Source organism: Parvibaculum sp. (assembly GCF_049671045.1).
Taxonomy (GTDB): Bacteria; Pseudomonadota; Alphaproteobacteria; order Parvibaculales; family Parvibaculaceae; genus Parvibaculum.
Genome location: NZ_JBATUH010000018.1, coordinates 55,933 through 113,200, shown reverse-complemented (window position 1 = coordinate 113,200; position 57,268 = coordinate 55,933). Strand labels below are relative to the sequence as shown.

The following is a 57,268-nucleotide window of genomic DNA, read 5'->3' as shown; positions in this document are numbered from 1 at the left end:
TGGAGCATCACTTCCTCGTCGAGGAGAAGGACAGCATCGAGGCGATGTTCTCCGTCGTCGGCTTCAACTTCGCTGGTCAGGCGCAGAATGCGGGCATGGCCTTCATCAATCTGCGGCCTTTCGAGGAACGCAAATCATCGAGCCAATCGGCCTTTGCGGTTGCCGAGCGTGCGATGCATGTCTTCGGGGGCTTGCGCGATGCGATGGCTTTCGCCTTCGTGCCGCCGGCCATTCTCGAACTCGGCAATGCGTCCGGCTTCGACTTCCAGCTCGTAGATCGTGCCGGGCTCGGTCATGAAAAACTCATGGAAGCTCGCAACCAGCTTCTCGGCATGGCGTCGCAAGACCCGGTGCTGATGGCGGTGCGTCCGAACGGCCTCGACGATACGCAGCAATTCCGTATCGATGTCGATCATGAGAAGGCGGCCGCTCTCGGCCTCTCGCTCAACGACATCAACGCCACGCTGGGCGCCGCCTGGGGCTCGGCCTATGTGAACGACTTCATCGAGCAGGGGCGCGTCAAGAAGGTCTATCTGCAAGCGGATGCGCCCTTCCGCATGCTGCCCGAAGACATCGGCCGATGGTATGTAAGAAACGCTTCGGGAGACATGGTGCCCTTCTCCTCCTTCGCGACGACGCGATGGACCTACGGCTCGCCGCGCCTTGAACGCTATAACGGCGCCTCGTCGGCGGAGATCATGGGTTCGGCCGCGCCCGGCAGAAGCTCGGGCGAGGCCATGGCCGCGATGGAGCGGCTCGCGGAGAAGCTGCCAGAAGGCTTCGGCTTCGAGTGGACGGGCCTGTCCTATGAGGAGAGGCTCGCGGGCCAGCAGGCGCCCGCGCTCTATGCGCTGTCGATCCTCTTCGTGTTCCTGTGTCTCGCGGCGCTTTATGAAAGCTGGTCGATCCCCGTTGCTGTTCTTCTCGTCGTGCCGCTCGGCATCATCGGCGCTGTCCTTGCGGCGACGCTGCGCGGTTTCTCGAACGACGTCTACTTCCAGGTCGGCCTCCTCACTACCATCGGCCTTGCCTCGAAGAATGCGATCCTCATCGTCGAATTCGCAAAGAGCCTCTACGAGAAGGGAACCGACCTCGTCGAGGCGACGATGGCGGCGGCGAAGCTCCGCCTGCGTCCGATCCTGATGACGTCGCTCGCCTTCATTCTCGGCGTCTCGCCGCTGGCGACGAGCACGGGAGCAGGCTCCGGCAGCCAGAATGCCATCGGCACGGGCGTCATGGGCGGCATGATCTCCGCCACGATTCTCGCCATCTTCTTCGTCCCGCTCTTCTTCGTCGCCGTGCAGCGCGTCGTCGAGCGCAGGCGGAAGAACGCAGGCGCGGCGGCCCCGCAGGCGGATATTGGATGAGCGAGGATTGCACGCGATGAAAAAAATCCTGATCCCCGCGCTTTCTTCCGCGCTCCTTCTCGCCGGATGCTCGCTCGAGCCCGATTACGCGCGCCCGGAAGCGCCGGTGCCGGCGGCCTGGCCTTCGGGACCCGCTTATGATGGCGCGGCGGCGACCCGAAAGCTGGATGGCCGGCTCATGGCCGATCTCGGCTGGCGCGAGTTCTTCCGCTACGAACCCTTGCAGCGCGTCATCGAAACGGCGCTTCGGAACAATCGCGACCTGCGCGTTGCCGCACTCAACATCGAGCAGGCGAGGGCGCAATATCGCATCGAGCGCGCGGCCCTCGTACCGAACCTCACAGCCGATGCGTCAGGCACGCGGGCGCGCACGCCCGCCTCGCTCTCGGCGACGGGGCAGGCGATGACGACATCGCAATATGCAGTGCAGGGCGGCATCGCGGCCTATGAGGTCGATCTTTTCGGCCGCGTGCGAAGCCTGCGGAACACGGCGCTGGAGGAGTATTTCGCCACCGCCGAGGCGCGCGACGCCGTGGAGATTTCGCTCATCGCCGAGGTCGCCAATGCGTGGCTCACCTTGCAGGCGGATCGGCAGCTTCTTGCGCTGACGGAAGAAACGCTGGCGACGCAGGAAGAATCGTTCCGGCTGATCGGCAGAAGCTATGAGAGAGGCGTCGCCTCCAGGCTCGATCTAGCTCAGGCGCAAACCTCGGTCGAGACGGCGCGCGTCAATCGCGCGCTCTATCTGCGGCAGGTGGCTCAGGACCGGAACGCGCTCGCGCTTCTCGTCGGCGCGCCGCTCGACGATGCCGCCCTGCCGGATGGTGCGATGGTGGGCGTGGAAAGTTTCGTCGCTGATCTCCCGGCGGGCCTTCCCTCCGATCTCCTGCAACGCAGGCCCGATATTCGCGAGGCGGAGCACAGGCTGAAGGCGGCCAATGCGAATATCGGCGCCGCGCGCGCGGCCTTCTTTCCGAACATCACCCTGACCGCGAACGGCGGCACGGCAAGCAACGCGCTTTCCGATCTCTTCGCCGCGGGAACGGGCGCCTGGCTCTTTTCGCCCGCGATCAGCCTGCCGATTTTCGACGCGGGGCGGAACCAGGCCAATCTCGATGCGGCGAAAGCGCAAAGGGATATTGGCGTCGCCCAATATGAAAAGACGATCCAGATCGCTTTCCGCGAGGTCGCGGATGCGCTCGCCGGGCGCGGCACATTCGAGGATCAGGCCAAGGCGCAGGCCGCGCTCGTCGCCGCCGCGGATGAAAGCCACAGGCTGGCGAAGCTTCGCTATGACAAGGGTATCGACAGCTATCTCAATGTGCTCGATGCGCAACGCTCCCTGTACGGAGCGCAGCAGGCTCTCATCGGCATCGAGCTTGGACGCCTGAACAATCTCGTCACCCTCTACAAGGTTCTCGGTGGTGGCCTCGACCGGATGGAGGCTGAAAGAGAATGATGATGGTCAGTGGCGCGGAGAAGAAAGCCGAGCGGCCGAAGAAGCCGAGCCGGCGCGAGGTCAGGCAGCGCGCCATTCTCGAAGCGGCCAATGCGCTCTTCCTCGAAAGGGGCTACGGCGCGACCAACCTGACCGATATCGTCAAGGTGTCCGGCGGCTCTCTTGCGACGCTTTATGAACTCTTCGGCGGCAAGGCTGGGCTCTTTCGCGCCATGATCGAGAAGGAATGCGCGGAGTTCTTCGAGTTTCTGGAAAGCGAAATTCCGTCCGGCCTGCCACCGGAGGAGACGCTGCGCGCCTTCGCGACGCGCTTCGTCGAGGAAGCCTTCGCCGAGGAAGGCGGCTCGCTGATGCGCCTCATCGCGGCTGAGGCTGTGCAGTTTCCCGAGATCGGCGTCGACTTCTACAATGCGGGCCCCGCCGCCGCCCAGCGCATGATCGCGGGATTTCTGCGCAAGGATTTCTGGACCGGGGTGCTCAGCATCGACGATCCGGACGAGGCCGCGGCGACTTTGCTCGCCATGCTCTTCCATCACTATCAGATGCGCCAGATCTGCGGCCTGCCGCTGAACCTGACACGCGCCGGGATCGACCAGCATGTCGAGCGGGTGATCGCGAGCTTCATGAAGGTTTACCGGGCGGCGGAGAAATCTCCCTCGGCGTGAAGCCGGGCGCGCGCCCGTCCGATCGCGGGCTCGCGCAGCCGCAGCTTCCGCCGCTGGCGCTCCTCGACAAGACAGCCGATGAGCACGATGACGGCAAGAAGCATCAATGCAATGTCGGCGAGTCTCGGCATGATCGTTCTCCTTTCCGCGCGCCGGATACGGCCCGGCATGCGCGACGGGATCGAGATTGCCAATGCGCGCTTGAACTGGCGCTGAATGAATTGGGGCCATTTGCGGGCGCAATCGGGGCGGCATCGGGACGCTCCCCGGACCCGCACCGTTCATCCGCCATTCAGGCGCGGCCTGCTATCCCTCTCGCAACATGAGGCGCGTGGCGATGGCGAAGGTTCGCCGTCCTGCCGCCCCGCGACGGAGGCGATCATGACGAATTCCCCGAAGACCATTCGCAAGAAGGCGGCCGTGCTTGCGCTCGTCGCTCTCACCTCGGCCGCGCTGCCGATGGCGCCCGCTCTGGCGGATGGCCGGCACGGGCACCGGCCCCAGGGCTGGGGATGGGATGGCGGACGCGGCTACGATCGCGGCTATGATCGCGGCGGCTGGCGCGGCCATGGCGGCTACGACCGGCACCGCGATCGCGACGACGGCGCGGCCATTGCGGTCGCGGCCGGTGTCGGCCTTCTTCTCGGCGCGGCTCTGATGTCGCAGCCACAGCCTTCCTATTACACGCCGCCGCCCAGCACGGTCTATGCGCCGCCGCCGGCTTCCTATTACGGCCAGGCGCCGATCGAGGCCTATCCCGCTTCGGACGTCTACCGGACGGACTCCGGCCAGTATTGCCGCGAGTACCAGTCGACGATCAATGTCGGCGGCCGGTTCCAGCAGGGCTATGGCACGGCCTGCCTCGGCGAGGACGGCGCCTGGAGGGTGGTCAACTAAAGAGGTCACGCGCTGCCCGAAGCTGGCGTAAATTGGGGCATGAATCGCGAGGAGGCAGCCCCAGTGACAATAAAAGTGACCGAATATGTTTTCAGCCCGCCCCCGCCGGTCGCCGTGCCGGTGCGGGGACGGGCCGAGATGTTTCCGCTGCGCCGCATCTTCTGCGTCGGCCGGAACTACGAGGCTCATGCCCGCGAGATGGGCGATGTCGCCGACCGCGAGGCGCCTTTCTATTTCAACAAGTCGGCGCATGATTATGTGGCGTCCGGCGCGACGATCCCATATCCGCCGGGTACGGACAATTTCCATCACGAGATGGAACTTGTCGTCGCCATCGGAAAGCCAGGCTTCCGCATCGCGCCCGAAGCGGCGCTCGATCATGTCTTCGGCTATGCCTGCGGGCTCGATATGACGCGGCGCGATCTGCAATCGGCGCTTCGCGAGAGACAGCGGCCCTGGGATCTCGCTAAGGATTTCGAGAATTCCGCCGTCCTCTCCGAAATCGCACCCGCCGCTTCGGTCGGCCATCCCGCGAAGGGCAGGATCGAACTCGCCGTCAATGGCGAGGTGCGGCAATCATCGGATCTGAGCTTCCTCGTTCATCCGGTGCCTGCATTGATCGCGCATCTTTCGCGCTTCTATCACCTCATGCCCGGCGATCTGATTTTCACCGGCACGCCGGAAGGTGTCGGCCCGGTCCGGCCCGGCGACCGCCTCGAAGGGACCATTGAAGGCGTCGGCACCATCGCCCTCCTGATCGGCGCGGCGGAATAGCGCCTCGCGATTTATCCCCGCCGCGCAATGCTGCGCCAGACTGGCCCCGGATCAACGGGCGCCATGGCGCCGCAATGCGAGGATGGAGATATGGCTACGATCTTGAATGGCGCGACGGCGAATGGCGCCTCGGCGCCGGTCGAATGGACGGGCGGCACTGGCACCTTCTGGGCGTGGGGCACGTTCGGCGGCGCGACCGTCACGCTGGAGGCGAGCCCCGATGGCGCGAACTGGTTCGCCGTCGGCCCCGCCGTGACCTTCGCGCAGAAGGGCGTCGGCGGTTTCGCGCTCGGTCCCTGCAAGCTGCGAGCAAGCGTTTCCTCGGCCTCCGGCACGACGAGCGTGTCGGCGATCCTCTGAGCTGCGGCGGAAGGCCGGCGGGGAGGCGGCCGCCAAAACCGCTCACCCGGGCGCGGCCCGCGCTCTAGGATGGGCGATGCGGGGCCGGCGCCCCCCGGCCTCGCGCTGGCGCTCGTTTCCATATTCATCCCGGCGGTAGATCGGAGCGCGAATGTGGCACGCAGGTCGGAGCAATCCCGGGAACCCATTGCGCTGGGGCGCGGCCCTTCAGTCGGTGGCGGGCAGGCAGGCGCAGTTGCGTTTCGCGGTCCGCATGATGACGGCGGGCTTCCTCTCATTTCTCATCGCGGGCCTGCTCGGGCTGCCGCAGGGCTACTGGGTCCTGTTTTCGGCCGTGATCGTGATGCAGAACAATGTCGGAAGCTCGCTCAAGGCGGCGGCGGACCGGCTTGTCGGCACGATAGCGGGCGCCCTGGTGGGCTTCCTCGCGACGCTTGTGGTGACGCATGACCTTCTTCCCGAAGCTCTCATGCTGGCATGCGTGCTCGGGCCGCTCGGATTTCTCGCCGCAAGCCATCCGAGGTTCAAGGTCGCGCCGGTCAGGGCGATCATCGTTATTCTGAGCCGCACGGGCCAGGAGCCCGCCTTCTGGCTCGCGGTCGAGCGCGTGATGGAAATCATACTCGGCGGTGTCATCAGCGTGGCGGTGGCGCTGCTCGTGCTGCCCGCCCGGGCCCATTCCGATCTTGCCGAGCACGCGAGCCGCCTCATCGCGCTGCTGGGAGATGTCTGGAAACTCGAACTGGAAAGCCTGACCGGCGCGGGCGACGCCTCGACCATGGGGGCGAGGCTTCAGTCGGTCAACGACCGTATCCGCGCGGCGGTCGCCGCCGCCGAGGCATCGGGCGACGATGCGCAGCGCGAGCGAGCCGCGCTGCTGACGGAATCGGACGATCCCGATCCCTTGCTCCGCACGCTCAGGCGCCTCAGACACGATTTCATTCTTGTCGGCCGGGCCAGCGCCACGCCTCTACCCGCGCCCGTGCTCGAACGGCTCGGCGCGCCGCTCGCCCGCATCGGCCGGACGCTCGATGCGGAACTGGTGGCGCTTGCCGCGTCGGCCAAGGGGCGCACAGTGCCGCCATTCTCCGATGAGATGATCGCGGCGCTCGACGACTTCGCGTCGGCGCTTCAGCGTTTGCGCGGCGAGGGACTGCTCGAGCAATTCGGACCCCAGGCGGCGGGAAGCCTTTTCACTCTCGGCTTCGCCTTCGAAGAGTTGCGGCGCGAGGTGCCGGACCTGCGCAACCGGCTTGCCGAATTCGTGTTACCCGCCCGTCCGAAAGGCGGCATCTGAAAATGGGGCGTCCCGGCTGCCGCGCTTCCGCTTGCAGCCGGGACGCAGAGTTTCCGCGGGGTGGCGCGGAAACGTCTCAGGCGGCGCGGACGTCCTGAAGGAAGCGCGCGACTTCGGACTTCAGCGTCTCGGACTGGCGCGCGAGATCGTCGGAGGCCGTGCGGACATTTTCGGCAGCCTGGCCCGTCTGCGTTGCGGCTGTCTGCACCGAGCCGATATTGTCCGTCACCGCATCCGTGCCGACGGCGGCTTCCTGCGCGCTGCGGCTGATTTCGCCGGTCGCCGCGCTCTGCTGCTCGAGGGCTGCCGCCATGCTCGCGGTCGCCGCGTCGATCTCGCCGATCTGGGAGATGACCGCATGGGTCGCCTTGAAGGCGCGATCGGAGGACGCCTTGACGGCCGAAACGGTGTCGATGATCGACTGCGTCATCTGCTTCGTCTGGGTAGCGAGCTGCTTGACCTCGGCCGCGACCACGGCAAAGCCCTTGCCGGCCTCGCCCGCTCGTGCCGCCTCGATGGTTGCATTGAGCGCGAGCAGGTTGGTCTGGTCCGCGACGGCGTTGATCGCGTCGATGATCTCGCCGACCTGGTTGATGGCGCGCATCAGATCGTCGAGCTCGTGCTCGGCATCGGACGCGCCGGTGGACGTCGTGTTGCACTTGGCGCTCGCATCGCTCACCTGCTGCGTCACTTCGCGGATGGCGCTGGAGAGTTCCTCGGCCGCGGCGGCGACGGTCTGGACGTTGCCATTGGCCTGCGTGGCGCTGGCGGCGACGGCCGCGCTCTGGTTCGACGTTTCCTCGACGGCGGACGCAAGCTGAACGGCGGTCGCCTGAAGCTCGGTCGCCGCGCTCGACACCGCGTTGACGACGCCGCTGGCGCGCGAATCGAAATCGGCGGTCAGCCTGACGAGCCTTTCGAGCTTTTCCGCCTCGAGGCGCGCCTTCTCCTGGGCTTCGGCTTCCATCTCGCGATTGCGGATGAGGTTCGACTTGAAAGTCTCCATTGTCGTGGCGATGTCGCCGATCTCGTCGCCGCGGCCGACGCCCGGAATGACCGTCTCGATCCGTCCATCGGCAAGCTGCTGGAGCGCCGTGACCGATTGGGCGATGGGAGCTGCAATGGTGAAGCGCGCGATCAGATAGCCGATGAGCGCGCCACCGACGATGCCCATCGAGGCGACGATCAGCATCAGCCGCTGCGCTGCATGCGCCGTGCTGGAGGCTTCCGCCTCCGTCTTCGTCGCCGCGTCGTCGGTATGGGTGCCGAAAGCGAGAAGAACCTCCTCGAGCGCGTCAACGCGCTGGCGGTCTTCCCGAACGGCCCCGAGAATCTGGTTGCGGTACTCGTCATTGTCGATGTTGCCGCTGAGCCTGTCCGCCAGCGTGAGCGTCGCGTCGATTCCGGCCGAATAGTGGTCATAAGCTGACCGGATTCGGCTGAGCAGGCTCTTCTGCGTCTCGTCGGCCGTATCCTCGAGCTGGCGGGTGCGTTCGGCGAACTGCGTGCGCGCTTCGGAAATCTTGCTCCGCGCGTCTTCGACGTTCGCGGCCGACGGGTTGGCCGCCACATGATAGACGGAACGGCTCATGGCGATGACGTTTTGTCGCGCCCGGGCGCCGAGGAGCATTTCCGTTCCCCCGAGCCTCACATCCGAAATTCCATCCGACACGCGGTCGAGCCCGGTATAGCCGGTGACTGCAACAGTGGCGACCACGGCCGTCATCACACCGATGAGCAGCAGCAGTTTCGTCACGATACGAAAGTTCGACAAATCCAAAGCCATCACACTAATCCCGTCCCCGGCTGAAATGATCAGGCCACTGCTGATCCTGCCGTCCATCATAAAACCGGGGTTTTCTAACAAAGGGTTTACGCCGAAATAAAAGCGATGTCTTTTTTCTTAAATTATGAAAAATAAGCTTGGGCGATACAGTAAAACTGACGTTTTTGTCTGTATACCTAAGAAAAAAGGCTATGTACTTTAAAACCCCAAGAGACAAGTCATCTGTTGCGTAGTGGAGAGGCCGCTTGGACGGGAGCGTGCCGTCGTGGTGCTGGAATGAGAGCGTCGCGCGTGAGAAGCTTGAAGCCATTGTCTGGATGCGAGGGGCCGTCTGCCCGCATTGCGGCGAGGGGAAGCGGCTCTATGCGCTGAAGGGCGCGAGCCATCGGCCGGGCCTCTACAAATGCGGCCGGTGCCGCCGACAGTTCACGGCGACGGTCGGAACCGTCTTCCACGGCTCGCATGTGCCGCTCGACAAATGGTTCCTGGCCATCCACCTGCTTTATGTGAAGAAGCCGCCGGCCTCGATCAGGGAGATCGAGAAGTGGCTCGGCATTTCCTACAAGACGGCCTGGGCTCTCGCCCAGCGGCTGAAGGGGGCGGATCTCGACCGCGCCCGCGACTTCGACGACATGCTTCGCCGCCTGTGCCGGGGGGCGGGCCGCGCTGCACAGGGCGACCGGGGTGCCGATACCTAGATCAACGCGCCCGGAGCTGTCACGGATGCAGGATTTGCAGGTACCCGATCGTGCCTTGCTTGTGCGAGGCAGCAGCCGCGCGCGGGGTTTCAGAAGCGCGGTGTCACTGGTTGATGGACGAGTGGAGGGAATATCCGGAGAGATCGAGCTTCTGTTCGATCATGCTCCTCTTGCCGATAGCGGAGCGGCTCATCTCATCCACCTGAACGACCTCGACGTCGCATGCGTCGAGCATCTTCGCCCTTACAGCGCCGGCGAAACGACTTTTGAATTCGGACGTCAGCGGGACCTGAGCGGTCACGCGGATCGTCACCTTGCCGGGCTCACTTTGCGCATATTGCATTTCTTCCACATCATCGAGACCTTCGAAGTGAGCGGCCCCCAGCGTGCATACCGAGACGAGACGGTGATCTCGCGTCACGACGAATTCCTGGAGACGGCCTTCGATCCGGTCGAGAACCGGAAAACCCGGCAGTGCGGGGTGAGCTGGTCGGGCGCTATAGGCGCCGGAGTCGCCCGTGCGATAGCGGATGAGAGGCATGACCGCATTGTCGAAGCCCGTTCCGACAATCTCCCCGATCCTTCCCGGTTCACTGATGTGCTGCCCCTGATCGTCCACCAGCTCCAGATGTCCATATAGCGGCCAGAAGAACTGCCGGTCGTCGTCCGGCATGGAGCTGGAAAGGAGCACGCGTTCCGAAAGCCCGTAGTGAGACAGGACGGGGCAATCGAATACGCGACGGAACAGTCTCAACTGAAACTCGTAGACGGTCTCCGAGCTCAGGAAAATTGCCTTTACGCGTCCGGTGATTTCCGGCTCCGGGTGCTGTTCAAGCCAGCGGGCTATGGGATAGAGAGAAGAAGGAAAGCTCTTGATGAGGCTCGGCTTGTATCTGCGAAGCTCGTCAATGTAACGAGGCATATATTCGGGCTTGAGGTGATCCGAGCTCATCAGAAGAAACCGCCGCGTCGGATCGTAGGCGCTCCAGGCGCTCTCCTTCGCGATCCCGGGGATGTTCCGCCCACGGAGATAAAGCGCCACTTCCCGGGATGAATGAGGGACGCGCTGCTCATAGGCCTCAAAATAGGCGGCTTCCCTGGGGCGGCCGACATGCTTCTCGATATAGAACTTCATCGGCGTGGCGAGCGAGCCGCCCGTGTGAACCTCTATTCTCCGGCTCGCGGGCGCCCCCGCGGAAATGAAGTCATTGATGTTCCGGCGGATGTCAGCCTTGTCGACGAGCGGAAGTTCCTTCAACACGCCGAAGGGGTCGTCCGGTACGTGCTTTAGAAGATGACGGAAGCCTTGATAGGCAGGGACCGATCCGAGGGCGATCGTCAGCGTATCGATCAATTTCGTTTTCTTCAGGCTCTCTATACGCTGAGGCTCGGTGATTCGCGCTTCTTCCAGATATCGGCCGAATTTTGATCCATATCGAATGTTCATTGGCAGCAGACCATAAAAGCCGCCAGTCAGCGTTTTGACCCATTGAGGAGAGTTCACGTAGGTTTGCAAAAGGGGATAGAGGAAGTCCTCGGCGCTACGCATCGTGAGAGGTGTGTCCGCTATCCGAAATGAGAGCAAGAAACCATAGGCCCGGAGCGATCTCTTTCTGGGGATCGAAGGTCGCTGCTTATATCACGAATGGCTTTCAGCGCACATGATAAGCGCCACTATGATCCGGCTTGCGGCTCGCCCGACAGCGCGAAACAAATACTGGATGTGAAGCGAATGTTTAGTGCATGCTCCTTGCCTCGTGGGTTAGAAACGCCTATCGACGGACTTCGCCGGATGCAATGAAAAGGGGGTGCGCTGATGAGCGCGCTCATTCATTCGGTGAGGAGGCGATAGATGTTTGCGCGCAGGCCTGAAGGGAGCGGCGGGAGAAAGGCTGGCTTGATGCCCAGGCTTGGCGTAACTGGAGAATGGCGGGGGCATGAAAATCATCGCTCAGAAATATCGCGACGGGAGCCTGACGCTGCTCGATGTGCCGGTTCCGGCCACGAAGGCGGGTGGTGTGCTTGTGCGCAGTTCATATTCGGCGATCTCCGCCGGCACTGAGCTGATGAAGGTCGCGGAGAGCAAGCTGTCGCTTCTCGGCAAGGCGAAGGCGCGGCCGGATCAGGTGCGCAAGGTGCTGCAGACGCTTTCGCAGCAGGGGCCGCTCGCCACCTATCAGAAGATCGCCAACAGGCTCGATTCCTATACGCCGCTCGGCTATTCGCTCGCGGGCGTCATCGCGGATGTGGGGGCCGAGGTCGATGGCTTCCGCGCAGGCCAGCGTGTCGCCTGTGGCGGCAATCAGTTCGCGCTCCATGCCGAGTTCAACTGGGTTCCCGTCAATCTTTGCGTCGCCATTCCCGACAATGTGTCTGACGAGCAGGCGGCATTCGCCACTGTTGGCGCCATCGCCATGCAGGGTTTCCGGCAGGCGGAGATCGGCCTCGGCGAAACGGCGGTGGTGATCGGCCTCGGTTTGCTCGGGCAGATACTCGTCCGCATTCTGCGCGCGGCGGGCGTTCATGCCTTCGGTATCGATATTGATGCCGAACGCTGCCGCCTGGCGATGGAAGGCGGCGCTGCCGCCTGCGCGACGAAGGGCGGGGCAGAGTTCGAGGGGTTCGTCGAGGCGCTGCGCCGCGCGACTTCCGGCGCGGGCGCGGATTGCATATTCATCACGGCGGGCGGCGACAGCAACGAGCCGGTGGAACTCGCGGGCGAACTTTCGCGCGACCGGGGCCGCATCGTGGATGTAGGCAAGTGCCGCGCCGATCTGCCGTGGGCGGAATATTCGCAGAAGGAACTCGAATTCCGCTTCTCGCGTTCCTATGGCCCCGGCCGTTACGATCCGATCTATGAGGAGCAGGGCATCGATTATCCGATCGGCTATGTGCGCTGGACCGAAAAGCGGAACATGGCATCGTTTCTCGATCTGATCGCGCAAGGGCGGCTTGATCTTTCGCCTCTGATTTCGAGCATTCATCCTTTCGATGAGGCTGTCGCTGTCTATGAGGACATGAATGCCGGGCGATCGAGGGGCATAGGCGTTCTCTTTCGCTATCCGGACGCAGCGCCGAAGACCCGCATGCTGGAGCTTAGGAAGGCGCCGGCAAGAGCGGGAAAGCCGCGGCTTCGCCTCGGCGTGATCGGCTGCGGCAATTATGCGAGCAGCATGCTCCTGCCGCATCTGAAGGGTCGCGCCGATGTCGAGCTTGCCGAGGTCGTGACGACGACGCCGCTTTCGGGCGCCAATGCGGCGGCGAAATTCGGCTTTGCCAGCATGTCGACCGATCCGGCGCGCGTGTTCGACGATGCGGACATCGATGCCGTGATGGTGCTGACGCCGCACGGCTCTCATGCGGATCTCGTCGCAAGGGCGCTTCGCGCAGGGAAAGCGGTCTTCGTGGAAAAGCCTCTGGCGATCACGGCAGAGGGGTTGCAGAAGGTCGTGCAGGCGGCGGAGGAAAGCAGCAACACGCGCCTCATGGTCGGATTCAACCGGCGCTTCTCGCCCTTGTTGCGCAAGATGAGGGCGGCCTTTGGCGGCTTCGACGACGCGCAGTTCCTGCACTACCGGATCAATGCGGGTGCGCTCGATCCGGCGAGCTGGCACGCCGATCGTGCGCGGCAGGGCGGGCGTTTCGTCGGCGAGGGATGTCATTTCGTCGATACGGCATCCTGGTGGTTCGGCGCGCGACCCGTCTCCGCCTCGGCGGTCAGCGTGGGTGTCGATGCGGACAATGTCGCCGCGACGATCACCTACGATAACGGCGCGTCGGCGGTCATTTCCTATATGACCGGCGGCGATCCGCGCTATCCGAAGGAGCTGATCGAGGTCGCGGGTCATGGCATGACGGCGAAGCTCGACAACTTCCAGACCGGCGAAGTCTGGCGGCGCGGCAAGCGCAAGGTCTTCCGTGCGATGGCGGCGGACAAGGGGCAGAAGGATCAGATGCTCGCTTTCGTGGCCGCCTTGCGCGACGGAACCGACATGCCGGTGCCGTTCACGTCACTCGTCGAAACGACGGCGGTTACTCTCGCCGCCGAGCGAAGCATCGCTCTCGGCCGTCCGTTCTCCGTCGCGGATATAATATGCGGCGAGCGGCACGACGTGTCATGAAGCTGCTTTCGAACTCCGTCCAGAGGCGCCATGGATTTCCGCTGGTATCTTAAGCGGGCGCGCGCCATGTCCGCGCAGGAGATCGTCCTGCGCTTTCGCGACGCGGGACTCGAATACCGATGGCGGCGCCGGTTCTTCAGGCGCCAGGCGGCGCCCGAAGCGCGCATCCTTGCCGACCCGCCATCGTTTCGATCCGGCCTGCCTTACGGGCTGGCAGAGGCGGTGGACGCACCTGTCCGCGCTCGCGTGATCGCAAGCGCCGATCGGCTTCTGGCGGGCCAATGGCCGCAATTCTCCATCGAACGAAAAGATCTCGGCACTTCGGTCGACTGGCATCTCGACGCCAGACATGGGGCGCGCGCCCACGCCGACAGCTATTCCTTCGCGCGGCGCGGCGCTGGCACATTCGACATCAAATATGTGTGGGAGCTTTCGCGCCATCATCACACAACGGTCTGCGCGGCGGCTTACTGGCTCACGGGCGATGAGAAATATGCGGTCTTCGCCGCAGATCAGATCGCATCCTGGTGCCGCGCGAATCCCTTTCTTCATGGCGTGCACTGGCAGAGCGGCATCGAGATCGGGGTGCGGCTCATCTCGTTCGTGTGGGCGCGGCGGCTCCTGTCGGGCTGGAGCGGCGCGGCGGCGGCATTCGAGGGGAATCCGCTCTTCCTGCAGCGTCTTCATGAACATCAATGGCTGCTGTCGCGCCGCTTCAGCCATGGTTCCTCGGCCAACAACCATCTCATCCTTGAAGCGGCGGGGCTTTTCGTCGCGGCCTGCGCGATGCCCTGGTTCGAGGAAACGAAAAGCTGGCGAGAGAAGGCCACACACATACTCGAGCGCGAGGTGCCAAGGCAGACATTTGCGAGCGGGCTGAACCGCGAACTTGCCTCCGAATATCATGGGTTTGTGCTGGAGGCGGCGCTTGCGGCGGCGCTCGAGGGCGATCTTGCCGGCAGGCCCCTGGCGGAGAATGTGTGGTCCGCGATCCGCCGCATGTGCGAGGCATTGGCCGCGCTTGCCGATTGCGCGGGTCAGCCGCCGCGCCAGGGCGATGGCGACGACGCACACGCATTGCTGCTCGATGCGCCGGATTACGACCGCTGGGCCGATCTGCTGGCGACGGGGGCCGCGCTCAGTGGCGAGGCTTGCTGGTGGCCGCGCGGCGGGCCTGCGCCCTTGCGCTCGACGATCCAGCAATCGCTGATCCGCGCCTCGGGCCGCGCGATGGAGGGCGACCGGCAGAGGCCGCGAATGGCGCTCGCGCGCGATGCGGGACTTGTGATCTTGCGCGGCGCGACGCCGGCCGGGCAGGAAATCTACTGCGCGTTCGATGCGGGGCCGCTCGGCTATCTCTCGATCGCCGCGCATGGTCATGCCGATGCGCTTTCATTCGAGCTGCGCGTGGGAAGCCAGCCCGTGCTTGTCGATCCGGGGACGTATAATTATCATGCCGCATCAGAGTGGCGCGGCTATTTCCGTTCGACGGCGGCGCATAACACGCTCGAGCTTGCTGGATGCGACCAGTCGGTTTCCGGCGGCGCCTTCCTTTGGACGGATCACGCCGGGGCGAGGCTTCTCGATGCGTCCGGGCTCGACGAGCCATCGCGCAAGGCGATGGCATTGGGAGAACATGAGGGGTATTTGCGGATACCGGCGCGCGCGCTTCACCGCCGCCGTATCACATTCGACAGAAGTGCATCGTCCTTCGTCATCGAGGATGAAATCGAAGCGCGCCATCCGGTCGCCTGCCGCATGATGTTCCATATGCATCCCGATATCGTCTGTGTACTGAATGGAGCGCGCGCCGAACTGCGCTGGAACACGCAGGCCGGCGCCGGTCGGGCGGTCATCGACCTTCCGCCGGATCTCGACTGGGCGCTGGTGCGAGGGGAGGAGAGTCCGCCTCTCGGCTGGTATTCGCCATCCTATGATCGTCTGATGCCCACTGGCGTTCTCGTCGGCAGCGGCCGGTCCGGAGCGGATGCAAAACTCTCGGCATCCATCCATATTTCTGATTGAACGAGAGACGGAATAGCGCGATCCCTTTGTCGGGACGTTCCGTGCATCCTTCAGGGTGGCGGGCTTGAAATCTGGGGGAGGAATGTTCAAGGCACGCAAGCCTGGGAAAGTTCGGTTGCTCATCGTGTTCGGTACCCGACCCGAGGCCCTCAAATGCTTCCCCGTCGCACGGCAGGCACTCGCCGACGACCGCATAGAGACGAAAATCTGCCTCACGGCGCAGCATCGGGACATGCTCGATCAGGTGATCGAACTCACGGGCCTGCCCGTTCACTACGATCTCGACATCATGATGCCCGGTCAGACGCTTTTCGATACGACATCGCGCGTCCTCACCGGCATGGCCGGAGTGCTCGATGAGGCGCGTCCGGACTTCGTGCTCGTTCAGGGCGACACCACCACGGCCATGACGGCGGCGCTTGCGGCTTTCTACAAGCGCATTCCCGTGGCGCATATCGAGGCCGGCCTTCGCAGCGGCGACATCTATTCGCCGTGGCCGGAGGAGCTCAACCGGAAGATCGTCGGCGATCTCGCGGCGCTGCATTTCGCGCCCACGACGCAGGCGCGCGAAAATCTGCTGCGCGAGGGCAAGCCTGCCGACAGGATCTTCGTCACCGGCAACACCGTCATCGACACGCTCTTGCATTTCAGCGGGCGGCTGGAAGGCGATGCGGCGCTCGACGCCGAGTTCTCGGCGCGGTTTCCGTTTCTTCATGCGGGCAAGAAACTCATTCTGGTCACCGGCCACAGGCGCGAGAATTTCGACGGTGGCATGGAGAGGATTTGCGCGGCGCTTCAGACGCTGGCGGCGCGCGGCGACGTGCAGATCGTCTATCCCGTTCATCCCAATCCCAATGTGCGCGGGCCGGTGACGGCGGCGCTCGGGCAGGCGAGCGATATTCACCTCATCGACCCGCAGGATTATCTGCCCTTCGTCTATCTGCTGAAAAGATCAAGGCTCGTTCTCACCGATTCAGGCGGCGTGCAGGAAGAGGCGCCATCGCTCGGCAAGCCGGTGCTGGTGATGCGCGAGAATACCGAGCGGCCCGAGGGCGTCGAGGCGGGCACGGCGCTCCTTGTCGGAACGGACGTGGATAAGATCCTTTCCAATGCGACACGCCTTCTCGACGATGCGTCCGCCTATGAGCAAATGAGCAGGCGGTACAATCCTTACGGGGATGGCCGGGCCAGCGAAAGGATTGTCGAGGAGCTTGTGCGGCATGCGTGAGTGGAAGACGGTATCTGTCATCGGCATGGGCTATATCGGCCTTCCGACCTGCGCCATTCTGGCGAGCCGCGGCATATCGGTGATCGGCGTCGATGTGAATTCCCATGTCGTCGAGAGCGTCAATCGCGGCGAGGTGCATATCGTCGAACCCGATCTCGACGGACTGATCCAGAAAGTCGTCTCGAACGGCAAGCTGAGGGCGTCGCTCTCGCCCGAGCCCGCGGATGCCTTCATCATCGCCGTGCCGACGCCGATCACAGAGGATCAGAAACCCGACATCAGCCATGTGCTTTCCGCGGGGCGGAGCATCGCGCCATGCATCAAGAAGGGCGATCTCGTCGTTCTGGAATCGACCTCGCCCGTTGGCACGACGCGAAAGCTGTCCGCGCTTCTCGCGGAATTGCGCCCCGACCTCAGCTTCCCCCATGTCGAGGGCGAGGAGGCGGATGTTCTGGTCGCCTATAGTCCCGAGCGCGTGCTGCCGGGCAAGGTGCTCACCGAGCTCGTCAACAATGATCGCAGTGTCGGCGGCATTTCGCGGCGTTCCTCCGAGCGTGCGGCCTCGCTCTATGCGAGCTTCGTCGCCGGCAGTCTCGTCATCACCTCCGCGGAAGCCGCCGAACTCGTGAAACTGACGGAGAATGCCTTTCGCGATGTGAATATTGCCTTCGCGAACGAGCTTGCGGCCGTCTGCTCGCGTCTCGATCTCAATGTCTGGGAAGTGATCGAGCTTGCGAACCGGCATCCGCGCGTCTCGATCCTTCAGCCCGGACCGGGTGTCGGCGGGCACTGTATCGCGGTCGACCCTTATTTCATCGTCGATGCGGCGCCGGAAGAAACGCTGCTCATGCAGTCCGCGCGGCGGATCAACAATGACAGGCCGCGCGGCGTCGCCGCCGAGGTCATGAACGCGGCGACCGGCAAGGATGCGACCATCGCCTGTCTCGGTCTCGCCTTCAAACCGAATATCGACGATCTGCGCGAGAGCCCGGCCATCGAGGTCGTCAAGCTTCTCGCTGAGGCGAAAGTCGGACGCATCCTCGCCGCGGAGCCCAATGCCGACGAACTGCCTGAGGAGCTTTCGCGTCTGGGGGTTGAGTTCTGCGACGCGCTGACGGCGATCGACAGGGCCGATATCGTGGTGCTGCTCGTCGATCATCGGCAGTTCGAGCTGATCGATCCTGCCGCGCTGAAGGGCAAGGCGCTCATCGACACGCGCGGTCTGTGGACGTGGCGCAAGGCTCGCCGGGGCACCGCCGCATGACGGGAGACGAGGCATGAGCGGCGGCAAGGCCGCATGCTACTGGGCCGCGCATCCCGTGATCGCACCGCGGCGCGTCGAATTTCTCGATGCGCCCATGCATCTTCTCACCATGGACGAGACGCTCGCGCTGGCGCTCGAGGCGATGTCGGGCAAGGTGCCGCTCCACCACACGGTGGTCAATGTCGCCAAGCTGGTCACCATGCAGAGCGACGACGAGTTGCGGCAGGACGTCTCCGAGGCGGATCTCATCAACATCGACGGGGCGGGCGTGGTCTGGGGTGCGCGGATCCTTGGCATTCCCGTGCCGGAGCGCGTTGCGGGCGTCGACATCATGGAACGCCTTTTCGCGCTCTGCGCCGAGCGCGGGTTCCGTCCCTATCTTCTGGGCGCCGAGGCGCATGTGCTCGACGCGGTCCGCCAGCGGCTCGCGCGGGAGCTGCCGTCCTTGCGCGTCGCGGGCGCACAGGACGGCTATTTCAGGCCGGAGGAAGAGGCCTCGATCGTGGAAGCCATCAATGCGTCGGAAGCGGACTGTCTTTTTGTGGCGATGCCGACCCCCAGGAAGGAGCGCTTCCTCCGCCGTCACAGGGATGTGCTCCGCGCTTCCTTCATCATGGGCGTTGGCGGCAGCTTCGATGTCTATGGCGGCAAGGTGAGCCGAGCCCCGCGGCTCGTACAGAAAATGGGCCTCGAATGGCTTTTCCGGCTACTTCAGGAACCCCGGCGCCTGTGGCGGCGCTATTACGAGACGAACAGGCGCTATGCGGGCTTGCTCTGGTCGGCCTATCGGAAAAGGCGGGCAGGGGCGGCGCCTTGAGGGGACGGGCCGAGGCAGGGCTTCCCGCTGGCTGCAATTCTTTGTATGGGTGTGGGGCGGCCGAAACGGGCCGTAGCATCGCATGGAGCGGGAGGTATCGTCCGGATGAGCGAGAAAGTTGCCCTTATTACTGGCATCACGGGTCAGGACGGAGCTTATCTCGCCAAGCTTCTCCTCGATAAGGGCTATGTGGTCCACGGGATCAAGCGCCGTTCGTCTTCTTTCAACACGGCCCGTATCGACGATCTCTATCAGGACCCTCATGTCGAGAGCGCCCGACTCTTCCTTCATTATGGCGACCTGACGGATTCGACGAACCTCATCCGGATCATTCAGGAAACGCAGCCGGCCGAAATCTACAATCTTGCCGCGCAGTCGCATGTTCAGGTGAGCTTCGAGACGCCGGAATACACGGCGAATTCTGACGCCATCGGCACGCTGCGCCTGCTCGAGGCGATCCGCCTTCTGGGCCTTGCGAAGACGACGCGCTTCTATCAGGCGTCGACGTCGGAGCTTTACGGCAAGGTGCAGGAAACGCCCCAGAGCGAGCGGACGCCCTTTTATCCGCGCAGCCCTTACGCGGCGGCGAAGCTTTATGCCTATTGGATCACGGTGAACTACCGCGAAGCCTATGAGATGCACGCCTCGAACGGCATCCTCTTCAATCATGAAGGGCCGACGCGCGGCGAAACCTTCGTCACGCGCAAGATCACCCGCGCGGTCGCCGCGATCGAGCTCGGGCTTCAGGACACGCTCTATCTCGGCAATCTCGATGCCAGCCGCGACTGGGGCCATGCGCGCGATTACGTCGAGGGCATGTGGCTCATCCTGCAGCAGGAAAAGCCCGACGACTATGTGCTCGCGACCGGCGAGACGCATTCGGTGAGGGAATTCGTCGAGCTTGCCTTCGCGGAGGTCGGCCGGACGATCCGCTGGGAGGGCAAGGATGAGAACGAGATCGGCCTCGATGCCAAGACCGGCAAGGTGCTGGTGAAGGTCGATCCGCGCTATTTCCGCCCGACCGAGGTCGATCTCTTGCTAGGCGATCCGCGCAAGGCGCATCAGGTGCTCGGCTGGCGACACAAGACGACATTCCCGGAGCTTGTCGCCGAGATGGTGGCGTCCGATCTCAAGGTGGTTGCGCAGGAGGAGAGCCGGAAGGCGCGTTATGACTGAAGGGCCTGTCTACTCGCTCGAAGGCAAGAAGGTCTATGTCGCAGGCCATCGCGGGATGGTTGGCTCCGCCCTCATGCGCCGGCTTGCGAGCGAGGGCTGCGAGATCGTCACGGTGGGACGCGAGGCGGTCGATCTTCGCCGGCAGGAGCAGGTGGAAGCCTGGATGATGGACGAGCGCCCTCAGACCGTGTTCGTGCCGGCGGCGACCGTCGGCGGCATTCTTGCCAATGACACGCGCCCGGCCGAATTCCTCTACGACAATCTGATGATCGAGGCGAACATCATCCATTCCGCGTGGAGCGCAGGTGTCGAGAAGCTCCTCTTCCTCGGATCGTCCTGCATCTATCCGAAATTCGCGCCGCAGCCCCTGCAGGAGAGCGCGCTTCTGACCGGCCCGCTCGAGCCCACCAATGAATGGTACGCCATCGCCAAGATCGCGGGCGTCAAGCTCTGCCAGGCCTATCGCCGGCAATATGGCTGCGACTTCATCTCCGCCATGCCCACCAATCTTTATGGCGTTGGCGACAATTTCGATCTTCAGTCGTCGCATGTCATGCCGGCGCTGATGGCCAAGATGCACAGGGCGAAGCTCGACCGCGCCGCTTCCGTCACCATCTGGGGCACGGGAACGCCCCGGCGCGAATTCCTCCATGTCGACGATTGCGCCGATGCGCTCGTCTTCCTCATGAAGACCTATTCGAGTGAGGAGCACATTAATGTGGGCGTGGGCGAGGATATTTCGATCCGTGAACTGGCCGAACTCGTCCGCCGCATCGTCGGTTTCGAGGGCGAGATCGTGACCGACACCTCCAAGCCCGACGGCACGCCGCGCAAGCTGATGGATGTGTCGAGGCTCACTCGCCTTGGCTGGCGGGCCCGCACCGGACTTGAGGAGGGCATCGCCCAGGTTTATCGCTGGTACTGCGACAGGCAGCTTGCCGCTGACGCCTGATCGCGTCTGAAAAACCACGCCGCCATCTGTTTACAAGGATGTCAATTATGATCAAGATGGCGGACTTATGAGGCGCCCGGGCAAGGCGCATGTGTCAAATTCGGGAGGGCAGACGCCCTTGTCGCCTGTTCTTCCACTACGGGACTTTTCGCGGCCTCCGGTCGCGCTGATCACCGGCATCACCGGGCAGGATGGCGGCTATCTGGCCGAATGGCTGCTCTCGCGCGGCTATATCGTTCACGGAATGGCGCGGGACCTGTCGAGGCTGCCGCGCGAGCGGTTTTCGGGCTTTCCCGATGTGAACCGCCGGCTCGTGCTTCATGGCTGCGATCTCACCGTGGGCGATCAGGTCGATCGCCTGCTGCGGGAGACGATGCCGGACGAGATCTACAATCTCGCCGCCCAGACGCATATTCAGACGAGCTTCGATGATCCCGCCTATACGACCGACGTGAATGCGACGGGCGTGATGCGCATTCTCGATGCGGTGATCAGGATCGACCCCGACCGGCGCATGCGCTTCTATCAGGCGTCGAGTTCGGAAATGTTCGGCGATGCCCGCGGCAGCGTCCAGAATGAGGAAACGCTCTTTCATCCGCTCAACCCTTATGCCGTTTCCAAGCATGCGGCGTTCGAGGCGACGGTGAATTTCCGTGAAGCCTATGGGCTTCATGCCTCGAACGGCATTCTCTTCAATCATGAGAGCCCCTATCGTCCTGCGAGTTTCGTCACGCGCAAGATCGCGCGCGCGGTTGCCGCATGGCATGTGGGCAAGGGCGAATGTCTTTCGCTCGGCAATCTCGATACGAGGCGCGACTGGGGACATGCGGCCGACTATGTGCGCGGCATGTGGCTTATGCTCCAGCAGCCGCAACCCGGCGACTATGTGCTGGCGACCGGCGAAAACCATTCCGTGCGCGATTTCGTCGAATATGCCTTCCGCGAGATCGGCCGCGAGGTCATCTGGCGCGGCAGCGGTGTCGATGAAGAAGGCATCGACGCCCGGACCGGCGAAACGCTTGTCGCGATCGACCCCAAATTCTTCCGGCCGAAAGATGTGCGGGTCACGCTCGGCGATGCCTCCAAGGCCAGGCGCCTGCTCGGCTGGACGGCGCAGGTGAGTTTCGCCGAACTCGTTCGCGAAATGGTCGAGGCGGATATCGTTCGCTTCGAGACGGAATTGGCGAATCAGGGGATCGCTTCGGGCGAATGATTTGCGGTCGGTTTGCGATTACTTGAATTCGATCGCTTCAATTTCCATCAAATTGGCGTGAGTTTTTGCAGGATTTCTGCGGTATACGGGCTAATATGCTTGGTGGTGATTGTCGGCATTTAATCGATCATTGAAAAAGCTGTAACGAACAAGGACAGTGTCGTCAGTGATTGAGGCAACGCCGAGTGCTACCGAGGGTTGTTCGTATGTCCATGGGGGAGTTCACGCGCCGAAAGCAGCGTTCCGATAACGTCAGAAGTATCGACGCGCTTTCGCTGGAGGAAGGGGTCGTTCGCCCGCCTCCGGTTGATCTGGAAGCTCCCCAGTCGCGCGGCGGCCGCCGTTCGGAGCGGGTGGTGGGCGATATCGTCGCCGCCGCCGATCTCGTTCTGATCGCGCTCGCTTCCCTCCTCGCAAAATGGATCTATATCGACATCCGGCTTGGGGGACAGCCCGCAAACGAACCCTATCTTGCCGCAGGCGTTCTCGCCGCCGTGGTCGCGGTGGCCACTTTCAGGAGCCGGGAGCTCTATCGCCTCTCGACACTGAGGCGTCTCCGCGGGCAGACGCTGCGAATACTTGGCGGGCTCGGCGTTGCCGCCGTCATTCTGCTGACGGCAGGCTATCTCCTGAAGGTTTCCGCCGACTTCTCCCGCGGCTGGATGATCATCTGGTTCGTGCTCAATGTGACGCTGGTGGCGCTGAGCCATGGCGTTGCCGCGCATTTCATCGGGAGCAGGGCGCCGGACAGGTTTTTCCAGAGAAATATCGCGATCTACGGCAGCGGCGACATCGCATTCGGGCTCATCGAACATCTGCGCATGATGAATGAGCATCATCATGTGGTGGGTGTCTTCGACGATGCCGCGCAGGGGCCGGCCGCGCGCCTTGCCGTTTCGGGCGGCGTCGGCGAACTCATCGAGCATGGAAAATTGGCTCATATCGACGAGGTTATCATCGCGCTGCCGCTCGGCGAGGAGCAGCGCATATCCGACCTCCTCATGCAGCTTTCGGTGCTGCCTGTCGATATCAGGCTTTGTCCCGCGCTCGCCACGCTCCGCATGCGTTCGCTCGGGATCGTCAATTATGGCGGCGTCTCGGTGATCGAGCTCGCCCGCCGTCCGCTCGACGGCTGGGCGCCGATCATCAAGCTCGTCGAAGACCGGCTCCTGTCGGCGCTCGGACTGATTGCCGTCGCGCCGCTGATGCTGCTGATCGCGATCGCGATCAAGCTCGACAGCAAGGGCCCCGTTTTCTTCCGCCAGCGGCGGCATGGTTTCAACCACACCATCATCCGTGTGATGAAATTTCGCACCATGCATGTGACGGAGGACGGGCCGGAGATCAGGCAGGCGGTGAAGGGCGATCCGCGCGTGACGCGCGTCGGGCGCGTCCTCAGGAGCACGAGCCTCGATGAGCTGCCGCAGCTTTTCAACGTGCTCATGGGGGAAATGTCGCTTGTAGGGCCGAGGCCGCACGCGCTCGCGCATAATGAATATTACGAGGTCCTGCTCGAGCAGTATGCGAACCGCCACAAGATGAAGCCGGGCATTACCGGCTGGGCGCAGGTCAATGGCCATCGCGGCGAAACCGACACGCCGGAGAAGATGCGCAAGCGCGTCGAATACGATCTCTATTATATCGAGAACTGGTCGCTCTGGCTCGATATCAAGATTCTTCTGATGACGCCCTTTTTCGGCTTCACTGGCCGCAACGCCTATTGAGCGGGACTTGCCCGATCATTTCGCCATTTGCGACGCGGGCTGAACGACGTCCCGGCCGACGGAGTGATAGACGAAGCCAGCCTGCGCCATTTCCGCGAGCGAATAGATGTTCCGCAGGTCGATGACGAGCGGCGTCTTCAGAAGGCTCTTGATGCGCTCGAAATCGAGCACGCGGAATTCGTTCCATTCGGTGAGGATCAGCAGCGCATCGGCGCCGGGCATGGCGCTGTAGGCGTCCTTTTTCCAGTCGATATTGCTCAGATATTTGCGCGCGTCCTCCATCCCCTCCGGATCGTAAGCGCGGATTCCCGCGCCCGCCTTCTGCAGAAGGGGGATGATGTCGAGGCTCGGCGCGTCTCGCATATCGTCCGTGTTGGGCTTGAAGGTCACGCCCAGAACCGCCAGCGTCTTGCCTTCGAGATTTCCGCCGCAGGCATCGATGATCTTTTCGGCCATGCGGAGCTTGCGCTCGGTGTTGGCCGCCATGACCGCCTCGACGATCTGCGTCGGCCGGCCGACCTTCCGCGCCGTGCTGGTGAGGGCCAGCGTGTCCTTCGGGAAGCAGGAGCCGCCGAAACCCGCGCCGGCCTGGAGGAATTTCGGACCGATGCGGCTGTCGAGGCCGATCCCGCGCGAGACGTCCTGCACATCGGCGCCGACGCGCTCGCAAATATCCGCGATCTCGTTGATGAAGGTCACCTTGGTGGCGAGGAAGGCGTTGGCGGCATATTTGGTGAGTTCGGCGGTTGCCCGGCTCGTATAGACCATCGGCGTTTCATGCATGGTGAGCGGGCGATAGAGCGCCTGCAGCACGCGGCGCGGGCGCTCGGCATTGACGCCGATGACCACGCGGTCGGGCTTCATGAAATCCTCGATCGCGGAACCCTCGCGCAGGAATTCCGGGTTCGAGGCGACATCGAAATGGGCATCCGGGTTCTCGTCGCGGATGATCGCCTCGACCTCGTCGCCCGTGCCGACCGGGACGGTCGACTTGTCCACGATGACCGTGTAGCCGCTGAGGTGCCGGGCGATCTCGCGGGCGGCGGCGTGGACGGCGGAAAGATCGGCGCTGCCGTCCGATTCCTTCGTCGGCGTGCCGACGGCGATGAAGACCGCATCGCGTCCCGGCACCGCCTCGGCGAAAGACGTGGTGAAGCTCAGCCGCTCCGCCTCGACATTTCGCTGCACCATGTCTTCAAGGCCCGGCTCATAGATGGGAACCTCGCCCCGGCGCAGCCTTTCGACCTTTCCATCGTCCTTGTCGACGCAGACCACCTCATGTCCGAGATCGGCGAAGCACGCGCCAGTGACGAGGCCCACATAGCCCGTGCCGATCATTGCGACTTTCATCAGAAATCTCCGGGCAGCACCGTGGGGCTCAGCTCTGGGCGAGCTTGTCGAGGAGGGGACGGAACTTTGGCGCTATGTCGGGGCGGTCGAGCGCGAAGGCGACATTGGCGGCGAGATAGCCGATCTTGTCACCGCAGTCATAGGTCGTGCCCGCGAAGCGATAGGCGAAGAAATCCTGCTCGGCGAGGAGCGCGATCATGCTGTCCGTGAGCTGGATCTCGCCGCCCGCGCCGGGCTTCTGCGTGGAGAGCTTCGTGAAGATTTCCGGCTGAAGAATGTAGCGCCCCGAAATGATGAGATTGGACGGCGCTTCCTCGATCTTCGGCTTTTCGACCATGCCGGTGATCTCATGCGTCGCAGGGTCGAAATTCTGGCCGAGCGCGACGATGCCGTAGCGGTTCACATGCTCATGCGGTACTTCCTCGACCGCGACGATGTTGCCGCCATGCTTTTCATAGACTTCCATCATCTGCGCGAAGCAGCCGGGCTTGCCGTGAATGAGCATGTCGGGAAGGGCGAGGGCGAAGGGTTCGTCGCCCACGATGTCGCGCGCGCACCAGACCGCATGGCCGAGGCCCAGCGGCTCCTGCTGGCGCACGAAGCTCGCCGTGCCGGCAAGGGGGCGGCTCGCCTTCAGCATTTCGAATTCGGCCGTCTTGCCGCGCGCCTTGAGGGTCGCCTCGAGCTCATAGGCCAGATCGAAATGATCCTCGATCGCGCCCTTGCCGCGTCCTGTCACGAAAACGAAATGTTCGATGCCCGCCTCGATCGCCTCTTCGACGGCGTACTGAATGACGGGCTTGTCGACGACCGTCAGCATCTCCTTGGGGATGACCTTGGTGGCCGGCAAGAAGCGTGTGCCGAGGCCCGCGACCGGAAATACGACCTTGCGAACCTTCTTGTGCACCTTCGGAGCCATGCTCAATCCCCTCGCGTCCCGACGTCAAAGCCCCGAAATGCCGCCGGATCGGCCGCCCCGGGTTTGCCGTTTCTATTGCATGAATGGACGCGGGCCCGCAAGGAAATGGCGCCTGCGGGCCGGGGAAGCGGCAGAATCGTCAGGCAGCAAGGCGTCAGGCCGTGCGGGAAAGCGGCATGCTGGCACGGACGAACGGGACCTCGAACCAGAAAAGGGCGCCCTGGCCGGACTTGCCCCGCGCCCCGATCTGGCCGCCCATGAGGCCGACCAGCTTGGCCGAGATGGCAAGGCCGAGGCCCGTTCCGCCATAGGTCTTGGCGATGTCGCCATTGGCCTGCACGAAGGGCATGAAAAGCTGGGAGGCCACGTCGTCGCTGAAGCCGATGCCGGTGTCCTCGACCTCGAAGCGCACGCGCACATTGTCGCCTTCGGCAGAAACGACGCTCCCTCTGAGCCAGACCTTGCCGCCCTCGGGCGTGAACTTCAGGGCGTTCGACACCATGTTCGAGAGGATCTGTCTGAGCCGGCCCTCATCCGCGAAGACCGTTCCCTCCGGCAGCCCGGATGCCTCGATATGGAAGTCGATCTTTCGCTCCCGCGCCCGGCCGACCCAGAACAGCAATGACTCGAAAAGCGCCGCCAGTTCGACCGGCCTGCGCTCGATCTCGATCCTGTCGGCCTCGATCTTGGAGAAGTCGAGCACGTCGTTGAGGACGGTGAGAAGGCTCAGCGAGGCATCGTTGATGTACTGGCCATATTCGCGGATCTTGGGATCGTCGCTCATGCGCATGACGAGATCGGAGAAGCCCATGATCGCATTCATGGGTGTGCGGATCTCGTGGCTCATCGTGGCGAGGAAGGCCGATTTGGAGCGATTGGCTTCCTCGGCGCGCTCCTTCTCGATCAGGGCGGCCTCATAGGCCTGATCGAGCCTCGCCGTCAGTTCCTGTTCCGCCTGCAACTGGGCGAAGGTCTCGAAATATTTGTGCCGGTTGAAATGCATGATGACCGCCGTCGTCCCGAGCAGCATGATCGAGAGAAGAAGCGAGGTCGTGTTGAGCAGACCGGCGGCCTCGGCGGCGAAGAGGATCAGGCCGAAGGGCAGGGCCAGCGCGAGGATGTTCGGAAGTGTGCGCATGGTGGGCACCCATGAGCAATGCGTCATCAGGCTCGCGCCGAGCACGATGGCGGTCACCACGAACTGATCCGGCTCGCCGAGAACCCAGTTGAAGCCCGCAATGGTGTAGGTCGCGACAGCCGCGACATGGAAGATGCCCGCGTCACGCCAGCACTTCTCCGTATCGACATCGACAATGCGTCGCCGGATGGAGCGCCGCCAGAAAAGCGTGCCCGTGTCGATGGCGATGGCGGCGAAGAGCCAGCCGATGCCGCTCGTCAGGCCGCTGGCGCTGGCTGTGGTGACGGCGAGGGCAAGGGGAAAGCAGCACCTGAACAGATAGAGGCGGTCCTCCATCGAAATCCAGTAAAGGAGAACCTTTCGGCGAATATGCTCTTCCGACGTCATCTGAAATCCCACGCGTCCCGGCCCCCGGCTCCGGACCGTGTCCAGTCTCTCATCCGGGCTTTAAGGAGGCATTGCGGAGATCGCTAAAAATGAAACTAGGCGGTGGGCCGGGCGCGCCGGGGCGTCGGAAATGACGGAAATCCGGGCGGATCGGCAGGGGAAGCTTCCGCCGGGCGGCGAATGAGCGGATTAAAGAGAGGCAAGCCATCTGTGCCGTTTTTCGCCGGGAATGCTATGTTGCTCGGGCTGTGGCCGCGCCAGGGGGGCATGGGCCCGGCTCGATATGGGTAGCGCCGCCCCGGGGCGAAGCGGACCCGGACATGAACAGACTTTGTACAAAGCGGACTGGGGAATGATGTTGTGACGATCTATCCGGTAATCCTGTCGGGCGGCGTGGGGTCGAGACTTTGGCCTGTTTCCCGGTCGCTTTTTCCAAAGCAGCTTCTGCCGCTCGTCTCGGACCGCGCGATGCTGGTCGAGACGGCGCTTCGCGTGACCGGCGACGGTGCATTCGCCGCCCCCATCGTGGTGTCGAACGAGGAGCACCGCTTCATCATCGCCCAGCAGATGCGGGACACGGGCCTCGTTCCGCTCGCCCATCTGCTCGAGCCGGTGGGGCGGAACACCGCTCCGGCAGCGGCCGCCGCCGCCGCCTATGTGCAGGCACGCGATCCCGAGGGGCTCGTGCTTCTGCTGCCGGCCGACCATCACATTCGTGATGTCGCCGCCTTTCATGAGGCGATCGCCAGGGGCGCGGTGCTTGCGCGCGCGGGAAAGCTCGTCACTTTCGGCATCGTCCCCACGGGACCTGAAACCGGCTATGGCTATATCCGCCGCGGGCAGCCGCTCGATGACGGCGCCTTCGCCGTCGATCGCTTCGTGGAGAAGCCGGATCTCGCCACCGCCGAAGCCTATCTCGCCTCGGGCGGCTATGACTGGAACGCGGGCATCTTTCTTTTCCGCGCCGACCGCATCCTCGAGGAAATGCGCGCGCATTGCCCGGCGATTGCCGCGCAAGCCGCCATGGCGGTCAGAAAGGGCGTTCGCGATCTCGATTTCCTGCGACTGGAGGCGGCCTCCTTCGGCGCCTGTCCGTCGCTTTCCATCGACTATGCGGTGATGGAGCACACGAAGGACGCGGCGGTGGTGCCGGTCGACATGGGCTGGAGCGACATCGGAAGCTGGTCGGCGCTCTGGGAGATCGGCGAGAAGGACGCGAAAGGCAATGTGGTCACGGGCGACGTCATTGCGCATGAGACGCAGGATTGCTTCGTGCGCGCCGAGACCGGGCTCGTCGCGACGCTCGGCGTTGAAAATCTCGTCATCGTCGAGACGGGCGACGTTCTCCTCGTCGCCGCGCGCGACCGCGTGCAGGATGTGAAGAAAGTCGTCGAGCAGCTCGCGGCCGCAGGGCGGACGGAGCATGAGGCGCATAATCGCGTCCACCGGCCATGGGGCTACTACGAAAGCCTCAACAGTGGCGAGCGGCATCAGGTCAAGCATCTGATGGTTTATCCGGGCGCCTCGCTTTCGCTGCAGCTTCATCACCGAAGGGCGGAACACTGGGTCGTGGTGAGCGGCACGGCGCGGGTGACGGTCGGCGACGAGACGCGGATGCTGTCGGAGAACCAGTCGACCTACATTCCGGTCGGTACCAGGCACCGGCTCGAAAATCCGGGCCCCGAGCCACTCAGCATCATCGAGGTGCAGTCGGGCGACTATCTCGGCGAGGACGATATCGTCCGCTTCGACGATGTCTATGGGCGCGATACAAATGCCTCGGCTGCCGAATGAGCGGCCGGAGGACCGGGAAAGAATGAGCGACAAGCAACATCTGGCCATGAAGGTCGAGACGCTGAAGGGAGCGAGGGTTCTCTGCATCGGCGATGTCATGCTCGACCGCTATGTCTATGGCGATGTCGAGCGCATCTCGCCCGAAGGGCCGATCCCGGTGCTGCGGGTGCGCGAGGAAAAGTCGATGCTCGGCGGCGCGGGCAATGTCGCGCGCAATCTCGCGGCGCTCGGCGCGCGCGTGAGTTTCGCATCGGTCGTGGGCCGCGACGAGGCGGGCGAGGAGATCGGCCGCATGCTCGCCGCCGTGCCCGACCTCGAGGCGAGCCTCGTCGTCGATCCGGCGCGGCGCTCCACCGTCAAGGCGCGCTATGTGTCGATGGGCCAGCAGATTCTCCGCGCCGATTGCGAGACGGGTACGCCGCTCGCCCCGGCGCTGGAGCAGGAGCTTGTCGGGCGGATCGGCGCGCTTGTCGCCGGCGCGGCGGTGATGGTGCTCTCCGACTATGGCAAGGGCGTGCTCACGCCTTCGGTCCTCGCGGCGGCGATCGCGGCGGCGCGCAAGGCGGGCATTCCCGTCATCGTCGATCCGAAGGGGCGCGACTTCGGCCTCTATCGCGGCGCGAGCGTGGTCACGCCCAATCGCAAGGAGCTTGCCGAGGCGGCGGGCCGCGCGCTTGAGGGCAGCGAGGCGATCGTGGAGGCGGCGCGCAAGATCGTCGCCAGCGCGGGCATCGGCGCCATGATCGTGACCCGCAGCCAGGAGGGGATGAGCGTCATCCGCGACTCAGGCGATGTGGCGCATCTGCCCGCCGAGGCGCGCGAGGTTTTCGACGTTTCGGGCGCGGGCGACACGGTCGTCTCGACGCTCGCCGCGGCGCTCGCGGCCAGGCTTCCGCTTGTCGAGGCGGCGGCGCTCGCCAATGCGGCGGCGGGCATCGTCGTCGGCAAGGTCGGCACGGCGGTCGTCTATGCGGATGAGCTTGCTGCCAAACTTCGCGAGCATGAGCTTTCCTCCATCGAGCACAAGATCGTGACGCTGCACGCGGCGCAGGACATCGTGGCCGGCTGGCGCCGCAAGGGGCTCCGCGTCGGCTTCACCAATGGCTGCTTCGATCTTCTGCATCCGGGGCATGTCTCGCTGCTCGCGCAGTCGCGCGCGCTTTGCGACCGGCTCATCGTCGGGCTCAACAGCGATGCCTCTGTGACGCGGCTCAAGGGGCCGACGCGACCAATCCAGCGCGACATTGCCCGCGCGACCGTGCTCGCATCGCTTGCAAGCGTCGATCTCGTGGTCATCTTCGAGGAGGATACGCCGGAAAATCTCATCGAGGGCTTGCGGCCGGATGTGCTCATCAAGGGCGGCGACTACACGGTCGAAACGATCGTCGGCGCCGCCTTCGTGCAGAGCTATGGCGGGCGCGTGGAGGTAATCGATCTCGTGCCGGGCTTCAGCACGACGAAGACGGTCGAGAGGATGGGCGGCTGACGCGGCGATGGTGCTCCACCTCCACCGGCACAGAAAGGCGGACGGGCGCGAACTCCTGCTCTATGGCCGCGCGGCGCATGAAGGGGCCGCGGGCGCCGAGCTTCCGCCCGCCGATGGCGTGCCGCCGCATCTGCGCTGGCACCCGCTCCGGCAGGAATGGGTCGGATATGCGGGCGCGCGGCAGGCCCGCACTTTTCTTCCCGAGGAAAGCGATTGTCCGCTCTGCCCCGCGCGCGACGGAGCAACAGGCGAAATTCCGTTCACGGATTTCGAGGTCGCCGTTTTCGAAAACCGCTTCCCCGCTTTCGCGGAGGCGGGCGACGCGCCCGGCATTGCCGGTGTCAGAAGCGCGGCGGCGCGCGGCCGCTGCGAGGTCGTCGTTTTCTCGGCGGATCATCGCGGCTCGCTCGCAACGCTCCCCGACGAGCGCATCGACCTTCTGATCGAGGTCTGGGGCGCGCGCATCATGGCGCTTCGCGAGATGGGCTTTGCCGCCGTCATGCCGTTCGAGAATCGCGGCGAGGAGATCGGCGTGACGCTTCATCATCCGCACGGCCAGATCTATGCCTTTGGTTTCGTGCCCGGGCAGATCGCCCGTGCGGCCGAAGCGCAGGCGGCGGCGCCGGTCATCGCGCGAATGATCGAGGAAGCAGACCCCGCGCTCTTTCTCCATCGGGGCGCGCGCGCCGTTTCGCTCGTGCCGCCCTTTGCGATGTATCCATTCGAAGTGTGGCTCGCCCCGCGTCGGCGCGTGCCGGGGCCGCAGCATCTCGACGTGGAGGAACGCGGAGAGCTTGCGGCCGCGCTCGGCGATGCGCTGCGACGGCTGGACCGGCTCTTCGGCATGCCCATGCCCTATATTCTCACCGTGCAGGCGGCGCCAGCGGGCCATGACGCGAGCTTCCACATGACGATCGAGATCAAGCCATTTCGCCGCGACCGGGCGAAGCTCAAATATCTCGCGGGCGTCGAGCAGGGCTCGGGGGTCTTTCTCGTCGATGTGCCGCCGGAGGAAGCCGCCGCCCGGCTCCGCGCGGTGGATGGTGCGCGATGAAGGCGGCGTTCGAGAAAGCGTATGGACGCGCGCCCGAGGCGGAAGCCTCCGCGCCCGGCCGCGTCAATCTCATCGGCGATCACACGGATTATGCGGAAGGCTTCTGCCTTCCCATGCCGCTCTCCCGGCGCACCCATGTCGCGATGGCGCGGGCGGCGCGGTTTCGCGCGACGAGCCTCGACAACGGCGAAACGCGCGACTTCGATCCAGGGACGCCGCCGCGCCGCGACTGGACCGATTATGTGGCGGGCCCGCTCAGCGAACTTTCGAAGCGCGGCATCGAGGTGCCGCCGGTCGAGGTGCTCATCCGCTCCGACGTGCCGCAAGGGGCGGGCGTTTCTTCCTCCGCCGCGCTTGAAATTGCCGTCATCCGCGCGAGCCTCGCGCTTACCGGCGCCGCGCTCGACGATATCGAGATCGCAAGGGCGGGGCAGGCGGCGGAGAACCTCTATTGCGGGCTTCAATGCGGCATTCTCGATCAGATGGCGTCCTCCGTCGGGCGCGAGGGCCATGCGCTGCTTCTCGATTGCCGGACGAACGAGGCGCGGCTTGCCGCCGTGCCGGAGAGTTTCCGCTTCGCCGTCATTCATTGCGGCGTGGAGCGGCGGCTCGTCGATGGCGCCTATAATGCGAGGCGCGCGGCGGTGGAGGAGGCGGCGAGGCAGCTCGGCCTTCGCGCGCTCCGCGATGCATCGCCCGAGATGCTCTCATCCTTGCCTGAAGGCGAGCTTCGCGCCCGGGCGCGCCACGTCGTCAGCGAGAATGCGCGCGTTCTCGCCGCCTTCGATGCGCTGGAAGCCGCGGATGCCGATGCGTTCGGCGCGCTGATGACGGAGAGCCATTACTCGCTTGCCGAGGATTACGAAGTCTCGACGGAGGCGCTGGACGGGCTCGTGGAGACGGCGCTTGTCGAAGGAGCGCGTGGCGCGCGGCTCACAGGCGCCGGGTTCGGCGGATGCGTCGTCGCGCTCGTCGCGCCGGATGAGGCAGAGGACTGGTGGCGGCGCGTCGGCGCGCGTCACCCGAAGGCGTGGGCCGTCTCGCTCTGAAAGCCCTTCAGTGGAATTCCGGCAGCCAGTCGCCATGTGCCTCGATGAGATCGTCGACGAGCGACCATATCTGATCGAGCGAAAGCTCCGCCGCCGTGTGCGGATCGAGCATGGCCGCGTGATAGATATGCTCGCGCTTGCCTGTCGCGATCGCCTCGACGGTCAGCGCCTGCACGTTGATGTTCGTCTGCATGAGCGCGGCGAGGTGAGGCGGCAACGCGCCCTGCCGCGTCGGCGTGATGCCGTTCGCATCGACGAGGCAAGGCACCTCGACGCAGGCGCCCTCCGGCAGATTGTCGATGAGGCCGCGATTGGCGACATTGCCGTTGATGACGGTCGGCTTGCCGGTGACGACCGCGCGCATGATCTTTGCGCCATACTCGCCGGAGAAGCGGACCTCGATCCTGTTCGCGCCGACAAGCTCGCGCTCCTGCGCTTCCCAGGCCGCAATCTGCTCCTCGCAGCGGCGGATATATTCATCGAGCGGGATGTTGAATTCCGAAATGAGGTCGGCCCTGTCGCGCTTGATGAACCAGGGCACATATTCGGCGAAATGCTCGCTCGACTCGGTGACGAAATAGCCCGTGCGCCGCAGCACCTCGTAGCGGACCTTGTTCCATCGGGGCTCGCGGCCCTCGGCCGCGATCTGCCGCAGGCGCGGATAGAGGTCTTCGCGCGTTCCGTCCGCATGGAGCTTCTCGAAGCGCGAATAGAAAGCCATGTGGTTGATGCCCGCGCATTGATAGCGGATGTCCTTGTAGTTCTCGCCGAGATCGTTTGCGAGTTCGAAGGCCGTTCCCTGCACCGAGTGGCAAAGCCCGACATGGGCGATGTCGGGCGCGAGCTTCGCCAGCGCCCAGCAATTGATCGCCATCGGGTTTACATATTGGAGCATGAGCGCCCGTGGGCAGAGTTCGCGCATGTCGTCGGCGATGTCGAGGAGCACGGGCACGGTGCGAAGGCCGCGCATGATACCGCCAATGCCGAGCGTATCGGCGATGGTCTGGCGGAGCCCGTATTTTTTCGGGATCTCGAAGTCGATGACGGTGCCGGGCTTGTAGCCTGCGACCTGGATCATGACGATGACGAAGTCCGCGCCCTTGAGCGCCGCGCGCCGGTCGGTCGTGGCGGTGATCCGTGGAGAGACGGAGAGCGATTCCGCGATCTTGCCCGCGACGATCTGCGAGGTCCGGAGTCGCGCTTCGTCTATGTCGTGAAGCGCGATCTCTATATCGGCGAAAACGTCGTTCAGCAGAATGTCGCCGACGAGATTTTTCATGAAGACGGTGCTGCCGGCACCGATCATGCAGACTTTGGTCACGCGCTTTCCTCCACGGAATATCCGCCGCCGAGGATCGGCGAGCGCGGCTTCCCCGTCAATCGCCCATGATGCGGGCGGCGGGGCCCCAATGTTCGGGCGTGTCGGCGGTGCGCAGTGTCGGCTCCCAGGCGATGAGGTCGTATTCGGCAACGCCCGCGGTGATAAAGGGGTCGGCTTCCGCGTAGCTGCGCGCTTCCTCGATGCTGGACGCCTTGATGAGGATGACGCCGCCCACGCGCGGATCGCGCCGGCCGGCCATCAGCACGAGGCCCTCGTCGAAGCCCTGCCGGAGCCACTCGCGATGCGCCTCGAGATGGGCATCGACCTCGGCCACGGGTCGCACATATTTCAGAATGTCGAGATAGAGCATTTGCGCCTCCCTTCCGCGCCATCTTCCTAGAACAATTCGGCCGGCGGCGCGAGCGGGCTTGCGGCGGACAGAAATTCCGGCAAGCTCGTGGAGAGGAATCGGGAGGGAACGGAACATGGCGAAGGCGGGCGGCGCGGCTATCGGTGTCTGCTATTATCCGGAGCACTGGCCGGAGACGATGTGGGCGGACGATGCGCGGCGCATGCGCGAGGCGGGCATTTCGCGCGTCCGTATCGGCGAATTTGCCTGGTCGCGGCTCGAGCCCGATCCGGGCCGCCTCGAATTCGACTGGCTCGCCCGCGCGATCGACGTGCTCCATGCTCATGGGCTCGGCGTCATTCTCGGCACGCCGACAGCGACGCCGCCGAAATGGCTCGTCGACAAGATGCCCGACATGCTGGCCGTCGATCATCGCGGCCGCGTGCGCGCCTTCGGCTCGCGGCGGCATTACTGCTTTTCCCATGCGGGCTACCGGCATGAATGTGCGCGCATCGTGCGCGCGCTTGCCGAGCGCTTCGGCGACCATCCCGCCATCGTGGCCTGGCAGACCGACAATGAATATGGCTGCCACAATACGGTGCGCTCCTATTCCTCCGCCGCGCGGCTCGGCTTCCGCCGCTGGCTCAAGGCGCGCTACGGCTCCATCGCGGCGCTCAACGCGGCCTGGGGCAATGTCTTCTGGAGCATGGAATATCGCGACTTCGAGGAGATAGACCTGCCATCGGGCGCGGTGACGGAAACGAACCCCTCGCACCGGGCCGATTTCGAGCGCTACTCGTCGGACCAGGTGCGCGAGTTCAACCGCGTGCAGGCCGACATCATCCGCGCGCTCTCGCCGGGCCGCGACATCGTCCATAATTTCATGACCTTCCATGTCGATTTCGACCATTACGAGGTGATGAAGGACCTCGACGTGGCGACATGGGATTCCTATCCCCTCGGCAGCCTCGATGTCTTTCCGGCCGATCCGGCGCACAAGGCGGCCTATGCCCGCACGGGCGATCCCGATCTTCAGGCCTTCCATCACGATCTCTATCGCGGCGCGGGGCGGGGGCGCTTCGCGATCATGGAGCAGCAGCCGGGGCCCGTGAACTGGGCGGCCTACAACACCGATGCGATGCCGGGCCTCGTGCGCCTCTGGGGCCTCGAAGGCTTCGCGCATGGGGCGGAGATGGTGTCCTATTTCCGCTGGCGGCAGGCGCCCTTCGCGCAGGAGCAGTTCCATGCCGGGCTCAACCTGCCCAACAACGAGCCCGACCGGGCCTATTTCGAGGTGAAGGAGCTTGCCCGCGATCTCGCCCGGCTTGGCGATCTAGGCCGGGCGGTGCCCGCGCGCGTGGCGCTCATCTATTCCTACGAGGCGCAATGGTTCCTGCGCACGCAGCCGCAGGGCCAGAACTTCTCCTATATCGAGCAGGTCTTCGTCATCTACCGCATATTGCGAAGCTTCGGCCTCGATATCGACATTGTGGGGCCCGACGCCAATCTCTCGGCCTATGCGCTGGCGGTGCTGCCCTCGACGCCCTATGTGCCGCCGCGCCTTGCCGCCTCGCTCGAAAGTTTCGACGGGCGCCTTCTCGTTCTGCCGCGCTCGGGAAGCCGCACGGCCTCGCATCAGATCCCGGCCAATCTCGCGCCGGGGCCGCTCGCGGCCCTTCTCGGCATCAAGGTCACGCGGGCCGAAAGCTTCAGGTCCTATGCGGCGGTGCCGGTCAATTACGGCAACGAGGCGCGCAAATTCGACCGCTGGCGCGAATTCGTCGTGGCCGAGGATGCGGAGGTCGTCGCGAGGACGGGCGACGGCCATCCCGCCCTCACGAGGCGGGGCGGCGCCTATTATCTCGCAGGCTCGCCCGATGCCGGTCTCCTCGAAGGCCTCCTTGAAAGGCTGGCGCGCGAGGCGGGGCTCGCCATCGAGCGCCTGCCGCCAGGCGTCAGGACGCGGCGGCGCGGGCCCTATCGCTTCATCTTCAACTACGGGCCGGGCGAGCAGGATATTTCATCGCTGGCGGCGGGGGACTTCGTGCTGGGCGAGCGGCTGCTCGGTGTCGGCGGCGTCGCCGTTCAGAAGGAGGGGCATTGAACGGCGTTCGTCCGATAGCGGCATTCTCACGGTATCGCCGCCCGGAGGGGCGCGGGCGCCGGGTGCGACCGGAATTGCGCTTACACTTTTCCGTGCTACGCCTTAGCCTTGTGCTTCATATTCCCGCTGGAGTCGCTGCATGTCGATCGTCTGTCCGCGCGGCCTTTTTCGGCTGATGTCGGGTGTCGTCTTTCTCGTTGCCGGGCTGGGGCTCGGGGGATGCGCGGATGCGCGCATGCGCCACGTTCCCGAAACGCGCCTGCCCATGGCTCCTCCCGTCAGTGAAAACGACCAGCGCTTCGCCGACTGGCTGACCGCCTTCCGCCTCGACGCCATGAAGGCCGGGATCAATGCGGCGACCTTCAATCGCGCCATGAGCGGGGTGAGGCCTGACGAGACGGTGGTCGAGGCCGATCAGAGCCAGCCCGAATTCGTGAAGCCGGTCTGGGAGTATCTGGGCGGCGCGCTTTCGGACAAGCGGGTGGAGCGCGGCAAGGCGCTCCTTGCCGAGAACAGGGCGCTGCTCGACCGGATCGAGAAGTCTTATGGAGTCGACCGGCAGGTCGTGGTGGCGATCTGGGGACTTGAGTCCAATTACGGAGACTTCATGGGCACGAAGAGCGTCGTCCGCTCGCTGGCGACGCTCGGCTTCGAGGGGCGCAGGCCCGATTTCGGCCGCTCGCAGCTCATCGCCGCGCTCAAGATCATTCAGAACGGCGACATACAGCCGGAGGAAATGCTCGGCTCCTGGGCTGGCGCCATGGGGCAGACGCAGTTCATCCCGACGACCTATCTCGCCCATGCCGTCGATTTCGATGGCGACGGGCGGCGCGACATATGGCACTCGACGGCGGACACGCTCGCCTCGACCGCGCAATATCTGAACGTCTCGGGCTGGCAGACGGGCAGCCATTGGGGCTTTGAAGTCGCCATGCCCGAGGGCTTCGACTATGCGCTTGCGGATATGGCGCTGACGAAGACGGTCGCGGAATGGCAAAAGCTCGGCCTGAAGCGGGCCGACGGACGGGCCTTCCCCGCCACCGACGTGAACGAGAAGGCCTCGCTCCTGCTGCCCGCAGGCTATAAGGGGCCAGCCTTCCTCGTGCTGCAGAATTTCCGCACGGTGCTCGCCTACAACGCCTCGACGTCCTATGCGCTGGCTGTCTGCCTGCTCGGCGACCGGTTCCGCGGCGAGGGCGAGATCAGGGGAAGCTGGCCGCTCGACGAGCGCCCGCTGACGAGAAGCGAGCGCGAGGAGCTGCAATCGCTTCTGGCCGCCAAAGGCTATGATCACGGCAAGGTCGACGGGATCATCGGCTACAACACTCGCAAGGCCATCCGCGATTATCAAAGAACGATCGGCTGGCCGCCGGACGGCTATCCGACCGCCTCGCTTCTGGAGAAGATGCGGACGAACTGAGGGGACAGCCGGCCGCTTCGCTGATGTGAACGCCCATGAACCTGCGCCAGATCCGATATTTCATCGCCGCCGCGGAAACGGAATCCGTTTCGCGCGCGGCGCAGGAACTCAGCATCTCGCAATCGGCCATCACCTCCGCGATCCAGGCGCTCGAATATGAAATGGGGGCGGAGCTCTTCGTGCGCCATGCGAAGGGCGTCCGCCTCACGCATGAGGGGCACCAGCTTCTCCTCCATGCCCGGCGCATCACGGCGGCGGTGGCGGATGCGCGCCGCGCGGTCAGCGCGCGGCCGGAGGCGATGTCCGGCGATCTCAATGTCGGCGTGACGCCGATGGTGTCGGGCTATTATCTCGCCGATCTCCTTGCGCGTTTCCGCCGGGTCTTCCCGCAGGTCGATGTGCGCGTGGTGGAGGATGAGCGCACCTATCTCGAACATCTCCTCGTGAATGGCGAGCTCGATGTGGGGTTGCTGCTCGTTTCCAATCTCCAGGACAGGCAGGCGCTCGAATCGGAAATTCTCATCCGTTCGCCCTGGCGCATCTGGCTTCCGGCAGGCCACGGGCTCCTTTCGCACAACGTCCTTACGCTGAGCGATCTTGCGACCGAGCCGCTCATCATGCTTGCCGTCGACGAACTCATCGAGACGACGACCTCCTATTGGCAGGAGGAGGGGCTCACGCCCAACATCGTGCTGCGCACCTCCTCGGTCGAGGCGGTCAGGAGCCTTGTCGGCATGGGGGTCGGGCTCGCGACGCTGCCGGACATGGCCTATCGCCCCTGGTCGCTCGAAGGCGACAGGCTGGAGGCGCGGGAACTCGCCAATCCCATCCCGACCGTGGATGTGGGGCTCGTCTGGCGTCGGGGCGCGCCGCTCAGGCCGACGGCGAGCCAGTTTCTCGACATGTGCCGGGAATATACGCCCCCGGCCGCGAGGCGCCGCTCGCCGGGAATCTGACGCGAGAAGCATCCGTTTTGGCGGGATGGAACCGGGTGCTCCGGTTTCCTGATTTGTCGCGTTTCCAAACCACAAAAGCGGTTCCCGCTTTTGCTGGAAACGCTCCAGCTATCTGATTTTCCGAACGGACAGCGCGGATTTTCCGATTTTCAATCGGAAAAAACCTGCCCTAGCATTTCCGCACAGACTGCCGCCCCATGCCGTCGCGGGCCGCCCGGCACCCTGTGCCGGTCGAGGCCCGCCGGTCGAACGGGGCGCGGCCATAAGGTTTCGCGGCTGGCCCAGGGGAGAGGCGTGATGCAAACTAGGCTCTTTATCGACGGCAAGTTCGTGCAGGGCGCAGGGCCGGAGGAGGACATCCTCAACCCGGCGACGGGCGCCCTGATCGCCAAGATACCCTCGGCATCGAAAGATCAGATCAACCAGGCCGTCGCTGCGGCGAGCCGCGCTTTCTCGAGCTGGGGGCGGACGACGCCCGCCGAGCGCTCGGGGCTCCTGCTGAAGCTCGCCGACCGGATCGAGGCGGATGCGGAGGCTTTCGCGAAGCTCGAGAGCCTCAATTGCGGCAAGCCCTATCCGCGCGTGCTCGAGGATGAAATCCCCGCCATCGTCGATTGCTTCCGCTTCTTCGCGGGCGCCGCGCGCTGCATGAACGGGAGCGCGGCGGGCGAATACCTGCCCGGCCTCACCAGCATGATCCGCCGCGATCCCATCGGCGTCGTCGCCTCGATCGCGCCCTGGAACTATCCGCTGATGATGGCGGCGTGGAAGATCGCGCCCGCGCTCGCGGCGGGCAATGTCGTCGTGCTGAAGCCGTCCGAACAGACGCCGCTGACGACGCTGAAACTGGCTGAGGTCATGGCCGAGCTTTTTCCCGCCGGCGTCTGGAACCTCGTGCTTGGCCGGGGCGAAACGGTCGGCGCGCCGCTCGTCTCGCACCCGGGCGTCCACATGACTTCGCTCACGGGCGACATTGCGACCGGCCGCAAGGTGCTCGAAGCCGCGACCGGCACGCTCAAGCGCACGCATCTCGAGCTTGGCGGCAAGGCGCCCGTCATCGTTTTCGACGACGCCGATATCGACGCCGTGGTCGAGGGTGTCCGGACCTTCGGCTATTACAATGCGGGACAGGACTGCACGGCGGCCTGCCGCATCTATGCGGGCGCGAAGGTCTACGACAAGGTGGCGGCCGATCTCGCCAGCGCCGTCTCGGGCATCAGGTTCGGTGGGCCGGAGGAAGAGGGCGTCGAGCTTGGCCCCCTCATCAGCGAAAGGCAGCGCAGCCGCGTCTCGAGCTTCGTCGAGCGGGCGCGGGCGCAGAAGCATGTCGAGGTGCTGACGGGCGGCAAGCCGGGCGCGGGCAATGGCTTCTTCTATGAGCCGACCGTCATCGCGGGCGCGCGGCAGGAAGACGAGATCGTGCAGCGCGAGGTCTTCGGCCCGGTCGTTTCGATCACGCGCTTCGACGATGTGGAACAGGCGATCGGCTGGGCGAACGATTCCCAGTACGGCCTCGCCTCATCGGTGTGGACCCGCGATATCTCCAGGGCGATGCAGACCGCGGCGCGGCTTCAATATGGCTGCACATGGGTCAACACGCATTTCATGCTGGCGAACGAGATGCCGCATGGCGGCATGAAATCATCAGGCTACGGAAAAGACCTGTCTGCCTATGCGCTCGAGGATTATTCGGTCGTGCGGCATGTGATGGTGAAACACTGAGCCAGCTCTGAGTCTGGGGGAGAGGTGACGTTGAGCAGCTTCGCGCGGAACGAAGATCAGGCGGAGAGTGGCCCGATGCCCGATGGCGATGTCGAGCCCGTGATCGTTCGTCTCGAAGGCGTGCGCAAGGCGTATAAGGAGACAGTGGCGGTCGAGCAGGTCGATCTCGAAGTCCGCCGTGGCGAGTTCTATACGCTGCTCGGCCCCTCCGGTTCCGGCAAGACGACGACGCTGAGGCTCATCGCAGGTTTCGAGAAGCCGGATCGCGGCGTGATCGAGCTGAGCGGCGCCGATGTGACGGGCATGCCGCCCTACGAGCGCGATATCAACACGGTCTTTCAGGACTACGCGCTCTTTCCGCATATGACGGTCGCGGAGAATATCGCCTATGGTCTGCACGCCAAGGGCGTACCCAAAAGTGAATGCACGGTGCGCGTGGAAGAGGCGCTGCGCATGGTCCGGCTCGAAAACTTCGGCGCGCGCCAGCCGGCGCAACTGTCAGGCGGCCAGCGCCAGCGTGTCGGGCTTGCGCGCGCCATCGTGAACCGGCCGAAGGTTCTGCTGCTCGACGAGCCACTCGGCGCACTCGATCTGAAGCTGCGCCAGGAAATGCAATCCGAACTCAAGCGTATTCAGGAGGAGGTGAAGATCACTTTCCTCTATGTGACCCACGATCAGGAAGAGGCCCTGACGATGAGCGACCGCATCGCCATCTTCAATCAGGGCCGCATCGTGCAGATCGGTTCGCCGACGGAAGTCTATGAGGAACCGGCGGACGAGTTCGTCGCAGGCTTCGTCGGCACGTCGAACATTCTGAAGCGCGATGGCAGGCGCTTCGTGCTGCGGCCGGAAAAAGTGCGTGTCGCACCGCTCGGCCAGTTCTTCGACGAGGCGGGACTTCACACCGAGGAAGGCGTCGTCATCGAGGCCGTCTATGTCGGCACGTTCACCCGCTATGCGGTGGGGCTCGCCGACGGCACGAGGATCGTCGCCATCCGCCAGAATTTCGATCGTACGACGGCCCGCTTCCGGGAGGAGCAGGGCAGCAGAGTGCAAGTTGCGTGGCGTCCGGACAACCTGTTCGAGCTTCAGTGAAACCATCCAGGAAAGGAGGGTTCTGAGATGACCAGCATGAAAAGTACCGTCGCTTTGGGATTGACCCTGGGCACGGCAATCGCATTCTCCGTCTCGGCGTTTGCCGAGCCGGTGGCGCCGAACTATCCGAAGACGATCGGCGAGGGCGAGGGCGCGCTCAATATCGTGGCATGGGAGGGATATGCGGAGGATTCCTGGGTAAAGCCGTTCGAGAAAGAGACGGGTTGCATCGTCAACCGCAAATATGCGGGCTCCTCCGATGAGATGGTGGCGCTGATGCGCCAGGGCGGCGGCTCGGAATACGATCTCGTCTCGGCGTCGGGCGATGCGAGCCTGCGCCTCATCCTCGGCGGCAATGTGCAGCCGATCGACGTCAAGCTCATTCCGGATTTCGAGAACTTCGTGCCGGACCTGCAGGCGCCGCCGCACAACACGCTCAAGGGCGTTCACTACGGCCTCTCCTATGAATGGGGCCCGAACGTGCTCCTCTATAATACGGACAAGTTCGAGACCGCGCCGACGAGCTGGGCGGCGATCTATGACGAGGCCTACAAGGGCAAGATCACGGTGCCGGACAATCCGATCCAGATTGCCGATGCGGCGCTATATCTCGCCAAGAAGGACCCGAGCCTCGGCATCACCGACCCTTATGAACTCACCGAAAAGCAGCTCGATGTCGCCGTCGCTCTCCTGAAGAAGCAGCGTCCGCTCATCAAGAAATACTGGGCGCTCGCTTCCGACGAGATCGAACTCTTCAAGAATGGCGACGCCATCATCGGCGCCGCATGGCCCTATCAGACCATCACGTTGAAGGCGGCAGGCGCCAAGGTCGCCGATACTGTACCGAGCGAAGGGGCGACGGGCTGGGCCGATAGCTGGATGCTTTCGGCGAAGTCGAAGCACGTCAACTGCGCCTATAAGTGGATGGCCTATGTCTCCACGCCTTCGGTACAGGCGCAGCAGGCGATCTATTTCGGCGAGACGCCGGCCAACATGAAAGCCTGCGCCGAGATGGACAAACTCGATAAGGGCTCCTGCGAGCGCTACCATCTGAACGAAGCCGCGATCTATCTCAAGCAGATCAGGTTCTGGAAGACGCCTCAGGAAATGTGCAGCAGCGGCAAGAACGAGTGCACGAGCTACACGACCTGGCAGCAGAAGTGGCAGGAGATCAAGGGTTGATCGACCGTCCCCAGACGGCTTACGGCATGACGGCGGATCGGCTGCAGGAAGCGGTCCGCCGGATGTCGGCATTTCTGTGGCGCAAACCGGCGGTGGGCGCGGGGCTTCTGCTCGCGCCGCCGCTCGGCTGGTTCATTCTCATCTATCTCGCCGCGCTGGCCGCGCTTTTCATTTCGGCCTTCTGGAGCATCGATTCCTTCACCGGCGAGCTGGACCGGACCTTCACCATCGCGAATTTCCAGACGATCTTCGAGAGCGACGTCTATCGCAGGATCGCGATCCGGACGATCCTCATGGCAGCGGCGGTGACGATCACCGATGTGATCCTCGCCTTCCCGTTTGCCTATTACATGGTACGGCTCGCAACGCCGGGGCAGCGCGTGGCGCTTTTCACGCTGGTGCTCGTGCCGCTCTGGTCGAGCTATCTTGCGCGCGTCTATGCCTGGCGGCTCATCTTCGCCAATGACGGCGCGCTCAACTGGCTCTTGCACAGCTTCGGCTTCGCGAGCGTGCAGATCGGCTATACCAACTGGGCGATGTGGGTCGTCTTCTCCTATATCTGGCTGCCCTTCATGATCATGCCGATCTATGCGGCCATCGAGCGGATTCCCTATTCCCTTTTCGAGGCCTCGCAGGATCTCGGCGCAAAGGCATGGCGGACCTTCTTCAAGGTCATTCTGCCGCTCGCCATGCCGGGCGTTGTCGCGGGGTCGATCTTCACCTTCTCTCTGACGCTTGGCGACTACATCACGCCGGTGCTCGTCGGCGGGCCAGGCTCGGACTTCATCGGCAATGTCGTCTACGCAAATGTCGGCATCGCCAACAACATTCCCTTCGCGGCGGCCTATGCCTCCATTCCGCTCGTCGTCATGGCGCTCTATCTCGTCGGCGCGCGGCGGACCGGCGCGTTCGAGGTGATGTGAAGGAGGGACAATGGAAACGAAACTCGCAAGGATCGCGCTGACCGCCTGGGTCGTGTTCGTCCTCCTGTTCCTGTTCATCCCGATCCTGATCATCCTCGTCTATGCGTTCAACGCATCGAACATTCAGAGCTGGCCGATCGCGGGCTATTCGCTGCGCTGGTTCGGGTCGGCATGGACGAATCCGGAAATCCGCATGGCGCTCGGGCTTTCGCTCAAGGCGGGCCTCATCGCAACCGCCGTCGCCGTGCTGCTCGGCTCGGCGGCGGCCTTCGCCGTTCATCGCTTCGAGTTCTTCGGCAAGGAGGCCGTCTCCTTCGTCGTCGTGCTGCCCATCGCGCTGCCCGGCATCATCACCGGCATGGCGCTCAACTCATTCTTCGTATTCTGGGGCCTGGGACTTTCCTTCTGGACCATCGTCATTGGCCACGCGACCTTCTGCATCGTCATCGTTTACAACAATGTGATCGCGCGGCTGCGGCGCGTGCCGCGATCGCTCGAGGAAGCGTCGATGGATCTCGGCGCGAACCAGTGGCAGACATTCCGGCGCGTCACCCTGCCGATGATCTCGACATCGCTGGTCGCGGGCGCGCTTTTGGCCTTCGCGCTCTCCTTCGACGAAGTGATCGTGACGACCTTCACGGCGGGCGCGCAGAACACGCTGCCGCTCTGGATCTTCGGGGCGATCCGGCTCGGGCAGAAGCTGCCGGAGGTGAACGTCGTCGTGCTCTTCGTGATGGCGCTCACATTCCTCCCGGTGCTGCTCGCCTACCGGCTCACCAACCAGGCCGGCCCGATGGTGAAATAGCGCGCGCGAACTATCCCCGCCCCGTTCCGGTTGCCTCACACTCCGCCCGGATGGCAGTGAGAGGAGGCGACGATGCCGGCACCATCGAGATGGAGCGATATTCCCCGCCAGGGGGAGACGAGTTTCGGACTGGGAACAGGCCCTTTCTGGCAGGGTGCGGAAAGGCGCGGCCTTGGCTGGTGCCATCCGAAGGCCGTGCTTGCGGCGGATTTCCATAATGCGCGCTATGCGCTGAACGGGGCGGAGAAGGAACCGGCGGCGCTCTTCGCCACGGTCCGCTCATCCTCGCATCTCCTCGCCGACGCTGCGGGCCTCTATCGTCTGTTCGGGCCTAACGAGCTTGCGGCCACCAATGGGGCCGGCGGCTATATCGGCGGGCAGGTGACGAACACATGGCTCAACAGCGCCGATATCTCGAAGCCGACCTACGCCTTTCAGAATGCCAGCTATGCGACGGACGCTGCCGTCGCACCTGACGGAACGCTGACGGCCGATCTTCTGAAAGAGGACGGCTCTCTGAGTCACCATCGCTTCTACGCGATCCCGGCTCATGACACCGCCTTGCCGGGTCTTCACTACGGCTTCTTCAGGCCCGCCGGGCGCGAGTGGATCACCTTCGCATCCAACGGGATCGGCCGCTGCAAATTCCGGCTGTCCGGCGCGGGCACCGCAACGCCAATGGCGACAAACCCGCCGCTCTCATGCGGCATCGTGCCGGCCGCGAACGGCTACTATCTGTGCTGGGCAGTCGTGCTCGAAACAAGGGCTGGGCAAGGCAGGTTCTGGGGCTTGGCGGACAGCGACCCGGGCAACAACTATCAGCCCGCCTATCAGGGTGACGGCGCATCCGGCGTTTACGCATGGGGGCTTGGTTTCCACCAGCAGAGCTTCCTTACGCCGCCGATCCTCTCCGGAGCCACTGCCGCGACACGGCTTGCGAGCGATGTGCGCGCGGCCTCGCTCGACTGGTTTGTCGCGGCCGGATTGCAGGCAGGGTTCAGTGTGCTGGCTGCGGTCAATTGGAGCCATCTGGGCGACGGCGTCAGCCGTGTCATTTTTTCCCTCAACAATGGCTCGACCGGCAACGCCACGCGCGTTTACGGCAACGCCGGCGATCAGTTTCAGATGGCCTCGTCGCGGGACGGAGCGGCCGAATTCGCGGGCCAGACCCTGCCGATGGTTCTCGGGCGGCAGAAGATCGCGTTCCGCCTCGATGGCGGCGGCGGCGTGATGATTTCAAAGGCGGGGGCGGCATCGAGCGCGACGCTGCCGCTCCCCAACGGCCCGACGACGCTCTCGATCGGCAGTCAACTGGCGACCGGCTATCTCAACGATCTCCTCGAGCGCATCGAGATATGCCGGCCACTGACGGATAGCGAAATGGAAGCATGGGTGGCGGCATGACGATCACGACATATACCCTCCGCGCCGCCTCGGCCGGGGAACTCCACGCGATGCTCGCCCAGGCGAGCGCGAACAGGGCGCGCGCCTATGCCTGGACGGACGAGGAAGGCATACGCTTCGACGAGGCGCGGGTCAGGCTTCCCTATTCCGAGACGCTGGACGACGAGCCGACGGGCGCGTGGCTCTGCGATGTCGTGCTGATTGGGGAAGCGGATGCGACGCTCGCGGATCTCGCGCAAAGCGTCACATCCGGCGATCAGGCCGCGAGCGGGTAAAGCGGCACATGGCCGATGCCGCCATAAAGATCGAAGCCGCGCTTGATCCAGTCGTTCAGCGGGTCGCTCTTTTCCAGCATGGGCAGGGTGCAGATCGCGCCCGCCCAGAGGAAGCCGCCAAGCGCGATATAGTCGGCATAATTGGGCTGCTCGCCGCCGAGGAAGGGCGCGGTGGCAAGTGCCGCCCGCATCGGGCGCAGCGCGTGACGCAGTTCCGGCAGGCGCTGCTCGCGGCCGTCGACGAACTCTTCGAGCGTCTTTCCGCCGAGGCGCTTCTCGCGGCTCTCGCGGAAATAGGGGCGATCCTCCGCGCGCGCGTGGTTGTGAATGTCGAGGACGCAAATGCCGAACATGCGGTTCATCACTTCAAGGCCGAACCAGCCGTCGAAGAACTTCACCATGGCGCGCTCCTGCGGCGACGAGAAGAGCGGCCGCTCGGGATAGGTCTTGTCGAGATAGTCGGCGATCGCCCAGCTGTCGCAAACGCTGGCGGCGCCATCCTCGATGATCGGCACGGTCCTGAACTTGCCGCCGCAAAGTCTCGGAATTCCGAGGAAGCCCACAGGCGCCGTCTCATAGGCGAGGCCCTTGTGGGCTAGCGCGTATTTGATGCGCCAGACGAAGGGGCTCAGCGCGCGATTGTCGCCGGTGACGAGCTCATGGAGACGGATGGTCATGGCGATGCCTCTCCTTGCCGTTCAGGCCAGAGCCTTCATATAGGTACCCATGTCGAAATAGTCGCGCCACGCCTTGATCTTGCCGTTCTCGATCTCGAAGACGCCGCAGCAGGGAAGGGCGACGGGCTTGCCGCCGACCTTGAAGCGATCGAGGCGTTCGGCGAAGACGAGATTGCCCGCGGAGGCGACATTGAGCAGATCCCACTCGACATCGCTCCAGCCCTTCAGGAAAGCGCCGATGAAGCCGCGAAGCGCCGTGTGGCCGGCGACGGGGTCGATCATCATGTTGTGATAGATGCCGTCCTCGGCGAAATAGCCGACGATCTTCTCCACATCGAGGCTAGGCCAGGTGTCCACAAAGGCGCGGACAAGATCTTCGTTGCTCTTCATTGCTTGCTCCGAAATCAGGCGGGGCGGCTTTCGCCGCCCCGTCATTCTCATTTCGATCAAAGGTTCTGGAATTTCTTGCCTTCGGCGACAAGCTTTTCCAGAAGCGCGGCCGGCTTGAAGTCGTCGCCCATCTGCGCCTGGAACTCCTTCATCTTGGCCAGCACCTTGTCGAGGCCGACGGTGTCGCCATAGAACATCGGGCCGCCGCGATAGACGGGGAAGCCGTAGCCATTGATCCAGACGATGTCGATGTCGGAGGCGCGGATGGCCTTGCCTTCCTCGAGGATCTTCGCGCCCTCGTTGATCATCGGATAGATGCAGCGCTCCAGAATTTCCTGATCGGAAATCTGGCGGCGGTTGATGCCCTTCTTCGCGGCGAAGTCGAGGATGATCTTCTCGACGATGGGCGAAGGCTTCGCGTTGCGGTTCTCGTCATAGTCATAGAAGCCCGCGCCCGTCTTCTGGCCGCGGCGATCCATCTCGCAGAGCACGTCGCGGATCGTTTCGCCCTTCGACTTCTCCTTCGACCAGCCGATGTCGAGACCGGCGAGGTCGGACATGGCGAAGGGGCCCATGGGCAGGCCGAAATCGTAGAGGACGCGATCGACGTCCCACGGCATCGCGCCTTCGAGAATGAGCTTGTTCGCCTCGCGCTGGCGCTGGGCGAGAATGCGATTGCCGACGAAGCCGGGGCAGACGCCGACAAGCGCGGCGATCTTGCCGATCTTCTTCGCGATCTGCATCGAGGTGGCGATGACGGACTTCGAGGTCTTGTCGGCGCGCACCACTTCGAGAAGGCGCATGACGTTGGCCGGCGAGAAGAAGTGCAGGCCGATCACCGCCTCGGGGCGCTTCACCGCCGTCGCGATCTCGTCGATATTGAGCGCGGAGGTGTTGGTGGCGAGGATCGCGCCCTGCTTGACGATCTTGTCGAGCTTGCCGAACACGTCCTTCTTGATGTCCATGTTCTCGAACACGGCCTCGATGACGAGGTCCATGTCGGCGAGCTCTTCGAGCGCGAGCGTGCCCTTGAGGAGCGACATGCGCTTCTCGACGTCCTCCATGGTCATGCGGCCCTTCTTCGCGGTGTTCTCATAGTTCTTGCGAATGGTCGCGAGGCCGCGGTCGAGGGCTTCCTGCTTCGTCTCCACGATGGTGACGGGCATGCCGGCATTGAGGAAGTTCATGGCGATGCCGCCGCCCATCGTGCCGGCGCCGATGATGCCGACCTTGTTGACGGGAATGATGGGCGTGTCGGCGGGCACGTCCGGCAGCTTCCAGACCTGGCGCTCGGCGAAGAAGACATGACGCTGCGCGGCCGACTGGGTGCCGGTGACGAGTTCGCGGAAGAGCTTCTGCTCGACCTTGATGCCCTCGTCGAAGGGAAGGTTCACGGCCGCTTCGATGCACTGGATGTTGTATTCCGGCGCGAGGAAGCCGCGGAACTTGCGGGCATTGGCCTTGCGGAAATTGGCGAAGATTTCCGGATGGCCGCGCGCCGCCTCGACCTTCTCGTTGAGGTCGCGCACCTTCTTCAGCGGACGGTTCTCCGCGACGATCTTGCGGGCAAAGGCGATGGCGCCTTCGCGCAGCTTGCCTTCCTCGGCAAGCTCATCGACGAGGCCCATTTCCTTGCACGCCCTGGCGCCGACATGGGTGCCGGCGGTCACCATTTCGAGCGCCTTTTCAGGTCCGACGATGCGCGGCAGGCGCTGCGTGCCGCCCGCGCCGGGCAGGAGGCCGAGATTGACTTCGGGGAGACCGCATTTCGCGGAAGGGACCGCGACGCGGTAATGGCAGGTGAGCGCAACCTCGAGGCCGCCGCCGAGCGCGGTGCCGTGGATCGCGGCGATGACGGGCTTCGGCGCGTTCTCGATCATGGCCTGCGCATCGAAGAGGCTCGGGCCCGAGGGCGCCTTGCCGAACTCGGTGATGTCGGCGCCGGCGATGAAGGTCCTGCCGTCGCAGATGAGCACGATCGCCTTGACGGCGGGGTTGTCGATCGCCTGCCTGATGCCGTCATTGATGGCTGCGCGCACGGGCGCCGACAGCGCGTTCACCGGCGGCGAGTTCAGCGTCAGAACACCGACATCTCCTTCGATGGTCAGGTCGCCGACTTCGTTGATGGCAGCCATGGTCTTGATCTCCCTTGGTCGTTTCCGATGGTTGTTTCTGCTTGCCAAATTTCGGGGCGTGTTACCCTATAGCCCAAACGGAACCAGATAAAGCAGGGAGGGGGGCGCATCCCGCGCCCCTCGAACAGAATTGAACAAGGTAAATCCAGTGTTGAACGGGGCGGATGCGCCCAGCGCCATTTCAGCCATTCAGCAGGGCTTCGAGCGGAGCGGCTATATCTGCAATCAGCATATTGCGACGTCGATCTTCCTCGCCGGGCGGCTGCAGAAACCGCTTCTCGTCGAGGGGCCTCCCGGCGTCGGCAAGACCGAGCTCGCCAAGGCGACGGCGGAGCTTCTCGGCAAGCCGCTCATCCGGCTTCAGTGCTATGAAGGGCTCGACGAGGCCAAGGCGCTTTACGAGTGGAAATACGGCAAGCAGCTTCTCTACACGCAGGTGCTGAAGGAGAAGCTCGGCGATCTGATGGAAGGGACGAAGGGCCTCAAGGAATCCATCGCGCGGCTGCACGAGTTCGACGACACATTCTTCAACGAGGAATTCCTCGAGCCCCGTCCGCTCCTCAAGGCGCTGTGGCAGCCGGAAGGCGCGGTGCTCCTCATCGACGAGCTCGACAAGTCGGATGACGAGTTCGAGGCGTTCCTTCTGGAGCTTCTCTCCGACTATCAGATCTCGATACCGGAACTCGGGACGGTTAAGGCGAAGGCGACGCCGATCGTCTTCCTCACCTCGAACAATACGCGCGAGATCGGCGATGCGCTGAAGCGGCGCTGCCTGCATCTCTATATTCCGTTCCCGGATACAGTGCTCGAGCAGCGGATCATCCGCGCGCGCGTGCCGGAACTGGAGGACAGGCTGCGCACGCAGCTCGTCGCCTTCGTGCAGGGGCTGCGCACGCTCGACCTGAAGAAACTGCCGGCGGTGAGCGAGACGATCGACTGGGCGCGCACGCTGGTTCTGCTTCACGCGCGCGAACTCGACGCCGAGCTTGTCCGCAACACGCTCAACGTGCTGCTGAAGTTCCAGGACGACATCGACAATGTCGATGCCGAGATCAATGCGCTGACGACCAAGGCGCTGGAGGCCGCGAGGTAGCATGAGCGGGCGCCGCCATGACTGAGGTTCTCGGCGATTTCATCCGCGCGCTCCGTGCGGCCGATGTGCGCGTCTCGACGTCGGAGTCGATCGACGCGGGCAACGTCGTCGACATGGTCGGGCTCGACGAGCGCGAGGTGCTGCGCGACGCGCTCTCGCAGGTGCTCGCCAAGAGCGAGGACGAGAAGGACGCCTTCCGCGAAACCTTCGACCGCTTCTTCGCCTTCGACCAGTTCAAGGCGCGCCGCGCGGATGGCGGCGAGGCGGAGGAGAGCGAAGGCGAGGGTGGCGATGGCGAAGCTTCGCAGGGCGAGGCTCAGAGCCAGTCAGGCGGCATGCCGGGCGCGGGCGGCGGGGGAAGCGAGGGCGAGCCTTCCGGCGGCGGGCAGATGCCGCAAAACCTTGTCGAGATGCTCGAAAGCGGCGACCAGGCGGCGTTGCAGATGGCGCTGGCCGAGGCCGCGCGTCAGGCGCAGCTCAACCGCATCCGGCTCTTCACGCAGCGCGGCATGTATGTGCGGCGGATGATGGAGATCATGGGGCTCGATGAGCTCAATGACGAGATCGAGCGGCGCGAGCACGCGGACCCCGCCGGCGCCGAGCGGCTGCGGCAGCTCCGCGACGAGCTGCGCGAGCAGGTGCGCGACTATGCAGAGAAGCAGCTCGAAATCTTCACCGCAAATGCGGGAAGACAGCTCCGCGAGGAAGTGCTGAGCCAGGTGCGGCTCGGCAATATCGACGGACGCGACATGAAGATCATGCGCGAACTAGTGCGCAAGATGGCGAAGCGCCTGATCGCGCTGCATTCGCGCCGCAAGAAGGTCGAGCAGCGCGGCCAGCTCGATGTCCGCCGCACGATCCGCGCAAATGTGGAGTTCGACGGACTTCTCTTCCACACCGTCTGGAAGCAGACGAAGGTGGACCGGCCGAAGGTCATGGCGATCTGCGACGTGTCGGGCTCGGTGGCGCAGGTCGCGCGGTTCCTGCTCATGTTCCTCTACAGTCTTCAGGAGGTTCTTCCGCGCGTGCGCTCCTTCGCCTTTTCGGGGCAACTGGGCGAGACGACCGAACTCTTCGACAGCGAGCGCAAGATCGAGGACGCGATCGTCAGGGTTCTGAGGGAGCATGGCGGCGGCTCGACGGATTACGGGCAGGCTTTCGTCGATTTCGAGCGGCTGGCGCTCGACGATGTCGATCACAGGACGACCGTGCTCATTCTGGGCGACGCGCGCTCGAATTACGGCAATCCGCGCGGCGACATTCTGAAGAAAATCCATGCCCGGGCGCGCCGCGTCATCTGGCTCAATCCCGAGCCCCGCAGCATGTGGAATTCGGGCGACAGCGAGATGCGCCGCCTGCAGCCCTATTGCGACACGGCCAAGACCTGCGCCTCGCTGAAGGATCTGGAGCGGGTCGTGTCCGAGCTTCTGCGCCACGCCGCCTGAGCGGATTTTCCCTCTTCATGGGCGCCCGCGCCTCGGCTAAGTTCGCATTGTGCCGATTTGGGGCAGGGGCTGGATTTCACGGGGATTTCGGAGTGGGGCGAGCGGCCGGACGATACGGAGCGTGGTGGGCGCGGCTGCCTGCCGCGCTGGCGCTTGGCGCTCTGCTCGGCTTCGGCCTGCCGGCGGTGGCCGAGCCGCTCACGATCACGCCGCCCGCCGCGCGGCAGGAGGCGGTTACGAATGTGGCGCTCGCAAATCCCGCCCTGCCTGCGACCGTGGCGCCGGGGTCGAGGCAGGAGGCGCACTACAATGTCATCGTTTTTGGCGACTCGCTCGGCGATGGCGTCTGGGCGGGGCTCTATCACGTTCTGCACAAGGACAAGCGCTTCACGGTCATTCGCAAGTCGCGCGTCGCGACGGGCCTCGTGCGGCGCGACTATTTCGACTGGAACGAGGCCGTGCGCGAGGCGGCGGCCGACACACCCATCGACATCGCCGTCATCGTCATGGGAACGAACGATCGCCAGACCATCGTGCAGGAGGGCGCGCGCCACGCGCTCTTCGAGCCGAAATGGCGCGAGATCTATGATGCCCGCGTCGACGATTTCACGAAGACTCTGAAAGAGGCGGGGGCGCGCATCTATTGGGTCGGCCTGCCCGTCATGCGCAGTTCCGGCTTCGAGCGCGATATGGAAACCTTCTCCGGGATCTTCGAGGCGCGGGCGGAAGCGAACGGCATCACCTTCATTCCGACGCATGATGTGGCGGCGGATGGGGACGGCAAGTATCAGGCCTATGGTCTCGATGGCGCGGGCAAGAAGCGGCTTCTGCGCTCGGAAGACGGCATCCATTTCACCATGGCGGGCTACGAGCTTCTCGCGCGCAAGATCGGCGGCGTGATCCTCGCCGATGTTGATGCAGGCGCGGTGGCGGCAGGAGCGGGCGCGGACAGGGCGCTTGCGGCTCAGACCGTCGCCGCGAAGGACGGGACGCCTGCCGGCCCATCGGCCGCCGCCATCGGACTCAAGCGCCAGGTCTATGACGTTGCCGACATTCGCACCGGCCGCAGCGACGACTGGCGCTGGAAGGGAGCGGACGTCAAATGAGGCCGGGCGGTCGTCGCGGATTGCGGGCCGCCATTCTTGCTCTCGTCGGCCTCATCGGCGCCTGCGCGGCCGAGCCGAAATGCGCCGTGCCAGAAGCGCGACCTGAAACGCAAAAAGGGCTTGAGCATTTTCGCTCCGAGCTCGCCGATCTCGCGGCGGGCAGGCGGACGGCGCCCGTCACCATCCTTCATCTCGGCGACAGCCACATCGCCCTCGATCATCTGACGGGCGCGATGCGCGCGCGCTGGACGGCGGAATTCGGCGATGCGGGCCGGGGCCTGCCGCCCGGCGTTCCCTATCGCTATTACGCGCCGCAGGGATACAAGGTTTCGATGCGGGGAGATTGGGATGCCGCGTCGAGCCTTGGGCGCCGCGTGCAAGGCCCGTTCGGCCTTCAGGGCTACAGGGTTTCGAGCGGCGACGCGCGCGCGGAAATGACCATCGAGGCGGAACGCGATTTTTCCATGGTCGAGATCGACACGGCGGGCGGCCCCGAAACAGGTGCGCTTCTCCTGCAAATCGACGGCTCGGCGCCCTTGCGCCTCGTCACCGGCTCCGATGGGCCGGGGCTCGTGCAACTGCGAGTGCCCGCCGCCTCCGCCCATCGCCTGACACTCAGCCCGGCGGGCGACGGGCCGGTGCGTCTTCTCGGTTGGGCGCTGCTGAGGAACGGGCCTGGCATCCGCTACGACAGCCATGGCATCAGCGGCGCGACCATTGATGTAACGGAACGCTGGGACGAGGCGATCTTCAGCCGTCAGCTCGCAAGCCTCGCACCCGATCTCGTCATTCTCGGCTATGGCACGAATGAAGGCTTCAACGACGCGCTCGACCTCGATGCCTATGCGCATCGCTTCGAGAAGCTTATCCTCCGCATAAGGAGAGATTCGCCCGGCGCTTCGATAGCGGTGCTCGGCGCCTTCGACGGGGCGCGTCGCGCTAAGGCAGGGACCGCCGCCACATGCGGCGACGGCTGGACCGTGCCGCCGAAGCTCGACCGACTGCGCGAGACGCAAAGAGAGGTCGCGGCGAGGTCGGGGGCATTCTATTTCGATGCCTCTCGCGTCATGGGCAGGCCCTGCGGCATCGACCAATGGGCGAGGGCCACGCCGCCGCTCGCCTGGCCGGACCGCGTGCATCTGAAGCCCGAAGGCGCGCGGCGCATGGGTGAGGCGATCGGCAGGGCATTGACGGGCGAGAGAGCGGCCAGCGCCTGCCGGAAATAGAAGCGGGGTGCCGCCTCGCCCTCAAAGCGCGATGATGCGCGCGGCGGGAAGGCAGGGAATGCGAAGCGCCTTCAGCCGCGCGCGCGTCGCTTCGGCCGAGCCGCCGACATCGATGCTGCGGCAGCCATCCTCGATGACGACGACATCGAAACCTTCCAGCGCCGCGTCCTCGGCCGAATAGCGGACGCAGAAATCGAAGGCGAGACCGACGAGAAAGACGCGTGAGAGGCCGCGCTCGCGCAGATAGCTCGCAAGGCCGGTCATGGTCTTGCGGTCGTTCTCGCGAAAGGCGGAGTAGGAATCGATCGTGCGGTGATAGCCCTTTCGCAGCACGAGCTCGGCATGGGGAATGTCGAGTTCGGGATGAAATTCGGCGCCCGCCGTGCCCTGCACGCAGTGGTCCGGCCATAATTGCTGGGGACCGTATGCGGCCTCGATCATGTCGTAAGCCACGCGGCCGGGATGCGACGAGGCGAACGACAGATGCCCCGGCGGGTGCCAGTCCTGCGTCAGGATCACATGCTCGAAGTGACGCGCGAGACGATTGACGAGCGGGACGATCTCCTCGCCATGGGGAACGGCGAGCCTGCCGCCCGAGCAGAAATCGTTCTGCACATCGGTGACGATGAGCACGTCGCGCGACCCGATATGAAATTCGCCGTTCATCGGCTCTTCTCCCGCTGCTCGAGCCTGCGGTCGACTTCGGCGACGAGCGTCTCGAGCGCGCCGTCGATCCGCACCGGCAGGGACTGGCCCGGCGTGAGCGCGCGCAACGGCTCGGGGAGACGCTGGAGTTCCGCCGCGGCACGGGCCCGGATGGCGGCGAGTTTCGGCGCCGCGACGACGCGCCGTCCGCCTCTCATGACGGGTTCGATGAGCCGCTCGCCCTCGCGCGGCTGACCTTCCAGCGCGATCAGGTCTTCCACCATGCGCCCATCCGCGCCATGCCGCCGCCACACCTGCTTGCGGCCGGGCCAGGTCGCCTTGCCCGCCGAGCGCTTGCGCCGCGCGAGGCCCGCATATTCCTGAAGCTTGTAGGCGCAATCGAGCGCCGGAAGATCGAAGGAAGTCGTCAGGCTCGTGCCGATGCCGAAGCCGTCGATCGGCGCTTGCGCCTCGATCATGGCGCGCAGTTCCTTCTCGTCTACGCCGCCGCTTGCGAAGATCGTCACATCGCGGAGCCCGCCCGCGTCGAAGATCTGTCGCACGCGCCGCGAAAGCGCGATGAGATCGCCGCTGTCGATGCGCACGCCGGAAATGGCGATGCCCGCATCGCCGAGCCGCCTTGCGAGCGAGACGATCTTGCGGGCCGCCGCCTCGACATCATAGGTGTCGATGAGCAAGGTCAGATGCTCGGGCCGCTCGCGGGCGAAGCTGTCGAACGCCTCGACCTCGCTGTCGAACACCTCGATGAAGGAATGGGCCATCGTTCCGCTGAGCGGGATGCCGAAGAGCTTGCCCGCGAGCACGGTCGCCGTGCCTGAAAAGCCGGCGATGTAGCTTGCGCGCGCCGCGAGCACGCCTGCTTCCGCGCCATGCGCGCGCCGGAAGCCGAAATCGACGAGCGTGCTCTGGGGCGCGATCAGAACCATGCGTGCCGCCTTGCTCGCGACGAGCGTCTGATAGTGAAGAAGATTGATGAGCCGTGTTTCGACGAGCTGCGCTTCGGGGAGCGGCGCCGTCACGCGCAGGATCGGCTCGTCGGCGAAAAAGGCCGTGCCCTCGTGCATCGCATCGACATCGCCGGTGAAGCGGAAGCCCTCGAGATAGGAGATGAGGTCGGCGCTGAAGCGGCCGCTCGCCCTCAGCCACTCGATCTCGGCCTTGGTGAAGCGGAGTGTTTCCAGAAAATCGAGCGCCTGTTCGAGCCCCGCAGCGATGAGGAAGCCTCGATGCGGCGGAAAATGGCGCATGAAGAACTCGAAGACGGCCGTGCCGGTTTTCCCTCGCGCCAGATAGGCCTGGATCATGGTCAACTGATAAAGGTCGGTGAGAAGCGCGCCCTTGCCGTCGTTCATGCCTGCCGCCAACATGTCAGCCGCCTGCCTGTAATTGAGGAGAGGGCTGCCCATGGCGCGATGGGAGCATTTCGAGCACGGGGCGGATGTCGGCGTGCGCGGCATTGGGGCGACGCTGCCTGAAGCCTTCGAGCAATGCGCGCTGGCGCTCATCGCCGCCATGATCGAGCCTGCGCGAATACGGCCCGAGGAGCGCGTCGCCATCGCCTGCGAAGCGCCCGCGCCCGATTTGCTGCTCGTCGAATGGCTTAACGCGATCGTCTATGAAATGGCCGTTCGGCGTATGGTGTTCGGCCGCTTCGAGATCGCGATCGCGGGCAACAGGCTCACCGGCTCGGCATGGGGAGAGCACGTCGATCGCTTCCGGCACGAACCCGCGGCGGAGGTCAAGGGCGCGACCTACACGGCGCTTCGCGTCGAACAAAAAGCCGATGGCGAGTGGCTTGCCCAGTGTATTGTTGACGTCTAGGCAGGCGATCCGCAGCAGGAGGTGCCGATGGACCCGGCACGTTTCACGCGCGTGGCGGAGACGGCATGGCGGCTCGAGCCCGAGGCCGGAATGCGCGTGCCGGGCATCATCTATGCCGACGAGACGCTGCTCAACGAAATGGACGACAAGGTC

At 64.4% G+C, this 57,268-nt stretch carries 50 protein-coding genes (2 of these 50 running past the window's edge); 37 read left to right on the top strand and 13 right to left on the bottom strand.

What is annotated here, in order from left to right:
- The 3 genes in view from WBG82_RS02480 to WBG82_RS02470 are tightly spaced (at most 16 nt apart) and all read left to right on the top strand, a layout consistent with a single transcriptional unit that may run on beyond the window.
- Window positions 1-1,367: the end of an efflux RND transporter permease subunit gene (locus tag WBG82_RS02480; RefSeq protein WP_424420937.1), read on the top strand. It extends 1,774 nt beyond the left edge of the window; 1,367 of the gene's 3,141 nt are visible here — the last part of the coding sequence; its start codon lies beyond the left edge, outside the window; its stop codon occupies window positions 1,365-1,367.
- Window positions 1,368-1,383: 16 nt separating this feature from the next.
- A complete protein-coding gene (gene adeC, locus WBG82_RS02475; protein ID WP_424420934.1) occupies window positions 1,384-2,826 on the top strand; it encodes an AdeC/AdeK/OprM family multidrug efflux complex outer membrane factor in 1,443 nt (480 codons plus the stop codon).
- Window positions 2,823-3,491, top strand: coding sequence for a TetR/AcrR family transcriptional regulator (locus WBG82_RS02470; protein ID WP_424420931.1), 669 nt, complete (start codon window positions 2,823-2,825; stop codon window positions 3,489-3,491). Before adeC ends, WBG82_RS02470 begins: the two co-directional genes overlap by 4 nt.
- Here WBG82_RS02470 and WBG82_RS02465 read toward each other — a convergent pair.
- Window positions 3,458-3,622 carry a hypothetical protein gene (locus WBG82_RS02465; RefSeq protein ID WP_424420929.1) on the bottom strand — a complete coding sequence of 55 codons (165 nt, stop codon included), beginning with the start codon at window positions 3,620-3,622 and terminating at the stop codon, window positions 3,458-3,460. The genes WBG82_RS02470 and WBG82_RS02465 overlap by 34 nt on opposite strands.
- A gap of 250 nt (window positions 3,623-3,872) precedes the next feature.
- Here WBG82_RS02465 and WBG82_RS02460 point away from each other — a divergent pair, with 250 nt between their 5' ends.
- The 4 genes from WBG82_RS02460 to WBG82_RS02445 all read left to right on the top strand — a co-directional run bounded on the left by WBG82_RS02460 (window position 3,873) and on the right by WBG82_RS02445 (window position 6,819).
- The gene (locus tag WBG82_RS02460) at window positions 3,873-4,388 is read left to right on the top strand and encodes a hypothetical protein (RefSeq protein WP_324300992.1); all 516 of its coding nucleotides are present in this window, start codon (window positions 3,873-3,875) and stop codon (window positions 4,386-4,388) included.
- 63 nt (window positions 4,389-4,451) lie between these two features.
- Complete coding sequence (locus WBG82_RS02455; protein ID WP_424420926.1) at window positions 4,452-5,162, top strand: fumarylacetoacetate hydrolase family protein; 711 nt, start codon at window positions 4,452-4,454, stop codon at window positions 5,160-5,162.
- A 90-nt stretch (window positions 5,163-5,252) separates the two neighbouring features.
- Window positions 5,253-5,522 (top strand): hypothetical protein, encoded by a 270-nt coding sequence (locus WBG82_RS02450; protein WP_424420924.1) that lies wholly within the window; start codon window positions 5,253-5,255, stop codon window positions 5,520-5,522.
- Between the two features lie 151 nt (window positions 5,523-5,673).
- Window positions 5,674-6,819 (top strand): FUSC family protein, encoded by a 1,146-nt coding sequence (locus WBG82_RS02445; protein WP_424420922.1) that lies wholly within the window; start codon window positions 5,674-5,676, stop codon window positions 6,817-6,819.
- A 76-nt stretch (window positions 6,820-6,895) separates the two neighbouring features.
- Here the strand turns inward: WBG82_RS02445 and WBG82_RS02440 are convergent, their stop codons facing one another.
- Window positions 6,896-8,605, bottom strand: coding sequence for a methyl-accepting chemotaxis protein (locus tag WBG82_RS02440; RefSeq protein ID WP_424420920.1), 1,710 nt, complete (start codon window positions 8,603-8,605; stop codon window positions 6,896-6,898).
- Between the two features lie 245 nt (window positions 8,606-8,850).
- On the opposite strand from WBG82_RS02440, the gene WBG82_RS02435 reads away from it, so the two are divergent.
- On the top strand, window positions 8,851-9,303 hold the full coding sequence (locus WBG82_RS02435; protein WP_424420918.1) for a transposase: 453 nt from the start codon (window positions 8,851-8,853) through the stop codon (window positions 9,301-9,303).
- Window positions 9,304-9,406: 103 nt separating this feature from the next.
- On the opposite strand, the gene WBG82_RS02430 is transcribed toward WBG82_RS02435, so the two are convergent.
- Window positions 9,407-10,852 carry a hypothetical protein gene (locus WBG82_RS02430; protein WP_424420916.1) on the bottom strand — a complete coding sequence of 482 codons (1,446 nt, stop codon included), beginning with the start codon at window positions 10,850-10,852 and terminating at the stop codon, window positions 9,407-9,409.
- A 388-nt stretch (window positions 10,853-11,240) separates the two neighbouring features.
- On the opposite strand from WBG82_RS02430, the gene WBG82_RS02425 reads away from it, so the two are divergent.
- From WBG82_RS02425 to WBG82_RS02385, 9 genes are all read left to right on the top strand, one after another.
- Window positions 11,241-13,424, top strand: coding sequence for a bi-domain-containing oxidoreductase (locus tag WBG82_RS02425; protein WP_424420914.1), 2,184 nt, complete (start codon window positions 11,241-11,243; stop codon window positions 13,422-13,424).
- 30 nt (window positions 13,425-13,454) lie between these two features.
- On the top strand, window positions 13,455-15,449 hold the full coding sequence (locus WBG82_RS02420) for an alginate lyase family protein (RefSeq protein WP_424420911.1): 1,995 nt from the start codon (window positions 13,455-13,457) through the stop codon (window positions 15,447-15,449).
- An 82-nt stretch (window positions 15,450-15,531) separates the two neighbouring features.
- Window positions 15,532-16,677, top strand: coding sequence for a non-hydrolyzing UDP-N-acetylglucosamine 2-epimerase (wecB, locus tag WBG82_RS02415; RefSeq protein WP_424420909.1), 1,146 nt, complete (start codon window positions 15,532-15,534; stop codon window positions 16,675-16,677).
- Window positions 16,670-17,941, top strand: a complete 1,272-nt coding sequence (wecC, locus tag WBG82_RS02410; RefSeq protein WP_424420907.1) for a UDP-N-acetyl-D-mannosamine dehydrogenase — start codon at window positions 16,670-16,672, stop codon at window positions 17,939-17,941. Before wecB ends, wecC begins: the two co-directional genes overlap by 8 nt.
- 13 nt (window positions 17,942-17,954) lie before the next feature.
- Window positions 17,955-18,758, top strand: a complete 804-nt coding sequence (locus WBG82_RS02405; protein ID WP_424420905.1) for a WecB/TagA/CpsF family glycosyltransferase — start codon at window positions 17,955-17,957, stop codon at window positions 18,756-18,758.
- A 105-nt stretch (window positions 18,759-18,863) separates the two neighbouring features.
- The gene (gmd, locus tag WBG82_RS02400; protein WP_424420903.1) at window positions 18,864-19,934 is read left to right on the top strand and encodes a GDP-mannose 4,6-dehydratase; all 1,071 of its coding nucleotides are present in this window, start codon (window positions 18,864-18,866) and stop codon (window positions 19,932-19,934) included.
- Window positions 19,927-20,886 carry a GDP-L-fucose synthase gene (gene fcl, locus WBG82_RS02395; protein ID WP_424420901.1) on the top strand — a complete coding sequence of 320 codons (960 nt, stop codon included), beginning with the start codon at window positions 19,927-19,929 and terminating at the stop codon, window positions 20,884-20,886. The genes gmd (WBG82_RS02400) and fcl overlap by 8 nt, the downstream gene beginning before the upstream one ends.
- 118 nt (window positions 20,887-21,004) lie before the next feature.
- On the top strand, window positions 21,005-22,099 hold the full coding sequence (gene gmd, locus WBG82_RS02390; protein WP_424420899.1) for a GDP-mannose 4,6-dehydratase: 1,095 nt from the start codon (window positions 21,005-21,007) through the stop codon (window positions 22,097-22,099).
- 206 nt (window positions 22,100-22,305) lie between these two features.
- Window positions 22,306-23,823 (top strand): undecaprenyl-phosphate glucose phosphotransferase, encoded by a 1,518-nt coding sequence (locus WBG82_RS02385; protein ID WP_424420897.1) that lies wholly within the window; start codon window positions 22,306-22,308, stop codon window positions 23,821-23,823.
- Between the two features lie 15 nt (window positions 23,824-23,838).
- Here WBG82_RS02385 and WBG82_RS02380 read toward each other — a convergent pair whose 3' ends face one another.
- The 3 genes from WBG82_RS02380 to WBG82_RS02370 all read right to left on the bottom strand — a co-directional run bounded on the left by WBG82_RS02380 (window position 23,839) and on the right by WBG82_RS02370 (window position 27,617).
- Complete coding sequence (locus WBG82_RS02380; RefSeq protein WP_424420894.1) at window positions 23,839-25,173, bottom strand: UDP-glucose dehydrogenase family protein; 1,335 nt, start codon at window positions 25,171-25,173, stop codon at window positions 23,839-23,841.
- 28 nt (window positions 25,174-25,201) lie between these two features.
- Entirely contained in the window at window positions 25,202-26,092 is an 891-nt protein-coding gene (galU, locus tag WBG82_RS02375) for a UTP--glucose-1-phosphate uridylyltransferase GalU (protein WP_424420892.1), read from the bottom strand.
- Between the two features lie 154 nt (window positions 26,093-26,246).
- Complete coding sequence (locus tag WBG82_RS02370) at window positions 26,247-27,617, bottom strand: sensor histidine kinase (RefSeq protein WP_424420890.1); 1,371 nt, start codon at window positions 27,615-27,617, stop codon at window positions 26,247-26,249.
- A 360-nt stretch (window positions 27,618-27,977) separates the two neighbouring features.
- Between WBG82_RS02370 and WBG82_RS02365 the strand changes: the two genes are divergently transcribed.
- From WBG82_RS02365 to galK, 4 genes are read left to right on the top strand one after another with little or no spacing between them, the layout of a single operon-like run.
- Window positions 27,978-29,411 (top strand): mannose-1-phosphate guanylyltransferase/mannose-6-phosphate isomerase, encoded by a 1,434-nt coding sequence (locus WBG82_RS02365; RefSeq protein ID WP_424420888.1) that lies wholly within the window; start codon window positions 27,978-27,980, stop codon window positions 29,409-29,411.
- 22 nt (window positions 29,412-29,433) lie between these two features.
- On the top strand, window positions 29,434-30,897 hold the full coding sequence (rfaE1, locus tag WBG82_RS02360; protein ID WP_424420886.1) for a D-glycero-beta-D-manno-heptose-7-phosphate kinase: 1,464 nt from the start codon (window positions 29,434-29,436) through the stop codon (window positions 30,895-30,897).
- A gap of 7 nt (window positions 30,898-30,904) precedes the next feature.
- Window positions 30,905-31,951, top strand: coding sequence for a galactose-1-phosphate uridylyltransferase (gene galT / locus WBG82_RS02355; RefSeq protein ID WP_424420884.1), 1,047 nt, complete (start codon window positions 30,905-30,907; stop codon window positions 31,949-31,951).
- Entirely contained in the window at window positions 31,948-33,000 is a 1,053-nt protein-coding gene (galK, locus tag WBG82_RS02350; protein ID WP_424420881.1) for a galactokinase, read from the top strand. The genes galT and galK overlap by 4 nt, the downstream gene beginning before the upstream one ends.
- Before the next feature lie 7 nt (window positions 33,001-33,007).
- Here galK and WBG82_RS02345 read toward each other — a convergent pair whose 3' ends face one another.
- Together WBG82_RS02345 and WBG82_RS02340 are read right to left on the bottom strand one after the other, a co-directional pair.
- Window positions 33,008-34,321: an alpha-glucosidase/alpha-galactosidase gene (locus WBG82_RS02345; protein WP_424420878.1), complete on the bottom strand. Its 1,314-nt coding sequence runs from the start codon at window positions 34,319-34,321 to the stop codon at window positions 33,008-33,010.
- A 55-nt stretch (window positions 34,322-34,376) separates the two neighbouring features.
- Window positions 34,377-34,691 carry a YciI family protein gene (locus WBG82_RS02340; protein ID WP_424420875.1) on the bottom strand — a complete coding sequence of 105 codons (315 nt, stop codon included), beginning with the start codon at window positions 34,689-34,691 and terminating at the stop codon, window positions 34,377-34,379.
- A 115-nt stretch (window positions 34,692-34,806) separates the two neighbouring features.
- On the opposite strand from WBG82_RS02340, the gene WBG82_RS02335 reads away from it, so the two are divergent.
- The 10 genes from WBG82_RS02335 to WBG82_RS02290 all read left to right on the top strand — a co-directional run bounded on the left by WBG82_RS02335 (window position 34,807) and on the right by WBG82_RS02290 (window position 46,556).
- Window positions 34,807-36,774 carry a beta-galactosidase gene (locus WBG82_RS02335; RefSeq protein WP_424420872.1) on the top strand — a complete coding sequence of 656 codons (1,968 nt, stop codon included), beginning with the start codon at window positions 34,807-34,809 and terminating at the stop codon, window positions 36,772-36,774.
- 139 nt (window positions 36,775-36,913) lie between these two features.
- The gene (locus tag WBG82_RS02330) at window positions 36,914-38,194 is read left to right on the top strand and encodes a lytic murein transglycosylase (RefSeq protein WP_424420869.1); all 1,281 of its coding nucleotides are present in this window, start codon (window positions 36,914-36,916) and stop codon (window positions 38,192-38,194) included.
- Between the two features lie 35 nt (window positions 38,195-38,229).
- A complete protein-coding gene (locus tag WBG82_RS02325) occupies window positions 38,230-39,150 on the top strand; it encodes a LysR family transcriptional regulator (RefSeq protein ID WP_424420866.1) in 921 nt (306 codons plus the stop codon).
- A gap of 297 nt (window positions 39,151-39,447) precedes the next feature.
- A complete protein-coding gene (locus WBG82_RS02320) occupies window positions 39,448-40,872 on the top strand; it encodes a gamma-aminobutyraldehyde dehydrogenase (RefSeq protein ID WP_424420863.1) in 1,425 nt (474 codons plus the stop codon).
- A 75-nt stretch (window positions 40,873-40,947) separates the two neighbouring features.
- Entirely contained in the window at window positions 40,948-41,967 is a 1,020-nt protein-coding gene (locus WBG82_RS02315) for an ABC transporter ATP-binding protein (protein ID WP_424420957.1), read from the top strand.
- Between the two features lie 27 nt (window positions 41,968-41,994).
- The gene (locus WBG82_RS02310; protein WP_424420861.1) at window positions 41,995-43,149 is read left to right on the top strand and encodes an ABC transporter substrate-binding protein; all 1,155 of its coding nucleotides are present in this window, start codon (window positions 41,995-41,997) and stop codon (window positions 43,147-43,149) included.
- Window positions 43,146-44,072 carry an ABC transporter permease gene (locus WBG82_RS02305; protein WP_424420859.1) on the top strand — a complete coding sequence of 309 codons (927 nt, stop codon included), beginning with the start codon at window positions 43,146-43,148 and terminating at the stop codon, window positions 44,070-44,072. Before WBG82_RS02310 ends, WBG82_RS02305 begins: the two co-directional genes overlap by 4 nt.
- A 10-nt stretch (window positions 44,073-44,082) precedes the next feature.
- Window positions 44,083-44,877, top strand: a complete 795-nt coding sequence (locus WBG82_RS02300) for an ABC transporter permease (protein ID WP_424420857.1) — start codon at window positions 44,083-44,085, stop codon at window positions 44,875-44,877.
- Window positions 44,878-44,949: 72 nt separating this feature from the next.
- A complete protein-coding gene (locus tag WBG82_RS02295) occupies window positions 44,950-46,281 on the top strand; it encodes a phage head spike fiber domain-containing protein (protein WP_424420854.1) in 1,332 nt (443 codons plus the stop codon).
- Window positions 46,278-46,556 carry a hypothetical protein gene (locus WBG82_RS02290; RefSeq protein WP_424420851.1) on the top strand — a complete coding sequence of 93 codons (279 nt, stop codon included), beginning with the start codon at window positions 46,278-46,280 and terminating at the stop codon, window positions 46,554-46,556. Before WBG82_RS02295 ends, WBG82_RS02290 begins: the two co-directional genes overlap by 4 nt.
- Here the strand turns inward: WBG82_RS02290 and WBG82_RS02285 are convergent.
- Genes WBG82_RS02285 through WBG82_RS02275 form a run of 3 tightly spaced genes read right to left on the bottom strand, consistent with a single transcriptional unit; the run spans window position 46,538 to window position 49,749 of the window.
- A complete protein-coding gene (locus tag WBG82_RS02285; protein WP_424420848.1) occupies window positions 46,538-47,233 on the bottom strand; it encodes a glutathione S-transferase family protein in 696 nt (231 codons plus the stop codon). The two genes, WBG82_RS02290 and WBG82_RS02285, sit on opposite strands and share 19 nt — an antisense overlap.
- 21 nt (window positions 47,234-47,254) lie before the next feature.
- A complete protein-coding gene (locus WBG82_RS02280; protein ID WP_424420845.1) occupies window positions 47,255-47,623 on the bottom strand; it encodes a limonene-1,2-epoxide hydrolase family protein in 369 nt (122 codons plus the stop codon).
- Window positions 47,624-47,679: 56 nt separating this feature from the next.
- Complete coding sequence (locus WBG82_RS02275) at window positions 47,680-49,749, bottom strand: 3-hydroxyacyl-CoA dehydrogenase NAD-binding domain-containing protein (protein ID WP_424420954.1); 2,070 nt, start codon at window positions 49,747-49,749, stop codon at window positions 47,680-47,682.
- 160 nt (window positions 49,750-49,909) lie between these two features.
- Between WBG82_RS02275 and WBG82_RS02270 the strand changes: the two genes are divergently transcribed.
- The 4 genes from WBG82_RS02270 to WBG82_RS02255 all read left to right on the top strand — a co-directional run bounded on the left by WBG82_RS02270 (window position 49,910) and on the right by WBG82_RS02255 (window position 54,628).
- Window positions 49,910-50,851, top strand: coding sequence for an AAA family ATPase (locus WBG82_RS02270; protein ID WP_424420952.1), 942 nt, complete (start codon window positions 49,910-49,912; stop codon window positions 50,849-50,851).
- A 17-nt stretch (window positions 50,852-50,868) separates the two neighbouring features.
- Window positions 50,869-52,296 (top strand): VWA domain-containing protein, encoded by a 1,428-nt coding sequence (locus WBG82_RS02265; protein WP_424420842.1) that lies wholly within the window; start codon window positions 50,869-50,871, stop codon window positions 52,294-52,296.
- 92 nt (window positions 52,297-52,388) lie between these two features.
- Window positions 52,389-53,402: a DUF459 domain-containing protein gene (locus tag WBG82_RS02260; protein ID WP_424420840.1), complete on the top strand. Its 1,014-nt coding sequence runs from the start codon at window positions 52,389-52,391 to the stop codon at window positions 53,400-53,402.
- Window positions 53,399-54,628: a GDSL-type esterase/lipase family protein gene (locus tag WBG82_RS02255; protein WP_424420837.1), complete on the top strand. Its 1,230-nt coding sequence runs from the start codon at window positions 53,399-53,401 to the stop codon at window positions 54,626-54,628. Before WBG82_RS02260 ends, WBG82_RS02255 begins: the two co-directional genes overlap by 4 nt.
- A gap of 21 nt (window positions 54,629-54,649) precedes the next feature.
- On the opposite strand, the gene pncA is transcribed toward WBG82_RS02255, so the two are convergent.
- Complete coding sequence (pncA, locus tag WBG82_RS02250) at window positions 54,650-55,294, bottom strand: bifunctional nicotinamidase/pyrazinamidase (RefSeq protein ID WP_424420834.1); 645 nt, start codon at window positions 55,292-55,294, stop codon at window positions 54,650-54,652.
- The gene (locus WBG82_RS02245) at window positions 55,291-56,646 is read right to left on the bottom strand and encodes a nicotinate phosphoribosyltransferase (protein WP_424420831.1); all 1,356 of its coding nucleotides are present in this window, start codon (window positions 56,644-56,646) and stop codon (window positions 55,291-55,293) included. The genes pncA and WBG82_RS02245 overlap by 4 nt, the downstream gene beginning before the upstream one ends.
- Window positions 56,647-56,698: 52 nt before the next feature.
- On the opposite strand from WBG82_RS02245, the gene WBG82_RS02240 reads away from it, so the two are divergent.
- Entirely contained in the window at window positions 56,699-57,115 is a 417-nt protein-coding gene (locus tag WBG82_RS02240) for an archease (RefSeq protein WP_424420829.1), read from the top strand.
- A 27-nt stretch (window positions 57,116-57,142) separates the two neighbouring features.
- Window positions 57,143-57,268, top strand: partial view of an RtcB family protein gene (locus tag WBG82_RS02235; protein WP_424420827.1) — the 5' end (the start) only. 1,305 nt of this gene lie beyond the right edge of the window; the window shows 126 of its 1,431 coding nt (coding positions 1-126); the start codon lies at window positions 57,143-57,145; its stop codon lies beyond the right edge, outside the window.

Bases quoted from the DNA above. Each gene is read 5' to 3' on its own strand.
- adeC (WP_424420934.1), top strand. From the start codon at position 1,384: ATGAAAAAAATCCTGATCCCCGCGCTTTCTTCCGCGCTCCTTCTCGCC.
- WBG82_RS02470 (WP_424420931.1), top strand. From the start codon at position 2,823: ATGATGATGGTCAGTGGCGCGGAGAAGAAAGCCGAGCGGCCGAAGAAG.
- WBG82_RS02465 (WP_424420929.1), bottom strand. From the start codon at position 3,622: ATGCCGAGACTCGCCGACATTGCATTGATGCTTCTTGCCGTCATCGTG.
- WBG82_RS02460 (WP_324300992.1), top strand. From the start codon at position 3,873: ATGACGAATTCCCCGAAGACCATTCGCAAGAAGGCGGCCGTGCTTGCG.
- WBG82_RS02450 (WP_424420924.1), top strand. From the start codon at position 5,253: ATGGCTACGATCTTGAATGGCGCGACGGCGAATGGCGCCTCGGCGCCG.
- WBG82_RS02445 (WP_424420922.1), top strand. From the start codon at position 5,674: ATGTGGCACGCAGGTCGGAGCAATCCCGGGAACCCATTGCGCTGGGGC.
- WBG82_RS02440 (WP_424420920.1), bottom strand. From the start codon at position 8,605: ATGGCTTTGGATTTGTCGAACTTTCGTATCGTGACGAAACTGCTGCTG.
- WBG82_RS02430 (WP_424420916.1), bottom strand. From the start codon at position 10,852: ATGCGTAGCGCCGAGGACTTCCTCTATCCCCTTTTGCAAACCTACGTG.
- WBG82_RS02425 (WP_424420914.1), top strand. From the start codon at position 11,241: ATGAAAATCATCGCTCAGAAATATCGCGACGGGAGCCTGACGCTGCTC.
- WBG82_RS02420 (WP_424420911.1), top strand. From the start codon at position 13,455: ATGGATTTCCGCTGGTATCTTAAGCGGGCGCGCGCCATGTCCGCGCAG.
- wecB (WP_424420909.1), top strand. From the start codon at position 15,532: ATGTTCAAGGCACGCAAGCCTGGGAAAGTTCGGTTGCTCATCGTGTTC.
- wecC (WP_424420907.1), top strand. From the start codon at position 16,670: ATGCGTGAGTGGAAGACGGTATCTGTCATCGGCATGGGCTATATCGGC.
- WBG82_RS02405 (WP_424420905.1), top strand. From the start codon at position 17,955: ATGAGCGGCGGCAAGGCCGCATGCTACTGGGCCGCGCATCCCGTGATC.
- gmd (WP_424420903.1), top strand. From the start codon at position 18,864: ATGAGCGAGAAAGTTGCCCTTATTACTGGCATCACGGGTCAGGACGGA.
- fcl (WP_424420901.1), top strand. From the start codon at position 19,927: ATGACTGAAGGGCCTGTCTACTCGCTCGAAGGCAAGAAGGTCTATGTC.
- WBG82_RS02385 (WP_424420897.1), top strand. From the start codon at position 22,306: ATGTCCATGGGGGAGTTCACGCGCCGAAAGCAGCGTTCCGATAACGTC.
- WBG82_RS02380 (WP_424420894.1), bottom strand. From the start codon at position 25,173: ATGAAAGTCGCAATGATCGGCACGGGCTATGTGGGCCTCGTCACTGGC.
- galU (WP_424420892.1), bottom strand. From the start codon at position 26,092: ATGGCTCCGAAGGTGCACAAGAAGGTTCGCAAGGTCGTATTTCCGGTC.
- WBG82_RS02370 (WP_424420890.1), bottom strand. From the start codon at position 27,617: ATGACGTCGGAAGAGCATATTCGCCGAAAGGTTCTCCTTTACTGGATT.
- rfaE1 (WP_424420886.1), top strand. From the start codon at position 29,434: ATGAGCGACAAGCAACATCTGGCCATGAAGGTCGAGACGCTGAAGGGA.
- galT (WP_424420884.1), top strand. From the start codon at position 30,905: ATGGTGCTCCACCTCCACCGGCACAGAAAGGCGGACGGGCGCGAACTC.
- galK (WP_424420881.1), top strand. From the start codon at position 31,948: ATGAAGGCGGCGTTCGAGAAAGCGTATGGACGCGCGCCCGAGGCGGAA.
- WBG82_RS02340 (WP_424420875.1), bottom strand. From the start codon at position 34,691: ATGCTCTATCTCGACATTCTGAAATATGTGCGACCCGTGGCCGAGGTC.
- WBG82_RS02335 (WP_424420872.1), top strand. From the start codon at position 34,807: ATGGCGAAGGCGGGCGGCGCGGCTATCGGTGTCTGCTATTATCCGGAG.
- WBG82_RS02330 (WP_424420869.1), top strand. From the start codon at position 36,914: ATGTCGATCGTCTGTCCGCGCGGCCTTTTTCGGCTGATGTCGGGTGTC.
- WBG82_RS02325 (WP_424420866.1), top strand. From the start codon at position 38,230: ATGAACCTGCGCCAGATCCGATATTTCATCGCCGCCGCGGAAACGGAA.
- WBG82_RS02320 (WP_424420863.1), top strand. From the start codon at position 39,448: ATGCAAACTAGGCTCTTTATCGACGGCAAGTTCGTGCAGGGCGCAGGG.
- WBG82_RS02315 (WP_424420957.1), top strand. From the start codon at position 40,948: ATGCCCGATGGCGATGTCGAGCCCGTGATCGTTCGTCTCGAAGGCGTG.
- WBG82_RS02310 (WP_424420861.1), top strand. From the start codon at position 41,995: ATGACCAGCATGAAAAGTACCGTCGCTTTGGGATTGACCCTGGGCACG.
- WBG82_RS02300 (WP_424420857.1), top strand. From the start codon at position 44,083: ATGGAAACGAAACTCGCAAGGATCGCGCTGACCGCCTGGGTCGTGTTC.
- WBG82_RS02295 (WP_424420854.1), top strand. From the start codon at position 44,950: ATGCCGGCACCATCGAGATGGAGCGATATTCCCCGCCAGGGGGAGACG.
- WBG82_RS02290 (WP_424420851.1), top strand. From the start codon at position 46,278: ATGACGATCACGACATATACCCTCCGCGCCGCCTCGGCCGGGGAACTC.
- WBG82_RS02285 (WP_424420848.1), bottom strand. From the start codon at position 47,233: ATGACCATCCGTCTCCATGAGCTCGTCACCGGCGACAATCGCGCGCTG.
- WBG82_RS02280 (WP_424420845.1), bottom strand. From the start codon at position 47,623: ATGAAGAGCAACGAAGATCTTGTCCGCGCCTTTGTGGACACCTGGCCT.
- WBG82_RS02265 (WP_424420842.1), top strand. From the start codon at position 50,869: ATGACTGAGGTTCTCGGCGATTTCATCCGCGCGCTCCGTGCGGCCGAT.
- WBG82_RS02255 (WP_424420837.1), top strand. From the start codon at position 53,399: ATGAGGCCGGGCGGTCGTCGCGGATTGCGGGCCGCCATTCTTGCTCTC.
- pncA (WP_424420834.1), bottom strand. From the start codon at position 55,294: ATGAACGGCGAATTTCATATCGGGTCGCGCGACGTGCTCATCGTCACC.
- WBG82_RS02245 (WP_424420831.1), bottom strand. From the start codon at position 56,646: ATGAACGACGGCAAGGGCGCGCTTCTCACCGACCTTTATCAGTTGACC.
- WBG82_RS02240 (WP_424420829.1), top strand. From the start codon at position 56,699: ATGGCGCGATGGGAGCATTTCGAGCACGGGGCGGATGTCGGCGTGCGC.